Source organism: Akkermansiaceae bacterium (genome assembly GCA_019634595.1).
GTDB lineage: Bacteria > Verrucomicrobiota > Verrucomicrobiia > Verrucomicrobiales > Akkermansiaceae > Luteolibacter.
The window spans coordinates 344916-402586 of the sequence record JAHCBC010000001.1 but is presented as its reverse complement, the minus strand read 5'-3'; the positions used below and the strand labels follow the sequence as shown (position 1 = coordinate 402586).

Below are 57671 nucleotides of genomic sequence, written 5' to 3'. Positions count from 1 at the left end.
CGATGCGGCGCTGCAGGCGTTCGGTGAAGGTCATGGCGCGGAATATAAAAGGCCTGCGCCGCCAGTCGAACATTTCATGAAACGGAAAGCGGTGCCACGAGGTATCCGACAATCCGCCATGATCTCCGCCCGCACCCTCTTCCTCCTCGCATTTCTGGGCCTCCCAACCGCCGGAGCCACCGGACTTCAGGAAACCTGGCAGACCGGTTATGAGGGCAAGGACGCGACCGGCGCGCACGTGCTGGGCTACTGGAAATTCACCTCCGGCGCGGAGCTGCGGGACAGCTCCGGAAAAGGGCATGACCTCACCCTGTCGGGAGCCGCCACCGGGGTGGAGGGCCACTCCGGTGGGGGCCTGAAGTGCGGATACTCCCCCACCAGTTCCCACTCCGCCAGAGCCAGCGGCGGCGGCCTCAGCCCCTCCGGCCCGTTCACCCTCGAAATGTGGGTGAAGCCCGACCCCGGCGGCAGCCCCGCGGCCTGCCACCTGGTGGACAAACGCTACACGCCGGACAACCACACGGACTATGCGTGGAAGCTCATGGATGCGGAAAAATCCGGCCTGCGCCGCATGTCGCTCGCGCTCGGCTTCGGCTCCACGTCGGAGACCTTCCACTCGGAACCGATGGAGCTGAAGACGGATGGCTGGCAGCACCTCGCCGTCACTTATGATGCGAAAGGGACCGTCACCTTCTACCGTGACGGCTCGCTGGTCAGCCAATCCACCCGGCCCGGCCTAGGCGCGGTGAAGCCGGGACCTAAGAACCTCCACATCGGCGACCGGGTGGGCAGCACCTTTTCGGGATTCCCCGGCACCGTCGATGAGGTGAGGCTGAGCGAAGGCGCGCTGCGTTTTGAAAGCATCGGCCTCCAGATCCGGAGCACCCGCCATGTGTGGGAGCGCATGGAAAAGGCGGAACCCATCGTGGTGACCTGCACGAACCTCCAGCGGAAGACCATCACCGGGGCGCGCCTGACCATCATTTTGGGGGAGAAGATCCAGACTTTGGAAATTCCGCCGCTGGAACCCGGGAAGAGCCATGATTTCCCGATCCCCGTCGATACCACCCTGAAGCCCGCCGCCTACACCCTGGCCGCCCGCCTGGAAAGCGGCGGGACCACCGTGGAGAAGAAGACTCCGCTGGAGATCGTCCCCCGCCCGGCTCCGGCGATGCCCGTCATCCTGTGGGGCGGAGGTGACATCCCGCGCATGAAGGACGCCGGTTTCACCCATTACATGGCGCTTGGCGTGGACAACATGGGGGATATCTGGAAATCCCGCCGGGACCCTGCGGCGGTATTACCCGCAGGAATGCCGGACACCATCGGCAGGAACATGACCTTGCTGGATGACGCGCTGGCCGCAGGCATCCGGGTGATCGCCCGCGTTTCCCCGCGCGGGTATGCGGAGACGCTTCCCGGCATGCTCCGTGTCGGCAGGGATGGCAAGCCGCTCGCTCGGAAGGACATCATCGCACTGAATCCCGAACTGCCGCCTTTCTTCGAAAAGGTGGGCCGCAGCCTGGGGACCACCTATGGAGGCCATCCCGCCTTCAGTGCCACTCTGGTGAACACGGAGGTGAGGGACGCATCCCAACCTTCCTTTTCACCGCTGGAGGTGGACGCCTACCGTGCCTTTTCCGGCAGGGATATCCCGGCGGAGGTGCAGTCCCGCGGCGGTGTGGACTGGCAGACACTCGCGGATTTCCCAACGGATCGCGTCATCCCGGACGACCATCCCATCCTCAGCTACTACCGCTGGTTCTGGACCATGGGGGACGGTTGGAATGCCCTGCACAGTGCCCTGAGCGATGGGGTGAAAGCCACCGCCCGCCCCGGCCACTGGACCTTCCATGATCCGGCCGTGCGCCAGCCTGCCATCAGCGGCGCGGGTGGGAGTGTGGACGTACTGTCCCACTGGACGTACACCTATCCGGACCCGCAGCGCATCGGACTGGCGACCGACCAGATCCTGGCGATGAGCGAGGCCTCCGGCAAAGGCCAGCAGGTCATGAAGATGACCCAGCTCATCTGGTATCGCAGCCAGACCGCCCCGGTCACGAAGACCGCGCCGGATGATCCGGTGCCATGGGTGGACCAAGACCCGGATGCAGCCTACATCACCATCGCCCCCATGCACCTGCGGGAGGCATTCTGGACAAAGCTGTCACGCCCCGTCAGCGGCATCATGTACCACGGCTGGCAGTCGCTCGTCCCCACGGAAAGCGCCAGCGCCTACAAGTTCACCAATCCCAACACCGTCCATGTGCTGCGGGAGCTGCTCCATGACGTCGTCCGCCCGCTGGGTCCCACGCTGATGGCCGTCCCGGATGAACGTGCGGAAGTGGCGTTCCTCGAAAGCTTCACCGCCCAGATGTTTTCCAAACGCGGGGGCTACGGCTACAACAACGGCTGGCCTGCGGACGTCTGGCTGGCACTCCAGCACGCTCACGTCCGCACGGACATCCTCCATGAGAGCACGCTCCTCAAGGACGGTCTGGACGGACGGCGTTTCCTGGTCATGCCTCACTGCGATGTCCTCACCGCATCCGTGGCGGAACGCATCCGGCAGTGGCAGGCACAGGGCGGGAAAATCATCGCGGATGAACACCTCTGCCCGGCCCTGAAGGCGGACGTTCTTCTGCCCGCCTACAAGCGCACACGGAATGCCGCGGCGGACCGCACCGGCCTGCTGGCCATGGCCGGGGAGCTTTCCTCACGGATGACCGCCAGCGGCCATGTCCCGGCCGTCACGGCGGACACACCGGATGCCATCCTCCGCATGCGCCGCTCCGGAGATGCCCGCTATCTTTTCGTCATCAACGACAGCCGCGAGGCCGGCAACTACGTGGGCCAAAACGGGCTGGTACTGGAGAACGGCCTGCCCACCCAAACAGTGGTGACCCTCCCGCAGGACGCCGGCGCGGTGTATGACCTCACCCGCGGACGCCAGCTCCAGCCGCAACGTAGCGAAGGCGGCGCACCACAGCTCCCGGTGGATCTCGGGCCGTGCGATGGGCGCATTTTCATGATCCTCCCCGCCCCTCTCCAGTCGGTCACTGCTGATCTTCCGGACAGCATCAAGCGGGGTGAGACGGCCGAACTGCGCGTCCGCATCACCACCGGCAACGATCAACCGGTGAAGGCGGTGATCCCGCTGGAAGTGAGGATCCGTGACACCAATGGCAAGGAAGCGGAAGGAAGCGGCTACCATGCCGCGAAGGACGGCACGCTCGTCCTGCCGCTTTCCATCGCCACCAACGAGGACCCCGGCTCATGGGAAATCAGGATCAAGGAACTGGCCTCCGGCATGGAAACCACGCGTCACACGAAGGTGCGGCCATGATGCTCACACCTTCGCATCCAGCCATTTTCCCTTGAAATGGAGCCGTGAGAAGATCACCGCCTGCACCGTCAGGTCCGTCGCCAGCACGATCCACACTTGTGTCAGCGTCGGTGAGCCGAACTTCGCCAGCGCGCCCAGCACGCCGATCCGGAAGAAGATCATGCTGCTGAAAGCCCACCGCATGACGATGCCCGTCGCACCCGCCCCGCGCATGGTGTTTTTCAGGATGATGCACGTCGCATAGGATGGCTGCACCAGGCCACAGACGATGAGCAGCGGCGCGGCCAGCTCCACGTGCAAACCACTCCCGGGTGCCATCCAGCCGATGAGCGTGTGGCGGAACAGGATAAAAAGCAGGCCCATCACCCCCATCATCAGCACGCCGGAACCCCAGCACAGGCGCGCGGCCTTCACCGCCATGTCCTTTCTCCCGGCCCCCAGATACTGTCCCACCAGGGTAGCCCCTGCCGTGGCGACCGCGAATCCCGGCAGAAAGCTCATCGCCTCCACCCGGATGGCCAGAATATGCGCTCCCAACGCCCCCGTGACCGGCAGGGAAGCGATGACATGGATGCCGAACGCGTGGATGGACCACATGCCCGCGATCTCCAACGACTGCGGCGCACCCACCCGCAGGATGCGCCGGATGGTGTCCCAGTGCGGTTTCAGGATGCCCAGCGACCAGTGGAGCACCTCCGACCGCCATCTGCCCAGCAGGGATGCCGCGGTCAACAGACCCGCCGCCCAGCCGATGGTGGTGCCCCAGGCGATGCCCTCGATGCCGTGGCCACCCACCGGGGCCGGACCGAAGACGAACAGCCAGCTCAGCCCCATGTTCACCAGATTCACCACCACCATCGCCAGAAAAGGTGTTCGGGTGTCCCCCGCCCCGCGCAGGGCCGCATTCAGCGCGAACATGGTGCCGCTGAACGGACCGGACCACGCCAGCACCCGCAGGAACCTTTCCGCATACATGGCGGCTTCCGGACTGAGGCCGATCCAGCGGATCAACGTCGGGATCCACAGTTGGAGGATCACCAGTGAGACGCATCCGGCGATAAAGCCCAGCCAGATCCCCTGCCCCAGCGCCCGGTTCGCCAGTGCCTTGTCCCTCGCCCCGGTGGCCCGCGCCACCAGCGCCATCACGCCCGTGGCGATGGCCCCTTGGAGGATATTGAAAAACCAGCTCACATAGCCCGCCAGCGCCATGGCATCCAGCACCGCCACCCGGTCCGGGCCTGCCACCATCCGCCCCGCGATCAGCAGGTCGGTCAGTCCGACAAAAAACGCCAGCACCTGCTCCAACAGCGGCCACATCGCCAGGACCATGATCTGGCGCGGCAGCGACAATCCTGCCAGGCGGCCACCCAGACCCGCCGCGGCATCCGGATTTCCGCTGGGGTTGGGGATCGGCTTCGACATGCTTCGCGGGCGAGCGTCCATCACCCGCCGGAATCCGGCAATCTTCAATCCGGCCTCACCTCTGGCGGTGCTCTTTCATCGGGGGAAGAAAATTGAACCACAGATGAACGCGGATGGACGCAGATAAAGAGGATTGCGGGTCAGATTTCCGGGTTTCGATGGAAAGTGATCGCATTACTTTTCCCCAATCATTCTTCATCTGCGGTTAAAAATCCAGTCCCCGCCCTTTCCACAGGGGTTCTAGTCCCCCTTGCATCCCAACCGTCCCCCCCTTAGGCTTGCGGCGTGGCGAGCCATCCACCCGATTCTCCGATCTACCTCAACGGCCAGTTGCTGCTGGCCGATCCTTCGCTGCGTGACGGGATTTTCAACCGCTCCGTCATCCTGCTGGCGGAGCATTCCCCGGATGGCGGGGCGCTCGGACTGATCCTCAACCAACCCACCGGCCATGTGGTGGGTGAACTGCTCAAGGATTCCGATTTCAACGCGCTGCGCAACCTGCAGGTCTATGACGGCGGCCCCGTCGAGCGGGACCAACTCACGTTTTCCGCCCTCTGGTGGAACCACCAGCAGGGCCTCCGCTGGGCGCTCCGCATCTCCGCGGAGGAAGCCATCAAGCACTCCCAGCAGCCCGGCACCCTGGTGCGCGCGTTCATCGGCTACTCAGGATGGTCGTCCGGCCAGCTTGAGAGCGAACTGCGGCGCAACGCCTGGATCGCCACCCGCCCGCTGCCCGACCTGCTGGGGCACGACCATGACAAGTCGCTGTGGAAAGACCTGCTGCGGCCCCTTTCCCCATTCCACCGCCTTCTCGCGGAGGCACCGGAGGATCCCTTCCTCAACTGACTTTCCCTGAATCCACGATCCGTTTCATGTCCGACTCGCCACTTCTCTTCAGCACCATCGACGAAATCATCGCCGAGATCGCCGCAGGCCGCCTCGTCATCGTCGCGGATGATCCATCCCGTGAAAACGAGGCGGATCTGGTGGGAGCCGCCTCCCTCTGTACGCCTGAAATGGTCAACTTCATGGCCATACATGCCCGCGGCCTGATCTGCGCCCCTGTCAGCCCGGAACGCGCCGAGGCGCTGGATCTCCCGCAGATGGCCCGCCGCAACAACGAGGGCCAGAAGACCGCCTTCACTGTCAGCATCGACGCTGCCAAGGACATCACCACCGGCATCTCCGCCGCCGACCGCGCCATCACCGTGCGCCTGTTGGCGGACCCGGACTCCACCTCGGACTCCTTCGTCCGTCCCGGCCACATCTTCCCCATCCAGTCCGTGCCGGGCGGCGTGCTGCGCCGCGCAGGCCACACAGAGGCTGCCGTCGATCTGGCCACCCTCGCCGGCCTCCCTCCGGCGGGCGTGATCTGTGAGATCATCCACGACGACGGCACCATGGCCCGCGTCGGCAACCTTGGCGACTATCAGGCGAAACACGGCCTGAAGGCCTGCACCATTTCCCAGCTCATCGAATACCGCAGGCGGTCGGAGAAACTCGTCTTCCGGGAGCAGACCATCTCCCTGCCGACGGACTTCGGCGACTTCGACTGCCACCTCTACCGCGTCTTCACTGATGGCAGCCACCACCTTGCGCTCAGCCGGGGTGAGATCGATCCGGAAAAGCCGATCCTCGTCCGCGTCCACTCCGAATGCCTGACCGGCGATGTCTTCCAATCGAAACGCTGCGACTGCGGCGGCCAGCTCGCGGCCGCTCTGGAAAGGCTCTCCAACGAAGGCGGCGTCCTCCTTTATCTCCGCCAGGAAGGCCGGGGCATCGGGCTGCCCGCGAAGATCCACGCCTACAAGCTCCAGGAAGAAGGCCTCGATACCATCGAGGCCAACGAGAAGCTCGGCTTCGGCTCCGATCTCCGGGACTACGGCATGGGCGCGCAGATCCTCCATGACCTGGGCGTGCGGAAGATCCGCCTCATGACCAACAACCCGAAGAAGGTCGTGGGTCTCGAAGGGTATGGGCTGGAAATCGTCGAGCAGATGCCCATCAGCCTGCCGTCGAATCCGCACAACCACAAATACCTGGAGACGAAGCGGACCAGGATGGGGCATACGCTGTGAGTGAGGAGGGAGGACATTGCGGCAGAGCCGCTATGTCCGCTGCGCTCCCATTCCTGTCCTCCGGCTGCAATGGGAATCCATAGCAAAGGCAATCCCTAGCAGCATCCTCGAAGAATCTCCTTTCTTCTCTGCGCTTCTTTGTGGCCTTTGCGACTTTGCGGTAGATCTTTTCTGACTCGCCAATGCCGCCGAGGGACAAGAGTGTCCCTCCTCCTTACTCCACAACTCCTTCCAGCACCTCCGCCGCGATTCCCGTTCCTTCGTGCATCAGCACGATGTCCCCTCTCTCCACGGGCAGGATCTTCTCCAGCACCTTTGACGCATCTTTCTCCACCGCGTCAAAACCCCTGCGGCTCCATGCCATGACTTCCATCCCCAGTTCCGCCGTGACGGGATGGGTGAAAAGATTCCGGTGGCCCACCGGAGCGCGGAACAATCCGGGCGTCACGCCGGTGGCTTCCGCGATGACCTCCTGGCACTCCACGATCTCCCTCCGGGTGCGCCACGGTCCGGCACACCAGAAAGTCGCCTGCGGGTGGGTCATGGTATGGTTCCCGAGTTCATGTCCGCGCCGGACGATCTCACGCGCCAGTTCCGGATGCGCCCGCACCTTTTCCCCGATGAGGAAGAACACGGCCTTCCGCCCATGGCGGTCCAGCAGATCGAGCAGGACGGGCGTTTCGTCCGGACACGGGCCGTCGTCGATGGTGATGAGCGGAGGCCGGCCTTCGCGGAAATCCGTCACCGGCCCCAGCCATTGGCAGCGCGGACGCAGGACCGCCAGGCAATAGACCACGGAGATGGACATGCCGACGATGATCGCCCAGGTCCAGCCCCAGAACCAATGGTCCACAAAGGCGATGAGATGCAGGCCGAAGAACAGGGAAAGCCGCCAGACCATGCCCGGCCAGCCGGAGATCCTCATGGTCATCCCCAGCAGCAGGATCAGATGAGCCGCCGCATTGAGGGCGAAAACACCGAGCCACAGCCAGGCGAACCACGCGGCAGGGTTCCCGGCATCCTTCCGCCACCAGCCCCACGCGGTCAGAAGCAGCAGCCAGCTCCACCACTGGGCGGTGACTCTCTTTCCCGGCACGAAGAACGCCAGCACGTTCAGCACGATGAAACCCACCGGCAGCACCAGCAGCCAGCCCACCCACGGCCCGGTCCACCGCACCAGCCACTCGGAGATCGCGGCAAAGACCGTCAGCGCGACGACCCAGCCGAGCAGCAGGCGCTCCCCGGCGTGCATGGCGCGGAACTCCGTCCGCTCGAAGCCGTCCGCCACCCAGCGCCGACCGGGGCCTCCAAAGACCCGGAACAGCGCGGAGACGGCACGGTTTCCTCCGGCATCACCGCTGCCGGTCATTCCCATTCGATGCTCGCCGGGGGCTTGGTCGAAACATCATAGAGCACGCGGTTGATGCCCTTCACCTCATTGAGGATGCGGTGGCTGGTCTCACGCAGGAGCTGGTAGGGCAGCTCCACCCAGTCCGCGGTCATGGCATCCTCCGACACCACGGCGCGGAGGGAAATGGCCCACTCGTAGCTGCGCTCGTCGCCTTTCACGCCCACGGTCTTCACCGGCACCAGACCGGCGTAGGCCTGCCACACGCGGTCATACCAACCGTGCTCCTTGAGCTTGCCGATGAAGATGGCGTCGCAGTCGCGGATGATGCGCAGGCGCTCCTCATTCACCACGCCCGGGCAGCGCACGGCGAGGCCGGGACCGGGGAATGGATGGCGGTTGAGGATGTCCGCGGGAATACCCAACGCGAGGCCGAGTTCCCGCACCTCGTCCTTGAAAAGTTCCGCCAGCGGCTCCAGCACCTTGCCCTGCGCCTGCAGTTCCAGGATGCGGTCCACGCGGTTGTGGTGGGTCTTGATTTTGGATGCCTTCGACTTCGCGTTCGACGCGCTCTCAATCACGTCCGGATAGAGCGTGCCCTGGGCGAGCATCTCCGCATCCCCCACCGAGTCCCAGAAGACGTCGATGAACAGGTTGCCGATGATCTTCCGCTTCTGTTCCGGGTCATCCACGCCATCCAGCGCGGTCAGGAATTGCTCCGCGCAGTCCACCGTCTCGATCGGCACGCCCATGCGGGCGAAATTCGCGCGGACCTCGTCGCCCTCGTCCTTCCGCATCAGGCCGTGGTCCACGAAGATGGCGCGGACATTCGCACCGGCCTCGTTCAGCAATACGGCGAGTACCGTACTGTCCACGCCGCCGGAGACACCGCAGACGATCTGCTTCGTGCCGACGGTCGCGCGGATGCTCTCGATCATCTCGCGCTTGAAGTCGTCGATCTTGAACGGCAGCAGGTCCTTCGCGTGGGAGAGGAAGTTTTTCAGGATTTTCAGGCCCTGGTGGCTGTGGGTCACCTCCGGGTGGAACTGGATGCCGAAGCAAATGTCGCTCCACTGGAGGGAAACCGGCGTGCCATGCTGGTTGCGGGCGATGACGCGCGCGCCGTCCGGGATGACCTTCACCGTATCCGAGTGGCTCATCCACACCTGGGAGGAGGCGGAAACGTCTTCATACAGTCCGGTGGACTCCTCCACCAGCAGTTCCGCAGGGCCGTATTCGCGCCGTGAACTCGCCTCGACCGAGCCGCCGAACTTGATGTTCAGGAGCTGCATGCCGTAGCACACGCCCAGCACCGGCACGCCAAACTCCATCAGCTTTTCAAAGTCCAGGTCCGGGGCATCCGCCTCGCTGGTGCTCTTCGGCCCGCCGGAAAGGATGATGGCACCGGGCTGGCCGATGTCCGGAAAATCCTCGATCGCATAGAGCTTCGCGAAGTAACCCAGTTCCCGCACGCGGCGGACGATGAGCTGGGTGTACTGGGAGCCGAAATCGAGGACGGCGACGTGGTGTTGGTCGTGCATTGCTGAGAAAATTCTAAATTTTAAATCCCAAGCACTAAACGGAGATCTTTACTACAGGCTTCGAGCTCTTCGTTTCGGATTTAGTGCTTAAGATTTAGTGCTTAACTGATCGGTTGATAGTTGGTCGGCTCCTCGGTCATGACGATGTCATGCACGTGGCTTTCGCGGAGGCCGCCTGCGGTGATGCGGACGAAGTTGGCCTTCTCCCGCAGTTCCGTGAGGGACGAGGCACCGACGTAGCCCATGCCGGACTTCAGGCCGCCCATGAGCTGGAAAATGACATCGGAGAGGGCACCCTTGTAGGGCACGCGGCCCTCGACGCCTTCCGCGACGAGCTTGCCGGAGCTGTTCTGGCTGTAACGGTCACCCGCGCCTTTTTGCATCGCGCCGAGCGAGCCCATGCCGCGGTAGGTCTTGAAGCGGCGGCCGCCGGAGTGAACCGTCTGGCCGGGGCTTTCCTCGGTGCCTGCCAGCAACGAGCCGAGCATGACCAGGTCAGCACCTGCGGCGATGGCTTTCACGACATCCCCGGAGTAGCGGATGCCTCCGTCAGCGATGACTTTCACGCCGTGTTCGCGGCAGTAGTCCGCCACGTTCCGGATGGCGGTGAACTGGGGCATGCCGACACCGGCGATGACCCGCGTGGTGCAGATGGATCCCGGACCGACGCCGACTTTCACGGCGCTGGCACCGGCGGCGACCAGATCCCTCGCCCCGTGCTCCGTCACCACGTTACCGGCGACCACCGGGCGGTCGGAAAGGCCGCGCAGTTTCTCGATCACCCCCATCACGTGGCGGGTGTGGCCGGTCGCGGCGTCGATGAAAAGGGCATCCGCACCGGCTTCGATGAGCGCCTTGGCGCGATCCACGCAGTCAGGCCCCACGCCAACCGCAGCGCCGCAACGGAGCTGGCCGTTGGAGTCCTTCGCGGCGTTGGTGAAGGTGATGCGCTTCTCGATGTCGGAGCCGGTGATGAGTCCGGCCAGACGGCCGTCCGCGTCCACCAGCGGCAGCTTCTCGATTCGGTTCTGGTAAAGGATGCGGCGGGCTTCCTCCAGACTGGTGCTCGGCGGCGCGGTGATCAGCTTCTCGCGCGGGGTCATCACATCCGCCACGGTGACGTCCTGGCGGTCCAGATAACGGACATCCCGCCCGGTGACCATGCCCTCCAGTCGGCCATCACCGTCCACGACGGGGAAACCGGAGAAACCATTCTGGATCATGATCGCCCGCACGTGGGCGACGCTGTCCTCCTTGCGGACGATGTGGGGTTTCAGGATCACCGCGTTCTCGGAACGCTTCACCCGGGAAACCATCGCCGCCTGATCGTCGATGGGGCACGCCCGGTGGATGACACCGATACCGCCTTCACGGGCGAGCGAGATCGCCAGATCATGCTCGGACACCGTGTCCATCGCCGCGGAAACCACGGGAATGTTCAACTGGATACCCGCTGTGACGTGGGTGGAAAGGTCCGCTTCTCCGGGAAGCACGGCGCTGTAAGCCGGCACGAGAAGCACATCATCAAAGGAAAGGCCTAGGGAAATCTCCGCCATGGGGGAGTCAATAGAAGCTGCCTACCACGCGCAAGGCCGAATCCCGAAAATTTTTGGGATTGCAGCGAATCTCGTGAGGCCTTCGCTACGGACATCACACGTCCACCGAGGACAGCGGGGACGGGATGGCCACCACCTGCATGCCGGCGCGCTGGGCGGCCAGGATGCCGGCGGGCGCGTCTTCCAAGGCAAGGCAGCGTGCCGGATCGACCCCCATGAGCTTCGCCGCACGCAGGAACACATCCGGAGCGGGCTTGCCTTCCGTGACGTCCTCTGCGGTCACGACCTCGTCGAACCAATCGGAAATGCCCACGGCCTTGAGGGTTTTCTCGATCACGTGGCGGGAACCACCGGTTGCAATGGCCATCGGCACCTTGCCACGCAGGGAACGGGCGAAGTCCGCCACTTCCCGGATCAGGCAGACGGAACCCATGCGCTTCAGGAATGCCTCGCGCTTAGCGAGCGCCACGGCCTCCGGGTTCAGCTTCAGGTCATACTCGCTGTTCAGGTCCACTACGATGTCCCTCGTAGGCCGGCCGCCCATGGCGATGAAAACATCTTCCTTGAAAACCCCGCCTGCCCCGTAAAGGGAGAGGGCCTCGCACCAAGCATCGAAATGCGCTGGCATCGAGTCCACCAATGTGCCGTCGCAATCGAAAATCACGGCGTCAAAGCCGTCGGTTGGAAATGAAATCGGACCTACGCTTGTCATGTGCGGCGCACGGCTTAGGGGGCGAAGCCACTAAAGACAAGCTCGACGCTTGAAAAAGCATGATTGATTGTCCAATTAAATGCCAACACTCGTTCGATTAAACGAGGTTTTGCGCCTTCAACAAAGTTCACTTCATCGGAGCGTATCCCTCCCATCAACCATATGAGCAAAAACCCGTTCCGGCTTTTTCTCGTGATCTCCTTGCTGCTGGCCAATTTCTGCCCGGGAGCGATCCATGAGGACAAGCCGCTGGAGTTGTCACGCGGCCCGGGCAAAACCCACCTCTACCGGCAAGCGGAAGTGCCAGCGGGGGTGATCGTCTTCGCCTCCGGGGATGGCGGGTGGACGGACTGGGAACATGAGATGTGCACATGGCTGGCGGAGGCCGGCTGGTGGGTGGCCGGGCTGAACTGCCGCGCCTATGCGGAAAAGCCCTATGACGCGGCTCTGCTGGCGGAGGATTTCAAACGGCTGGCGAAGTCGCCGGACGCTCCGCCCGGCACCCCCGTTTTCTATGGAGGTTGGTCGATGGGGGCGGTGCAGGCGGTGGCAGCCGCAGGCACGGAGCGGCCACCGGACCTGCGGGGACTGCTGTTGTTTTCCTGCGGCTCACGCGGGCGCTACGGTCTGGAACTGAAGGATGAGATCGGCATCGCGCCGACGGGGGAGGGTACGTTCGGTGTCGCCAGCTTCAGCGGGCGGATGGACGGCCTCCGCATCGCCCAGTTCCACGGCGGGGCTGACTTCATTTCCAGTACCGCCTGGATCCGCTCCCTGCGGCAGACCACCGCCCTCTACGAGATCCCCGGCTACAACCACGGCTTCGACGGCCCGGCCCCGGAGTTCCAACCCCAGGTGGCACGGGCACTGGGCTGGCTGCTCGGAAATGACTCGCTCTCCCCGGACACCCCGGGCCGCTCCCTCCCCTTCGGCCTCTCCGGGCTATGGCCTGCGGCCGCCCTCGCCGTCGGTCTGGCGCTGGTTTTCCTGTTTTCACGGAAACACGCCATCCGCCTGCTCGTCGCCGCGGTCCTCATCATCGGCCTCATCAACCTGCTGGAAGCATCGATGCCGAAGTCCGCCGACGTGATCGACTGGATGCAGCAATGGCTGCCGCTGGGCGTCAGCGAGGACAGCCGCCTGATGCTGCTGCTTTCCGGGCTGTCCCTGCTGTTCCTGGCGCGCGGGCTCAGCCGGAGGAAGCGGGTGGCATGGTGGCTGGCGGTGGGCCTGCTGTCCGCGTCCGCCGCGCTCCACCTGGTGAGGGCGTTCGACTGGCACCACTCCGCCGCCGCGCTGGTGCTGCTGTTGCCGCTCATCCGCTGGCGGAAGGAATTCGTCGCTAAGTCGGACGCCCCTTCCGTGCGGCTGGGCCTCATCGTGGCACCGGTGGTTTTCATGGCGCTCGTCGTCTTCGGCACCATCGGCATCCACAATATGGGGGAGTCCGGCAAGCTGCCGGAGCCGATCGACTGGAGCCGCTCCGCCATGGCGTCCTTCACCGCCACGCTGGGGCTGCCGGGCGGTCCCCAGGGCACTGGCGACACCCCGGACCTCGAACGCTTCATGGGCCGCCTGAGGTTCACCGGCATCGCCTGCGGCACGGTCGTCCTGTTGCTCCTGCTCCGTCCGGTGCTGGCCGGGCGGGTGCATGCCTCCAGCCAGGAGGAGCGGGAAAAGGCGGCGGGCATCATCTCACGGCATGGCCGCGACCCGAGCGATCCGTTCACCCTGCTGGACGACAAGCACTACTTCTTCCACTCGTCCGGGGACGGCTTCGTCGCGTTCTCAAACTGGCGTGAGATCGCGGTCGCTCTCGCGGATCCGGTCTGCGCGCCGGAGATCCGGCGGGATCTGGTGGAGGAATTCGTCGCCTACTGCCGCGGCCAGGACTGGACACCGTTGTTCTACGGCACGGGCCACGAGCACCGGCCCATCTATGAACAGGCCGGTCTCATCACCTTCAAGGTGGGCGAAGACGCGCGCATCCCGCTGGCGGAGTTCAGCCTCGCGGGTGGGAAGTTCCAGAACCTCCGCACCGCGCGCAACAAGGCGAAGAAGGAGGGCCTTTCCTTCCGCTGGTATGATCCCCCGCAAGGCGTGGACCACGGGCTGGAGGCGCAGCTCCACCTGCTGTCCGATGCATGGCTGCGGTCGAAGAGCGGCGGGGAGATGACCTTCGACCTCGGTGCGTTCTCGCTGGCGGACATCCGGGAGCGCGGGTGCGCCGTCGTGCTGATGCCGGATGGCAAGGTGGAGTGCTTCGCCACCTGGATCCCGTACGCGCAGAGCACCGGCCGCACGCTGGACCTCATGCGCGGGCGCGGCTCCCCGGGCGGCATCATGGACTTCCTCATCCTGGAAAGCATGGACCACTTCCGGGAAGAGGGCGTCACCGAGATCAGCCTCGGCAATGCCCCTCTGGCGAACACGGAGACGGATCCGGAACAGCTTTCGAGGGAGGAGCGGCGGGTGAAGCTGATCTTCGACCGCTTTGACAAATTCTACCGCTACAAATCCCTCTTCGACTTCAAACGGAAATACCACCCCGCCTGGCAGGGACGGTATCTCGCCTATCCTCCGGGCACCCTGCTCGCCCGCATCGGTCTCGCGGTCGCCGCCGTCCATCTGCCGCGTGGTTTCCGCGGGCTGATCAAATCCTGACCTGCCTGCCACTACCCATGCAATAGCGGCCTCGCCGTGAACTTCGATGAGGGCACGGACTACTCATGGAGGATCGCCACCGCCACCGGTGCGGTCACCGGCCTTTCCGGAGTGGTGATCGACGACAGCGGCACCCTCAGCCTCAGCCTCACGGGGAACAGTGTCTTCCTGAAATACACCTCGATCCCCGAGCCGCACGCCATCCTGCTGGCGTCGCTCGGGCTATCCGGTGCGGCCTTTGCTTGGCGGCGTCAGCCGTCGATGCGCAGGGAGTCGTCCCTGTAGGTTCCGGCGCTGACCGAAACCCGCTCCGGACCGGAGTGGGTGAATTTCACGTCCCCCTCGATGATCACACCGGGTTGGAAGTGGAGCAGGCCCTCCACTCCCAGCGAGCGGCAGTTGAGCAGGCCGGGGACGCCCAGCGGCTCCAGTTGGTCCACCAGCTTGTAGTCGTCGGAAAGCGTGATCACCGGCGGGATGCCGTTCCGCTCCGCGGCAAGGCGCACCTGGCCATTCGAGAGGATCTCGTAAGCGTCCGAACGCAGGGCCAGCAGATCGCTGGTGGTCTTCACCGGGGCAAAGCGGCTGCGAGGAACCTCCACCGCCAGGGAACCTTCGAAGCACTCGATCGCCGCACCCATCGCCACCTCCAGTTGGATGACCGGTGTGGATTTCTTGTCCCGTGGATCCACCGTCTTGCGGTTCTTGATCATCGGCAACGGCAGCACGCCGGCGTCCGCCTCCAGTTGCTCCTTCAGCAGATCCAGGCGCAGCCACAATGAGTTGGTGTTGAAGAAGCGGTGTTCGTCGATGTTCTGGAACGCGTCGATGTCCTCGTCCGGGCACTGCGCCACCTCGCGCAGCAGCAGCCGCCCGTCGCTTTTCCTCACGGCCAGATGGCCGCCCTTGCGGTCCGCCGCCGTCCGCCGCGTGACCTCCATCATGAAAGGTGCGCCGGAGGCCGCGAAGTACTCCAGCAAAGCCGGGTCGAGGATCGCGCCGAGGTTGTCCGAGTTCGAGACGAAGGTATACTTCACGCCCTCCGCCAGCAGGCGGTCCAGCCAGCCACTGCCGACCAGCGCCGGAAAAAGATCGCCATGTCCCGGCGGGCACCATTCCAGTTCCGGGTCCGCCGGCCACTCCACGGGTGCCAGCGTGGCCGCGTCGATCTTGGGGATCTGGTTCTGCATCAGCTCCACCTCGGACGCATCCGCCAGGCCATCGGCCGCGTATCTCTCCAGATGGGCCAGCGTGTCTCCGCTGGTGCTGAAGCTGTTCATCAGCAGCAGGCGCACGTTCGCGCCGCTGGATTTCCGCAGGTCGAGGATCTGCCGCACCATCAGGTCGATGAAGTTCACGCCGTCCCGGATCGGCAGCAGGCTCTTCGGCCCCTGGAGACCCATACCGGTTCCAAGGCCGCCGTTGAGCTTGATGACCACCGCCTGGGAAAGCAGCGCTTTCCCCGCCTCCGTCGCCCGCAGTTCCTCCGAGGACGGAATCCCCTGCGCGGGCTTGATGGAGCTTTCCGGGATCATCCCCGTTTCATCGCGCAGCAGCGCTTCATGGTTCCGCTGGAAGGCCCGGATCGCGGCGTCGCCCATACCCGCTGCCGCCATCTTTGATTGGAATGCGTCGAAATTTCCCATGAATGTGAGGTTCAGCAGCACTGGAGCATCAAGACAAACCCCGGTCACGCCGAAATTCGCGGAGTTTTTTTCAGGAACTCCAAAAATTTCCCACTCCAGCCGCCCTCCGCGGACACCCCTTGTCGTGCGGATGCTCTCCCGTCAAATGTGCCTCAAATTCAATCAATAATAAATCAAACGATTGATTTACAACGTAAAATAACACCACTCACTATCAGCACTTTATATTGTCAATTACGTAATCGCGTAACCCATTACTGTCCGTTTTTGTGCTACTCTCCGCACCATGAGCAGTCACTCAGACCAGCCGCAGCCTCCGGAAGAGGCGATATCCCCGTGCCCGTTCTGTGACACTCTCCCGGAACTGACCGAAGGCACAACCCGTCTCGGCTCCCGCCAAGGTCCATCCGTACGGTGCGCGAACACCGCCTGCGTCGCTTGGAAAACCAATCTCTGCGAGGGAATTTTCGCCACTGCGGGCGAAGCGATCAAGGCTTGGAACAAACTGGCGAAGAAGCTGCGGCCCAGATAGACCACTTGGCACAGCCCGCAACTCCGTTCAAGGAACCTGCTTTGTGGGCAGGAGGGGCATGGAAATCACCACCGCGGCTTTCCTTTCCTCCAGGCTGGTGCGATCCGGCACATGGCATTTCAGGCAGCGGTTTCCCAAGGGAATCACCCCCGCATACCGGTAATAGGCGCCTTCTTTCATCTCATGCGCCTCCGCTCCGGAGGAGATCACCTCCACCGCTTTCTTCTCGAAGGCATCATCCGCCCGGTGATCCACATTCATGGCCTTGGTGTCCACCGCCAGCCATTCGATCTTCACCCCCCAGGTCTTCTCCATCTCCTCGAAGACATCTTCCAGGGATTCCGACGGGATCTTCGATTTCTCCTCTTCCTTGAAAAAATCCCGGTGCATCACCTGCAGGGCGCCGTGCAACACCTCATGAAGCAGTTGGGAGCGTAATTTCGCCTCCTCGACCAATCGCTCCTCCCCAGCGGCGGAGATCCGCCCCGTCAGACCGGCCCAGGAAAGCACCGCCAGCAGGCCGAACCAGTTGCACCATCGCGGGATCAGGGAAATCATATCGCATTACGATACGCTTGGATTCCTCGATTCCTTCCACCGGGTACGTTGACAGCGATGTCCGGAAACGAAAAAACCGGTAGATGAAGCCTCTTGTGGGGGGGAATCACCTACCGATCTTCTTTTCGGGGGGAATTTGTGTTGCCGCACCTGATTGGGGGGGAGTCATGCGCGACAGACGGACCATACCCAAAAACGGCCATGCCGCCATCACGCGATCACGGCAGGGTTATTCACAACCGGCGGTTTTCGGGCGGAAATCAGAACCTCCGCTTCATCAGCGCGCGCAGGTCGCCGGGGTTCACCGGCTTTGTGAGATGCTCGTCAAAGCCAGCCTCGGCGGTCCGTCTGCGGTCCTCCTCGCTCCCCCACCCGCTCAGGGCGACGATCCATGCCCCCGGCCGGATGCTGCGGATCTTCCGCGCCGCTTCATAGCCATCCACCACCGGCATCCCCAGGTCCAGGCACACCAGATCCGGGGCGAATGATTCCGCCGCCTTGATGGCTTGCGCACCGTCATAGGCCACGGCGGTTTCCATCCCCTCCATGATGAAAAACATGTTCAGGATGTCAGCAGTGGCTTTCCCGTCATCCGCGATGAGCACCTTGAGCTTCTGCGGGGATGCGGCGTCCCGCTCCCCTTCCGGATCCTGTCCGTCCACCGCGGCCGCCTTGACCAGCCCCGGGAGGACCACGGTGAATTCGGAACCTTTCCCCTCCCCCTCGCTCCTCAGGGAAATCCCGCCACCGTGCATGTCCACCAGGGACTTCACCAGGGTCAGGCCGATGCCCAGCCCGTCCTTCGCCCCGGCAGCCCCTTGGTCGAAGAGGTCGAAGATGCCCGCCTGGTGCTCCGGCCTGATGCCCTTGCCATTGTCCTTTACGGAAATCTCCAGCTTCCCCTCCGCATCCCGCACCCGCATGCTGATCTCACCGCCGCGCGGGGTGTATTTCGCCGCGTTCGACAGGAGGTTCGCCACCACCTGCGCCAGGCGGTGGGTATCCGCTTCGATCCGCCAACCGGCCGGGGCGTTCACCATGAAAAACCGGTGTTCCATGCGGGTGATGAGCGGCTGCACCGACTCCACCGCGGCATCCACCACCTCCGCCACGGAGATCTCTCCGATACGCAGCTCGATCTTCCCCATGGTGATGCGGGAGACATCCAGCAGGTCATCGATCAGCCGGGCCATCTGGCTGGTCTGCCGTTTCATCATCCCGGCCACCTTCCCGACCAATGCCGTATCGCCGGGGGTTCTCAGGAGAATGTCCACCCCCGTGAGGATGGGGGCGATGGGGTTGCGGAGTTCATGCGCCAGCATCGCCAGGAACTCATCCTTGGTGCGGTCCTCCTTCTCCAGCCGCTCGTTCGTCGCCGCCAGCCGCTCGTTGAGATCCTGGAGCCGGGTCTGGCTTTCCTTCAGATCCTGCCGCTGCCGGGCGAGGTCGTAGAAAATGCCCGCCTTGTTCAGCAGGATCGCGGGGTCGATGGGCTTCAGCAGGAAGTCCACCGCACCCGTCTCATAGCCCTGGATGCGCCGCTGCTGGTCCACGATGCCCGCCGTGAGGAAGATGATGGGCACCGCCTTCGTCCGCTCCGTGCCGCGCATCATTTCCGCCAGCTCGAAACCCGTCATCTCCGGCATCTGCACGTCCACGAAGGCTAGCGCGATCTCATGCACCAACAGCAGTTCCAGCGCTTCCCGTCCGGAACGGGCCTTCAGCAGGGTGAGCCCCTCCTTTTTCAGGATGGCCTCCAGGGCGATGAGATTCGCCTCAAGGTCATCCACCAGCAGAAAGTTGATGTCAGGTTTGGAACTCATATTTCAGGAAAAGGTGCCGCCAGATGGTTTCATGGCGTTGAGGAATGCCGCGATGCCCTCCAGATCCAGCACATGGGCCGCCGGGCACGCGGAGATGGCGGAGGCCGGCATGTTCCGTCCTTCCGCCGTGGATGGGTTCTGGACCAGGGCATATCCACCGGCGGCGGACACCGCCGCCAGGCCCGCGGCCCCGTCCTCGTTCGAGCCGGTGAGGATCACGCCGGTGAGGCCATCCCCGAAGACGGCCGCCGCGGACTCGAACAGCACATCCACCGATGGCCGCGAGTAGTGGACCGGCTCGTCGGATGACAACGCCAGCGTGAAGTCCGGGTTCACCAGCAGGTGGTAGTCCGGCGCGGCGAAGTAGATGGTCCCGGGAACCAGCGGTTCCTTGTCCTCCGCCTCCTTCACCTTCATCATGCAGCGCTCGGAGAAGATCGCGGAAAGCAGGCTGTCCGAGTGGCGGGGCAGATGCACCACCACCATCACCGCGCAGGGAAACCCGGCGGGCAATGTCGGCAGGATGCGGGTGAGCGCCTCGATGGCACCCACGGATGCCCCGATGACCACCGCAGGAAACGGCTCGTTGACCTTTACCTCCGCATTCATTCCCCGCCCTCCTTCTGATAGATCCGCTCATCCCGGTCGAACTCGGAGAACCCCGCCGCATGTGCGGAGAAACGGAGGCTTTCCTTCGAACCGATCCCCAGGAACCCCTTCCTCGACAGCGAATCCTTGAACAAACCGATGGCCCGGTCCTGGAGTTCCCGGTTGAAATAGATCATGACATTCCGGCAGGACACCAATTGCGTCTCCGCGAACACCGCATCGGACACCAGGCTGTGGTCGGAGAACACGGTGCGTTTCCGCAGGCTCTTGTCAAAGATCGCCCGGCCGTAACCGGTGGAGTAGTAGTCGGAAAGGGAGCTGCGCCCGCCGGAGGCCCGGTGGTTCGCGGTGAAAAGGGCCAGCCGGTCCAGTTCATAGACGCCCGCCTGGGCCTTCTCCAGCGCATCCGTGTTGATGTCAGTGGCGTAGAAGATCGTCCGGTCTTCCAGTCCTTCCTCCCGGAAGGTGATGACCAGCGAGTAGAGTTCCTCACCCGAGCTGCAGCCAGCAACCCAGACCTTCAGCGATGGATAGGTCCTCAGATGGGGCAGCACCTTTTCCCGCAAGGCGCGGAAATACGACGGATCCCGGAACATCTCGCTCACCTGGACGGTGAGGAACTGGAGCATCTTCGCCATCATTCCCTCCTCATGGAGGATGAGGTGCTGGAGCTGGGAAAAACTCGACAGGCCGAAGTGCAGGCACGCCTGCCCGAGCCGCCGCCGCAGCGACGCCTCCGAGTAGTCCCGGAAATCATAGTGATACCGCCTGTAGATCGCCTCCAGCAGCAACCCCAGCTCGATCTCCTCGATTTCCGATTCCCTTGATTTCATCGCGGCATCCACACACGCACCAGGGAGAGCAGCTTCTCCACATCCAGCGGCTTGGCCAGGTAGTCATTCGCTCCGGCGGCCAGGCACTGTTCCTGGTCGCTGCGCATCGCCTTCGCTGTCAGGGCGATGATGGGAAGCTTCTTCCACTCCTGACGCCGGCGGATTTCTTTCATCGCGGTGATGCCATCCATTTCCGGCATCATGACATCCATCAGCACCAGATCGACTTTCTTCGAGGGATCCTGGAGGGAGTCAGCCAGCACTTCCAGCGCCTCACGGCCATTCCTGGCGATCTGGACCTTCACCCCGCGGCCTTCCAGCAGGCTGGTCAGCGCGAAGACGTTCCTCACGTCATCCTCCGCGATGAGGACCCTCCTGCCTTCCAGAGCTTCGTCCCGGCTCGTCGCCTTCTCGATGAGCCTGCGCTTCTCCGCAGGCAGTTCCGACACCACCTGGTGCAGGAAGAGGGTCACCTCATCCAGCAGCCGCTCGGGCGACTTCGCCCCTTTGATGATGATGGATTTCGAATACTTCCGCAGCCGCTGTTCCTCTTCGGAACTCAACACCCGGCCGGTATAAACGATGACCGGCGGGAAGGAATACGCATGCTCCATGCTCAGCTTCTCCAGCAGCGCGAAGCCTGAAGCATCCGGCAGGCTGAGGTCCAGCACCATGCAGTCGAAGGTGGAACCGCCAAGCTGCTCCAGGCACTCCGCCGCCGTGCGGGCGCACACCGCCTCGACGTCCCGTGAACCCAGCAGGTCCCTCATGGCGTCCATCTGCACCGGATCATCCTCCACCAGCAGCACGCGGCGGACCTTCTGGCTGATCTTCATCTCCAGCTTCCTGAAAGTCTCCACCAGTTGCTCCCGCTTCACCGGCTTCATCATGTAGCCGACCGCCCCCAAGGAGAGCGCCGTGCGGGTGTAGTCGCTCGCGGAGACCACGTGAACGGGGATGTGGCGCGTGTTCGGATCGCTTTTCAACTGTTCCAGCACGATGAGGCCGCTGTTGTCCGGCAGGCCGACGTCCAGGACGATGGCGTTTGGAATGAACCGCTTCGCCAGCCGCAGCGCTTCCTCCGCGCTGGTGGCGACCAGGCACTCGAAACTCATCTCACGCGCCAGATCATAGACGATCTCGGCGAAGGACTTGTCATCCTCCACCACCAGGATCACCCGTCCCCGGCCACTCAGTGCCTCACGGTCATCCGGCACGGTTCCTTCCGTGATAGGCGGGGCTGCCGGGGCTGCCGGGGCATGCCGCGATGTTTCTTCCAGGAGCCGGTCAAGATCCGGGGCCTTCTCCGCGGGAACAGGTGCGGGAACGGCGCCGGGAGCGGGTGCCTGCCATACCTCCGGCACCAGCAGGGTGAAGGTGCTGCCTTTGCCAACCTCGCTCACGAGGCGCATCTCGCCGCCCAGCAGGCGTGCCAGGTTCCGGGAGATGGAGAGGCCCAGTCCCGTGCCGCCGTATTTCCTGCTCGTTCCCGCATCCCCCTGGAAAAACGGATCGAAAATCGCCCGCCGCTTTTCCGCGGCGATGCCGATGCCGGTGTCGCTCACCTTGAAACTCAGCTGGTTCCTCGGCCCGCGGCCCACACGCAGCACGACTTCCCCCTTCTCGGTGAACTTCAGTGCGTTCGAAAGCAGGTTCTTGAGGATCTGCTCCAGCCTCTGCGGGTCCGTCTCCATCGCCTCCGGCAGGTTGGGGTCCACCTCCACGGTGAGTTTCACCCCCTTTTCGCGGGCGATCGGTTCGAAGATGTCCCTCATGTTTCCGGACACCTCCGCCAGCGTAACCCGCACGGGGGAGATATCCATGTGTCCCGCCTCGATCTTCGAGAGGTCCAGCACGTCGTTGATCAGGTTCAGAAGGTCGTTGCCTGCGGACTCGATGGTGTGCGCGTATTTGACCTGTTCCTCCGTCAGGTTTCCACCCCGGTTCTCCGAAAGCAGCTTCGCCAGGATCAGGGAAGAGTTCAGCGGGGTGCGCAGTTCATGCGACATGTTCGCCAAGAAGTCCGACTTGTAGCGGCTGGCCTGCTCCACTTCCGCAGCCTGGATTTCCAAAGCCACCTTGGAGTCCAGCAGGTCCGCTTTCTGCCTCTCCAGGATCTGGGTCTGTTCCTCCAGTTGGGTGTTGATCTGCTCCATCTCCGTCTGCTGCAGTTCCAGACGGGCCTGGGTCTCCTTCAGCGCGCGCGTCTGCTCATCCAGTTCCTCGTTGGAAACCCGCAGCTCCTCGCTCTGCGTCTGCACTTCCTCACTCTGCCGCTGGGTTTCCTCCAGCAGTTCCTGGAGGTTCTCCCGGTAGAGGGAGGACCTGACGGCCATCCCCACCAGCTCCGATGTCTGGGCGAGGAACTGTTGTTTTTCCTCATTGAGGGGATGAATGAAACCCAGCTCGATCACCGCATTCACGGTGTCATCCACCTTCGCGGGGATCACCAACAGGTGACGCGGCACCCCCTCGCCCAACCCGGAGGTCACGGTGAGGTAGCCTTCCGGGACATCGTCGATGCGTTGCACGGACTTCTCCGCCACCGCACGGCCAAGCAGGCCTTCGCCCGCCTCGAATTTCGAGGGAACGCCGCCTTCCGAGGTACCCACCATCGCCAGGCGCTCGAAGCGGCCCTTGCGGCTGACGAACATGACCCCGGCGTGCGCGTCCACATAGCGGGAGAGGAAATGGAGGACGCCTTCCGCCAGCGGTTCCAGCCGTTGTTCCCCCGCCATGGATGCCCCCAGCTCGATCCTTCCGGCCTGGGACCATTCCTGGCGTCTTCTCTGCTCCTGATGGCGGCGGAGCAACCACATGACCGCATAGGAAAGGACCAGCCCCAGCACCGCGGTGATCACCCCGCTGGCGATCGTCGCCTGGTGCGCCTGCTCCATCTCCGAGATCCGCAGGCCCCGGATCCCCCGCTCCTCCTGCTTCATCAGGGCCAGGTTGTCGCGCAGCCCGTCCATGACGCGCCTGCCCCGGTCCGTGGCCACCACCGCCAGCGCGGACTCGAAGCCGCGCTCCCGCCTGAGCTTGATGGTTTCCTCCAACTCCGTGAACTTGGCGGAAATAAGAACCTCCACCTTTGGCAGGAGATCCCGGTGAACCGGACTACCCGCCGTGACTTTCCGCAACCTCACCAGTTCCGCCTCCACCCCCGTCTGTGCGTTGAAATAGGGCCGGAGGTAATCTTCGTTTCCAGTGATGAGGTATCCCCGCTGGCCGGTTTCCGCGTCCTTCATGAAGGACAGCACACTCTCCAGCGACACGATCACCGTGTGGGTGTTCTCCACGTGGCGCATCCCTTCCCGGAGCGCGACCGTGTTGCGGAACGCGTTGATGCCGCTGAGGAGGAAAAAAACCACCGCTCCCACGAACCCCAGGTAGAGTGGCAGGTTCCCGGTTCGTTTCTTCGTTATAGGGAGGGGGGCGGGCTGGGATAGCGGCATGGTGGCTGGATGGAAAGGCGTGCTGTATGATCGGGGTTCCGGATCCCGAAGATAGGAAACAACAGCCACGAAGTTAGGATTTCACCACAGGGTGTCACAATTCCGCAGTTCCCGTAATTCCGCGTCCCACTGGCGGCATATTGCACTTTTCAGCTCTTTTTCACGACAAAATGTCGCAAATACCCGCTCCGCAAGCCGTGTCCCTCGACACCACCCTCCATCCGCTAATGGAACTTCCCCATCGGTACCGCATGCGGTAGCTGGTAGAAAACGCACCATGTCACCTTATTACCAGCGGCTGCGCGAAACCATCGGCACAGAGTTGCTGCTCATCCCGGCGGTGGCGGCCGTGATCCATGACGATGGCGGCCGGCTACTGCTCCAGGAGAAGCACGATGGCTCGTGGAGCCTGCCAGCGGGTGCGATCGAACCCGGGGAGACACCGGAAGAAGCGGTCATCCGGGAGGTGAGGGAGGAAACCGGACTTTCCTGCACGCAATCCACCGTATTCCGCGTGCTCGGCGGGCCGGAATTCCGCCATACCTATCCGAACGGGGACGAGGTGGAATATGTCATCGTCCTTTTCCGCTGCCGGGTTTCGGAAAACGGCTCCGCACCCACCGATCCCGGTGAAACCCGCAGTCTGGCCTGGTTTACACGGGAGGATTTCCCGGGACTGGCACTGCCCTATGACATGGATCTTCTCTTTCCGGAGGCTCCTTAGCCCACGACACGGAGTTTCCAATCCGCCCCGCGTCTCAAGGTGAAGGTCCGCCGGGTCGCTTTCCCCTTCTCCGCGGAGCCATGCTGCACTTCGACCACCACGTCGCCGTCTTTCGTGATGATCGATTCCACGCGGAACACCGGAGCTTTCCGCATGCGCAGGAAACAGTGCAGCGGCACATCCGGGTGGGAGGCGTTCCACAGCAGCCGTGACGGAGGAAAGTCCCGCTCCAGCGAAAGCGCGTGGAGGACTTCACGCAGCAGCCGCCCGCCATGCTTCCGCACCAGGCGGGACGCCGCCCGCCGACACAGCAGATATTCCATCAATGCGGCCGCCGGGTTCAGCCGGTCCTCCTCCATTTCCGCGATCAGTTCCCGTGCGTTCAGCGCCATCAACGCATGCAGTTCCTCGCGCTCGATCTCGCCACGCTCATACTGGGCAAATATTTCGCTCGGGGTGGGTATCATCCGGGCCCCAATCTCGCCGATTTCCGCCTTATCCACAACCTGTCTCTTTCCGCCAAGGTGCGAAGGGAATCGACCGCGGGGATAAGAATATCCGCATTTCTTAAAATAATGGATCACTCTGATTCAAACATCCGGACGGTTCCGCTTAACAGAAATCCAGTTTTCAAGGGGTGTGGAGGGTATCTTATCAACCTATCTGAAATTTCAGGACCTGCGTATGATTGCGCATAATCACGAATTTCATCTTGCCAGCTTGGTCTGCATCCCTTAAAACACCAATGCTTTCACCCCCCATCCCCCCATGGAACCTACCACGCTTCATCGCGCGGTGGCACTGCTGTTACTCGGATCGATAGTACCACTGTCGGCTCAAAATTTCAGCGAAGCCCCACGCTCAACTGATGTCCGTCCGCTTGGCATCTCCGACCTCGAAGGCCGGGACGCACAACGCTTCAACGGAGTCTCCCTCCCAGGCACCTATGAAGTTCCTGCAACGAAGGCCGCAGCCCATCTGAAGGAAAGCGGCGAAGTCTTCATGACCCAGGACGCCGCGACGCTGGGCTCCAACCATTCCGGCACCGGCAATGTCGAGAACGTGGTGGACCTCTCCACGCTCCGCGAAGCTTCACCATTCCGCAAGGTCGCGGTGGCAGCCGGCACGTCCTCCAGTGAAGCGGCGGCGCAGAGCCTCCCGATGGGACTGGCCCTCCTCTCCGCCACCTACCGCGAGCCCGGCCAGAAGTCCGACCAGGACTGCCCTGCCCTGGGCCTCTCCGTGCAGCAGCGCGTGAAGCTGGAGCCAGCGAGGATCCTTGAGATCGTCGAAACTGAACTCGCCGTGAACCCTTCCTGCGCCTGCGAAGTGGTGAAAGCCGCCCTCACCGCCGCTGGTGCGGACGCCGAACTGACCGCCCAGGTGGTGGAAGTCGCCGCGACCGTCACCCCGGAATCCCTCCGCCTCATCTCCCAGTGCGCCATCGCCGCGGTTCCGGATTCGCTCGCCGCGGTCCAGTCCGTGCTCGCACGCCTGGATCCAGGCAGCGGTGAAAGCGGTTACTCCTCCAAGAGTGCCAAGAGCGCGAAAAGCGGCAAGGAAGTCATCCCGCCGCCTCCCCCACGCGTGATCATCGGCGACCCGCTGGACCGCCCGCGCTACCCCTTCCCCCCTCCCCCCCCGTTCAATCCTCCACCCGTCACCGATGTGGATTGCCGCAACCGGTGAAGCAAGCGGAGTTTGAACGGTTCCCGTCCCTGCGGCGACCAAGCCAATAGGACGGTTCCCCCCGACATCCATGAAAGCCCTGCCAGTCCCCCCGCTGGCAGGGTTTCCATGTTTATGGGGGTGAGGATGACGCGTCGGCTGGCAAGCGTGGAATTTTCTCACATCCCGCAGCCTTGCCCCTTCTATGGCATCCTCCCCGGACGCGGCACGTCATGGAGTGCGGCAGTCTTCCGCCGCCATCAGTCGCGGGAATGGCCTTCCCGAAATGAAGGATGACATCCGCAAGTTGGAGCGTGGTGGCTTCGACCACATCACCCGGCAGGTGACCTTCACCCCCAAAGCGGAGGAGGGCCGCCGCACTCCATGACGCTGGCGCGTCCGTGGCGCTTCCCCCGTGGGTGCTCCCGGCGTTTTCCTCACTTCTTCGCCCGCAGGAGATCCCTGCTGCTCCAGACGTAGTTCCATCCGGAGATCAGGGTGAGCGCGGTGGCGATCCACAGGGACAGGGGCATCACCCATCCTCCTTGTGCCCACGGCTTGGTCAACCATTCGAAGAACCCGAGGAACGGGTTCAGGTCGTCCATGTGGTCCAGCGTCAGCCACACCAGACCGGTGATGCAGAAGGTGAGCTGGAACCCGGTTTTCCACTTCCCGAGATTGTCCGCGGCGATGACCTGCCCGGCCTCCACGGCGATCTGGCGCAGGCCGGTGACCAGGAACTCCCGGCCGATGATGAGCGCGGTGACCCATACCGGGCACAGCTTGTGTTCCGTCAGGAAAACGAAGGCGGCGCTCACCAGGATCTTGTCCGCCAGCGGGTCCATCAGCTTTCCGAGCGGGGTGACGAGTCCCATTTTCCGGGCCAGCCAGCCATCGACGAAATCACTGATCGCCGCGATGACGAACAGCACCAGCCCGATCCCATAGCCCTCCGCGTTGCGGAAGGACACCGCCGCCACAAAGGCCGCTGTCATCACCAGACGGGAGAAAGTGATCGCATTCGGTAAATTCACAGGAGGACTGTGGCGGAACGATTCCACGATGGCAACCCACGGTTGGCACGGCCATGCGCACAAATCCGTGACAGGCTCCGGCGGAGGCAGACAGGAGACAAGGACGGCCTCCCTCTTTCCCACCCCATTTCCGCCATTCATCCCCCGGATGGAAGAAATGCATGCAAGAAAGCCAACAAGAGGTTGCGCCCCGCCGCCGGGTTGCCTACACCGTCCCCCGCCAACCGCATATCTGGCACATTATATGAGCAACAGCGACTTCGGACTCATTGGTCTGGCCGTTATGGGTCAGAATCTCGTTCTCAACGTGGAATCCCGCGGATTCCAGGTTTCCGTCTATAACCGGACCACTTCCGTCACCGACGAGTTCGTTGCGAAGCACCCGGACAAAAAACTGGTCGGCGAGCACACGCTGGAAGGTTTCGTCAACTCCCTGGCCTCCCCGCGCAAGATCATGATCATGGTCAAAGCCGGTGGTCCGGTCGATGCCGTCATCGAATCCCTCATCCCTCTCCTTGCTCCTGGTGACATCGTCATCGACGGAGGCAACTCCCTCTACACCGACACCGAGCGCCGCGACAAATGGCTGGGTGACCTCGGCTTCCGCTTCATCGGCGCCGGCGTTTCCGGTGGTGAGGAAGGCGCTCGCAAAGGCCCGTCCATCATGCCGGGCGGCCCGCTTTCCACCTGGGAAGTGATGAAGCCGATCTTCGAATCCATCGCCGCTGTCGCCGAAGGCGAGCCATGCGTCACCCACATCGGCCCAGGCGGTGCCGGTCACTACGTGAAGATGATCCACAACGGCATCGAGTACGGTGACATGCAGCTCATCTGTGAGGCCTACAACATCTTCAAGGCCGCAGGCTTCACCTCCGCGGAGCTGGAGCAGGTCTTCACCGACTGGAACGCTGGCGACCTGGAGTCCTACCTGATCCAGATCACCTCGAAGATCTTCGGCCAGAAGGACCCGGAAACCGGCAAGCCTCTCGTCGAGCTGATCCTGGACACCGCCGGCCAGAAGGGCACCGGCAAGTGGACGATCATGAACGCGGTGGAAAACGCCGTCGTCATCTCCACCATCAACGCCGCCGTGGAGGCCCGCATCCTTTCCTCCATGAAAGACGCGCGCGTGGAGGCTTCCGCCATCCTCGAAGGACCGAAGGCCGAGATCTCCGCCGAGAAGGCCGAGCTGGTGAAAAAGGTGCACGACGCGTTGTTCGCCTCCAAGATCATCTCCTACGCACAGGGCCTCGACCTGATCGCCACCATGGGCAAGGAGAAGGGCTGGAACCTGGACCTTGGCAAGATCGCCGCCATCTGGCGCGGGGGTTGCATCATCCGCGCCCGCTTCCTCAACGACATCACGGACGCCTACCGCTCCAACCCGGAGCTGAGCAACCTGATGCTCGCACCGTTCTTCACGAAGCTGCTCAACGAATTCCAGCAGAACTGGCGTGAAGTCATCGCCCAGGCCACGCTGGCCGGCATCCCGGTGCCAGCGTTCAGCGCCTCCCTCGGCTACTATGACAGCTACCGCAGCGCGGTCCTGCCAGCAAACCTGCTGCAGGCCCAGCGCGACTTCTTCGGCGCGCACACCTATGAGCGCACGGACAAGCCACGCGGTGTCTTCGCCCACACCGAGTGGCCGGAAGTCATCGGCTGATGCCCCGCTGGGAGCGCTGGTCTTCAGACCGGCATCTTCCCTCTTCCAAAAACGGCTGCCTCTCACGGAGGCGGCCGTTTTTTTGTCACTCCATCTCCAGCCGGTAGCGCTGCACGGAGGTATCCACCTCCCTGCTCCAGGCGTCGATGCCGCCCTGCAGACCGTAGGTTTCCTTCATGGCGTGGCCGCGGAACCATGCCACCTGGTCGAGCACGCTCCGGCCCATATGGTCATAGATGACGATGACCGTCTCCGGCGGCAGCGAAAAGAACTGCTGCTGGCTCTCCTGGGTGAAAAACGCGGACCCGGCAATGGCGACGGCTTCGTGTTCCTCGCGCGTCCTTACGTCCACCACGACGATCTTTTCCCCGGCATCCAGACGGCTTTTCAGATCCGGCGGGGAAATGAGCATCTCCGCATCATGCTCATGGCTGGACAGCAGATGGGCCAGCACCTCGTCCGGATCGATCTCCGAGCGGACCGCCAATTCAGCCAAGGTTTCCGTGTCGGAAAACGCGCAGCTCGAACAGCCGCCCAGGTGATAGCGGGCGAACAGCGCCCGCCGGGCACCCGGCAGCGCTTCCATGATTTCACCCATTTTCGTCCCCGGGGACAGCTCCGCCACGCTCATGGGAGGAAGGTAGAACATCGAACATCGAACGTCCAACATCGAACATTGAGATCAAGGTGGATGGGGACGTGACGGCGGATGCACGGCTTTTTGGGTGCTGTGGTCCGGACGAACCTCCCAAAATCTGAAATTCCCTCCGCATTCATCTTTCCTTCGGCGTTCGATGTTGGACGTTCGATGTTCGATGTTCTAGCCTCCCTTCATGCCGAAGTACCGGGACCCGGACGAACCGAAGATCTATTTCCTGCCGAACCTGATGACGGCGGGCAACCTGGCGTGCGGGTTTTTCGCCGTGCTGATGATCTTTTTCGGCATGATCGAGGTGAACCGCGTGGTGGAAATCAAGAAAGCCGCCGGTGACCTGAAGGACTACTACATGCCGGGATCCGAGTATTTCCAGATTTCCAAGAAATACTACGAATACGCCATCCTGCTCATTTTCGGCTCCTGTCTCTTCGACCTGCTGGACGGCCGCCTCGCCCGCCTGGGGGGCCAGGACTCCCCGTTCGGCCGGGAGTTCGACTCGCTGGCGGACATCGTTTCATTCGGCATGGCCCCGGCCATGTTGGTCAGCAAGGCGGTGCTGTTCTCCCTGCCGTCGAACATCGGCTGGATCCTCGCCTTCGTCTACCTGCTGTGCGGAGCCATGCGGCTGGCGCGCTTCAACTGCCTGGCGGCGCTGCCTAAAAAGCCGAACGCCTCCACGGACTTCCGCGGCATCCCCATCCCGATGGCGGCGGGTTTCATCGCCTCCCTCACCTTCCTCATCATCGACATCTACCGCACGGACCGCGACCTCGGCTTCTGGAAATACGCGCTGGCTGCCGCCATGCTGGGGCTGTCCGCCCTGATGATCAGCGACGTGCGCTACCCCAGCTTCAAGAAAGTGGACCTCCGCACCCGCAGCACCCTGTGGGCCATCGTCATCGCGGCGGTCGTCGTGGTCATCACGGTGAAGTTCCGCTACGTCATGCCGGTGGTGCTGTTCAGCGTCTATCTGCTCTACGGGCTGATCCGCCCGCTCATCTCCCAGCGTCTCAGGAAAGAAATCGAAGTGGAACTGGAGCCTGATCCGGAGACCGATGAAAATCCGGCGACGATCAACACCAGCGAAACCATCCCTGCGGAATCCCCTGAAAGGACGCGATGACCGCCGAAAAGCCCCGCCGCCGCTGGACGCCCATCCTGCTGGTCATCATCCCCGTGTGGTTGATCGTCTCCGCCACCGCGGGCATCTGGTTGCTTTTCCGACATGAGAAGAAGGAAGCGGAGAAAGAGCAGGCGCGTTTCGCCCAATCCGTTTCCACCCCTCTGCTGGCGGATGATCTCAAGAAGATCGTGACCGTCATCGGGGAACGGAACCCATCATCGGATGCGGCGGCGGCGAATCTTTCCCGGATGGCCTCGATGATCGAAGGCCTGCTGGGTCCGTCGAACACCGGTTTCGCCGTGAAAAAGCACCGCGGCCCCGCCGCATGGCCCATTCTCCAGGTGACCATCCGCGGAAAGTCGGACGAAGGTCCGGTGTGGGTGGTCACCTCGTACGACAGCCGTCCGGGCAGCAAAGGCGCGGAAGCGAACGCCACCGGTCTGGCCGCCACCTTCGCCGCCGCACAGGCCATGGCATCTGACAAGCCCGACCGTTCCGTTCATTTCGCGTTCGTGCCCCACCTGAATGACCGCGATTCACCGGTGCTGGAGAGCACCACGGTCCTGCGGGACTTGATGCGGGAGACTCCTCCTTCCGCCGTTCTCGCCGTGGAGGCCATGGGAGATGCCGAATCCCTCTGGCTGACCTCCCGGAATGTGAACGCCCTCCCCCTCTCCAAAATGGATGACCTCGGAAAGATCGTCGGCGCGGAGGTCGCCTGCCTCGGCGAGGACAGCGACCTGGCCAGCATCCTCTTCGAAATGGATGTGCCTGCGGTCCGCGTGGCCACCCGTGCGATCCTCACTCCGGATGAAGCGGATGACCGTGAACCCTTCGCCCCGACCGTCTCCGGTTCCACCGGGAGGCTGGTGGAACTGATCCGCAGGCTGGCCATCGAAAATAAATGAAGCATCCGCCCCGGTCTGTTATAAAATGACCCGTGCCGGCTCTGAAAAAGTCCGTTGCTTTATTTCGATCATCATCGAACATTAGCCAATTCCGCAGCAATCCATGATGCGACCCACCGACTTCGATCCAGCCTTCATTTCCCATGCGCCCGGCTACTGGACCGGTGAGGACACGGAAAAATGGGACGACTACAAGTGGCAGCTCCGCAACCGGATCAACACGCTGTCCGACCTGGAGTCCCGCATCAACCTGACGGACATCGAGCGGGCGGGCGTGCTGCTGGCCGGGAACAAGCTGGCGATGTCCATCACGCCGCACTTTTTCAACCTGATCGACAAGGACGATCCGGACTGCCCCATCCGCCGCCAGATCATCCCGCGCATCGAGGAAGGCTGGACCGCACCGGAGGAACTGTCCGATCCGTGCGGGGAGGACTCCCACATGCCGGTGCCCGGGCTGGTCCACCGCTATCCGGACCGTGTGCTGTTCCTGGTGACGGACCGCTGCGCGTCCTACTGCCGCTACTGCACCCGCTCCCGCGTGGTGTCCGGCGTGGGTGAGCAGCACCTGGAGATGAATTGGGAAGCCGCGTTCAAGTATCTGGAGGCCCACACGGAGGTGCGGGACGTGCTGCTTTCCGGCGGGGATCCCCTGCTGCTCACCGACAGCATCCTCGACCGGCTGCTGACCCGGCTGCGCTCCATCCCGCACATCCAGTTCGTCCGCATCGGCTCACGCATCCCCATTTTTCTGCCCCAGCGCATCACTCCGGAGCTGTGCGCCATGCTGCGGAAGCATCACCCCCTCTTCATCTCCATCCACACGAACCATCCGCGCGAGCTGACCACGGAGGTGCGCGAGGGCCTCGGCCGTCTGGCGGACGCGGGCATCCCGATGGGGAACCAGAGCGTGCTGCTGCGCGGGGTGAACGACTCCGTGGAAGTGCAGAAAGCGCTCGTCCACAAGCTGCTGATGTGCCGGGTGCGACCGTACTACCTTTACCAGTGCGACCTCATCACCGGCTCCTCCCACCTCCGCACCTCGGTGGCGGAAGGCGTGGCGATCATCGACGGTCTGCGCGGCCACACCACCGGCTACGCCATCCCGCAGTATGTCATCGACGGCCCCGGCGGCGGCGGAAAGATCCCGATCAACCCGAACTACGTCGTGGAGACGGCTCCCGGCAAGGTCACCCTGCGGAACTATGAGGGCGGGATCTTCGAGTATCCGGACCCGACACCCATCGGGGAGTTGATGCTGGAGAAACTCCATGAGAAGGCACTGGGCGGTTACGCATCCTGAAATTCATTGAAAGCTTGCGCAGTCCCCGCACTTTGGCAAAGTGGACCATCCATCTGTCATGCGGATAGATTCCCCATGACAGGAACCCCCTGCCATGAAAACCCCCATCCTCGTCTCCCTTGTCATCGCTGCGGCGCTGCCAGCGGCATCCGCCGCCATCATCTACCAGGATGACTTCAGCGGGACCGCCGCGTCGGCGCTGCAAGGATCGATCCCTGACACGCGCCTCGCCGGCGAAGGAGGTTCGGCCTCCGCGACATGGACGGCCCAGGCATCCATCCTCTTCAACGGCAGCAACGGCGTGAGCCTGGCATCTGAGGCGAACGCGAGCCGGGCGGCTTACCTGCCCTTCACCCCGCAGGTGAATTTCCTTTACGATTACCAGATTTCGATGGCGTTCGCGGAGGTCAACAGCGCGTCCCGCTCCATGCAGATGGGATTCTTTGGCAGTGCCACTCCAGGGGTGACCACCGCCCTCACCTCCTCGAACACGCAAGGTCCGGTGATATTCTTCCGGAACGCCGGCACCTACGTCGCAAGGGGCGCAGGAGGAACCGACATCACGGGCTTCAACGGCAGCGTCCCAGGCGCCGCCGTCACCGCAATCCACACTTTCCGCATCACGCTCGACACCTCCCAGGCCCAATGGGTGATGAGAACCTACTTCGACGGCGTGGAATTCGGTGGAGGCCACACTTTTTCGACCAACCCAACCATCGGCGCGGTGGGCTTTTCGGTGAACGCTTCGAACAACCTCAACGCCGCCGGCACATTTTCGAATTTCAGCCTGTCCGCCACCCCCATTCCGGAGCCTTCGCAACTGGCGTTCCTTTCGCTCTGCTCCGTGCTGCCGGTGATGCGGCGGAGGAGAAGAAGCCACCGCTGAGCGGCGGCGCGGCATCCGGGGTCAGAGGCCTGTCTTGATTTTGTCGGTTTCGCAATCGACGGTCACTCCATCCGCCTGCGCGTTGACGGAGTACACGCTCCCGCTGCCAAATTCGAACTCCAGCGTCTTTCCTTTTTCCACGGTCCGGGTGAAAGGAGGCACCGGCAATCCAGCGATCTGATGCACGGGGGGAGGAACAGCACCGGTCACATGAACCACCAGCGGTTTGTTTCCGGCAACGATCTTGGTCTTGACCTTCTTCCAGCCCGGGTTTCCGAATGCCACGATCCGCGCGGTGACCTGATTCTGTGAAGCGATCCACAACCGGATGTATTCGCGGTCGGCCTCGATCAGATCCTTCGCCTCCAGCCAGACCGACTTGCCATTGTCCTGCCTGACGATCAGAGCCTTGGAGCCGTCCAACAACTTGCTGGAAAGCCTGCCGATGATTTCCTTTCCCGTTCCAAGCTGGGTCCATGTCCGGACTTCACTCTCATCGGCCAGGACGGCGGGGGAAAACAACAGGAAGGAAACAAGCAGCATCTTTATGAACGCGTTCATTGATTTGATGGAGGTATCAGGATTGGAAATGGGCGAAGGAGTGCGTCCCATTCACTGATCACTCGCGGAGCGGTTGCGGATGGTTGGAAAAAAATTCCATATGAGGGGCGGAAAGTGCCCTGGTGGCCGTTTTCCGTGATACAAGCCGGGTGCACAGGAACAAATCCTGCCGGAATGGCAATGGAGGAACAGGAAGCCAAGCTCTCCGCTCCCTATGGATCCTCACCGTCCCCCGACGGCTGGTTCCGTGGAGACGATGGCAACCCGCAGGCCATTCCAATAGCCCGGCATATCATCCGAACTCACCCTGGCAGACCTTGCCGCCCGGCATCGCCACGGGGCATCCCCCCAGGATCCGCCGCGGAATGAATGGACGGTTCCGGACGGAGGACCTGTCGGGTCAGCCCCCTCACGTCCGCCATTTCCCGACCAGTCGGACGTCCATTCGCGGACGTTGCCGTGCATGTCATGTATTCCCCATGCATTGGCCGGATAGCCGGCCACGGGAACGGATCGTATCATGCGGGGCCCCTGGCGGTTGGTTCCGTAGGGTTCATCACCACGGCAGTTCCCTTGCTCTCCGTTGAAAACGTCCCCAAAATGGAAAGCCGTGGTGCTGCCGGCCCTACAGGCATACTCCCACTGGGCACCCGTCGGCAGGGTGGCTTTCCACGAACCTTCCAATCCTCCGGTGATCTCCAATCTGGAGACGAAATCATTCGCGGCATTCCAACTGATGCGGTCCACGGGCAGGTCGTCGCCTTTGAAATGACTGGGATCCTCCCCCGTCACCGCCTTCCACTGAGCCTGCGTGCACTCCGTGCGGGCCATCCAGAATCCCCGGCTGATGCGGACCCTTACCTGTTGTTCATCGGACGTGCGCGTCGCTTCGGTGGGGGGGCTTCCCATCATGAACTCCCCCGCCGGGCAGTAGCAGAATGTCATCGAGCCGCCTCCTGGAAGCGCCAGTTCGAAGATGTCACCGACTTTGTTCCCGGGTCTGGCTTCCGGCACTCCGGAGGCTCCGACCTCCGCAGACGGGACCGGGGCGATGGCGGACGGAACGGCGACTTCCCCACCCGCACCCCTTCCCGTTTTTCCGGCGGGACCCCGGCCGATGGCGATGAAAGCGAGCGCCGCCACCCCCAGGATGCACCCGGCTATTACCAGCGCCTTCCGCTGTTCCCTTTTCCGGGGGAAACATCCCTCCACCGCCTTGCGGATTTCGGCGGTGTTTCCATAACGGCCTGCCGGATCGGTCCTGAGGGCACGGAACACAATCCTGTCGATCCGCTTGTCCGCACGGGATCTGGCGGAAGGGGGAGGCGCATTCACTTGCGGACACTCACCGGTGAGCATCTCATAAAAGGTGACACCCAGAGAATAAACATCGCTCGCCACCGTGGGTGCATCCCCGCGGTGCAACTCAGGAGCCATATAGAAAGGAGTTCCCGGATTGTGGCCGGCGATGGTGAGTGTGTCCCCTTTCCGATCAAGCCGCCCGGCGATACCGAAATCCAACAGCCTGGCGTTGCCCTGCTGATCCACCAGTATGTTTGATGGCTTGATATCCCGATGGATGATTCCCCGGGAGTGCAGGTAGGACAGTGCGTCACAGATCTGGATCATGAGCTCCAGGGTCCTTTTCACGGAGATGCGTTTCAACTGCACCAATTCGTGGATGGTGTGGCCGTCCACGAAGTCCATGACAAAGTAGGCGTTCCCTTCCCCTGTCTGGACAAAGGAATGGATTTTCACGATTCCCGGATGCTCGAGCGGCTTCATGAGTTGGGCTTCCCGCTTGAACCTCGCCATCAACTGTGCGTCCGACGCCGACTTTGGCGGCAGCAGCTTTATCGCGACGATCCCGCCAAAAACAGTGTCGAGAGCCTTATAGACGACCCCCATTCCTCCTTGCCCGAGGATTTCCTCGATGACGTAGGAAGGAAACATCCGCTTCAACTCATCCTCTCCGGGCAGCTCCCAGGGAAAGCCATCGGTCAGTGTCCGGCCCGTCAGGGCATTGCCCAGCAGAGCGGTGATGTTGTTTCCCATCAGCACTCCATCGTCATCGTCCGGGATATCGTCGGGTCCTGCTGGTGGAGAGGGCTGCATATGGCGGAGTATTTGCCTGATAACTCGGAATTACCTCCCCTTTGGTTTGGAGAATCAACGGTTCACTCCAGAAGCATCAGTTCCTTCAGCTCCTCGCGGATCTGTTCACCGGATGGATCCGAAAGGGTCTGCGCAACCTGCTCCCTGATGATCTTCCCCAGCCTTTCCCTCAGCCGCGCCAGATCCCTCGTGATGAGGTTCCGGTCAATCCCCAGACGTGCCGCCATGTCCCTCTGGGATTCATCGGAAGAATAACCCAGCATCGGCCCGATCTCACTGAACGGGAGCAGATTCCCATCCATCCGGCGGTTTTCCTCCCATTCGACGGCGAGCAACCGCATGCATTCGCTGACCAGCGCCTTTCGCCAACGACGGTCGTAATCCCGATCCGGCGAACCGGAATCAAGCTGCGGCATGGCATCCCCGGGGCACGCTCCCTGCGGATCATCCAGAAACTCGTTTTTACGCGAGTCCCTTTTCGCGGCAACGGTATGGCGGTAGTGGTCGATCAGGAAGCCCTTCAATTGCTGGAGCAGGAATGCCCTCAATTTGATCCCCTTTTCTGTCGCAACGCCAAGATTCCGCCGATTCACCAAACCGGCGAAAAAGCGCTGCCTCAGATCCTCCGCCTCATGCAGGGCGTATCCCTGTGACCGGATCACCGCCAGGATCGGCCGGTAGTAGATCTCACACAGCGAAGAGAGCGCGGCGAAGGCATTCGTATCCTGCCGTGCCATCGCCTTTCTCACCAGCGTCCAGCGGGTCGGCGGGAATTGGTTGTGATCAGAGGGGGGAGCACTCATAAACGGTCCAAGGGCACTCCGGTTAAGTTTGCGTATGAAACGGGAAAGCGGCCAGTTTTTTCGGCAGATATCGGAGAGGAAAATTCACCCGGGAATGATTTTCAGGATACACGGCAGGTGATCACCGCTTCCCATTCCGCTTGCCCTGACGGCAGGGTTGCCTAGCATCCAGCGCCTTCAAAGGCGTCTGCCGCCCCACCGCTGCCCATGAACCGCATTTTCGTCGAAAAGAAGCCCGGATTTGATGTCGAAGCCCGCCATCTGCTCCATGACCTCCGCGAATCCCTCGATCTGCCGGATCTGGCCGAAGTGCGCATCATCCAGCGCTATGACATCGACGGTCTGACGGATGCGGAGTTCCAGGCCGCCTCGAAGGCGATCCTGACGGAGCCGCAGATGGATTTCTCCTCGGAGTTCTTCTCACTCTCAGAAAACGAGACCGCCTTTGGCGTGGAGTATCTCCCCGGCCAGTTCGACCAGCGCGCGGACTCCGCCGCCCAGTGCGTGCAGATCCTCACCGGCAAGGAACGCCCGGACGTTTTCTCCTCCCGCATCTACGTGCTGGCAGGCGACCTTTCCGAAGGCGATGTCGCCCGGATCAAGGCCTTCGTCATCAATGAGGTGGATTCCCACGAGATCGACGTGGACGCGCCCTACCAGCGCCGCGCCATCTCCGCCCCGGCGGACGTGCAGGTCATCGACGGCTTCATCCGTCTCACAGGCACGGATCTTTTCGCGCTGCGCCGCCAGCTCGGCCTCGCCATGTCGGACGCGGACCTCGCTTTCTGCCAGACCTATTTCCGGGATGAGGAGAAGCGCGACCCCAGCATCACGGAGATCCGCATGCTGGACACCTACTGGTCCGACCACTGCCGCCACACCACCTTCCTGACAAAGATCGACAAGGTGACTTTCGACGAGGAAGGCACCACCCCCGTTCAGGAGGCCTGGAAAAACTACCTGGCCACCCGCGAGAAGCTGGGCCGCACGGAAAAGCCGGTCACGCTCATGGACATTGCCCTCATCGGCATGCGCGAGCTGAAGGCATCCGGTGAACTGGACAACCTGGAAGTCTCCGAAGAAGTGAACGCCGCCTCCATCGTGGTGCCCGTCAGCATCGACGGAAAACCGGAGGAAGAGTGGCTCGTCATGTTCAAGAACGAGACGCACAACCATCCGACGGAGATCGAGCCGTTCGGTGGAGCCGCCACCTGCCTCGGCGGTTGCATCCGTGACCCGCTTTCCGGACGTTCCTACGTCTATCAGGCGATGCGCGTGACCGGTGCCGCGGATCCCCTCACCCCGTTCGCGGACACCCTGCCGGGCAAGCTACCACAAAAGAAGATCTGCCAGACCGCCGCAGCCGGTTATTCCTCCTACGGCAACCAGATCGGCCTCGCCACCGGGCAAGTCGCGGAAGTGTATCACCCCGGCTACGTCGCGAAACGGCTGGAGATCGGCGCCGTCGTCGCCGCAGCGCCGCGTGCGAACGTGTTCCGCGGGACGCCCGCTCCGGGCGATGTCATCCTGCTCATCGGCGGACGCACCGGCCGCGATGGTGTCGGTGGTGCCACCGGCTCCTCGAAGGAACACACGGACACCGCCTTGGAAAACTCCGCCGAGGTACAGAAGGGCGACGCCCCCACCGAGCGGAAGATCCAGCGCCTTTTCCGCAATCCGGAGCTGACCCGGAAGATCAAAATCTGCAACGACTTCGGCGCGGGCGGTGTTTCCGTCGCCATCGGTGAGATCGCCCCATCGCTGGTGATCAACCTGGATGCGGTGCCGAAAAAATATGACGGACTGGACGGCACCGAGCTGGCTATCTCCGAGTCCCAGGAACGGATGGCCGTCTGCGTCGATCCGTCCGAGATCGCCTACTTCATCGCGGAAGCAGACAAGGAAAACCTCGAGTGCGTCCACGTGGCGGATGTCACCGGTGATGGCCGTCTGGTCATGATCTGGCGCGGCAAGACCCTCGTCGATCTGTCCCGCGCGTTCCTCGACACCAACGGCGTCCAGCAGACCGCTGAAATTCACGTGGCTGGGGCGAAGGAAGTGGAGAAGCAACTGCCATCTTCCCTCACGGAAGCACTCTCATCCCTCAACGTCGCTTCCCAAAAAGGTCTCGGCGAACGCTTCGACGGTTCCGTGGGTGCGGGCACCGTGCTCTGGCCATTCGGCGGCGAGCACCAGCTCACCCCTCCCGATGCCATGGTGGCGAAGCTCCCGCTGCTGGAAGGCCAGACGGATGTGGCCACCTTCATGAGCTGGGCCTACGACCCCTACATTTCCTCCGCCTCGCCCTTCCACGGCGCGGTGTATGCGGTGACGGAATCCGTCTGCAAGGCGGTCGCCGCCGGTGCGCGCCTGTCCGACGTCCGCCTCACCCTCCAGGAGTATTTCCCGAAGCTGGGCACCAACCCAAGCCGCTGGGGCCTCCCCTTCGCCGCGCTGCTGGGTGCGTTCCACGCGCAGCACAAGCTGCGGCTCGCCGCCATCGGCGGAAAGGACTCCATGTCCGGTTCCTTCAATGAACTGGATGTCCCGCCGACTCTGGTTTCCTTCGCGCTGGCCCCGGGTGATGCGAAGCTCGCCCTTTCCCCGGAGTTCAAGAAAGCCGGATCCACGGTGTCCCTCGTGGAGGTGCCGTGCGACGAAGACGGCCTGCCGGACTTCGACGCGCTCAAGGCAACCGCCGAGGCGCTTCACAAGCTCAACAAGGAAGGGAAGATCCTTTCGATGAAGGCGCTGGGCAGCGCGGGCCTTTCCCCGGCCATCGCCATCTGCTGCTTCGGCAATGGCATCGGCTTCGACGGCAGCTTCGAGAACGAATTCGGCGGCCGTCATTTCTCGTTCCTCATCGAGCACCAGTACGATCTGCCGGAATCGCTGGGCGCGCAGAAGCTCGGCCAGACCACTGCGGAACCCGCCTTCATCCTCAATGGCGAATCCCAGCCGCTGGCGAATCTGCAGGCGGCGTGGACCGGCAAGCTGGAGCCGATCTATCCGACCAAGCCTGCGGAGGCATCCGGAGCTGAACTGCCGGAGATCCCGCTGGACCCCATTTTCCAGATCCGCAACCGCACCTCCCCCATCGCCCGGCCGAAGGTGCTCATCCCCGCCTTCCCCGGCACGAACTCGGAATACGACTCCGCCAAGGCATTCAACGAAGCCGGCGCGGCCTCCGAAATCCTCGTCTTCCGCAACCTCACCGCGAAGCATGTGGAGGAATCCCTGGACGCACTGGCGGCACAGATCCGCGCGTCGCAGATCCTCTTCATCCCCGGTGGCTTCAGCGCCGGTGACGAGCCGGATGGTTCCGGGAAATTCATCGCCACCGTGCTGCGCAGCCCGCGCGTCGCGGACGCGGTGATGGACCTGCTGAAAAACCGTGACGGCCTCATCCTGGGTGTCTGCAACGGCTTCCAGGCCCTCATCAAGACCGGCCTCGTCCCCTACGGCGAGATCCGCGATTCCGAGCCGAACGCGCCGACGCTGGCCCACAACGACATCGCCCGCCACATCTCCTGCTACGCCTATACGAAGGTCATCAGCAGCCGCAGCCCGTGGCTGGCACAGACCCAACCCGGAGACATCCACCGCATCCCCCTTTCCCACGGCGAGGGCAAGTTCCACGCCAGCCCGGAAACCATCGCGGAGCTGGTCGCCAACGGACAGGTCGCAACCCAGTATTGCGACGCAAACGGCGTCCCATCGCTGGATCCGTTCATCACTCCGAACGGCTCCGTCGCCGCCATCGAGGGTATCACCAGCCCGTGTGGCCGGGTCTTCGGCAAGATGGGCCACACGGAGCGCGCCGGCCAGCATGTCGCCCGGAATATCCCCGGCAACAAGCACCAGCCGATCTTCTCCGGCGGCGTCGCTTACTACGCGTGAGCGCGGCCCGTGGCTGCTGCGTCCCGCAGCAGTCCCTGCGATCCTCACCCCGGCCTCACCATCTCGAAGAGGTCGGTGGTGTGGCAATACCAGTTGGGCACGGACATGCGGCCGATGGGATGGAACCGATCCCCCCTCACCCGCAGCGTCTCCGTGTCGAAAAACTCCTCCTTCACCCAGACGCGCTGGACGATGCCCAGCACCAGCCGGTTGGTGCCGATGATCTGGATCTCATGAACCTTGCACTCCAGCGCGGCGGAGGCATCCGCCAGCCGGGGCGGGGCGATGGCCGATGAAGGGGCCGTCGCCAGTTTTTCCACCTCCACCTCGCTGACACCGTAGGGATGGGTGGCGGAGGTGCGGTTCATCACCTCCTTCAGATCCTCCGTGACCAGGTTCACCACGAACTCTCCGGTCCGGGCGCAGTTGAGCGCGGTGTCCTTCGGCGTGCCGTCCTCCCGGTCACCGGGCGCGAAGATGACCAACGGCGGATCATCCCCGAAGACGTTGAAGAACGAGAACGGCGCGACATTCACCGAGCCATCTTCATTCAGCGTGGTCACCCAGGCGATGGGCCGTGGCGTGACCAGCCCCGCGAGGATGGGATAGGCGCGGTCCAGGTGTTCTCCGAGGATATCGAGTTCGATCATGGGATCAGGCCTTTCTGAAACGGGCATCCAGCGACCACTTGTCATACTTCAGGGTCGCCAGCAGCCCGACGAAGTAGAGCACATACACCATCTGCGAACCGGCAGCACCCCAGTTCCAGATCAGGCAGACGCCGAACAGCAGGGCAAGCATCAGCACGCCACCCGCGATGAGAGCCTGCCGCTGGAACAGGCCGAGCAACAGCAGCACGCCAATGACGGACTCCGCCGCGACGATGCCGACTGCCGAGGGAACGATGAGACCCTCCGGCAACGGGGAACCCGTGAATTCCTTCGTCAGGTAGCCCTTGAACTCGCCGAAGCGCGGGATGCGGGTCAGCCCGTGCATCGCGATGTTCAGCCCCAGCGCGAGCCGGGCCAGCAGATGGGCCATGGATAGATCCGGATTCATGCCCGGGAGTCTAACCGATCCGCCGTCCCGCGCCACCGGATCTTTCAGTGAGGAGGGAGGACACTCCTGTCCTCCGGCGGCATTGGCGAGACATCAAGGATTCACCGCAAAGTGGCGAAGCACATCTCTTGAGGATTCGCTGGATTCGTAAGAATCGCGGTCAGCCTTCTTCTCTTTCCTGAAAACACCGTTGCGAAGCAACTGAGACGAACTGGAAGTTAAGATCGTCTGAGTCAAAACACTGAAAACTTCTCCTTCTTATCTCGCCATTGCAGCCGGAGGACAGGAGTGTCCTCCCTCCTTACCTCTTCAAATTCCACAGGATCACGCAGAACCCCGCGACGACCACGAAGCCCAGCAGATAGATGGACTCCCAGAACCTGCCCATCAGCAGCGGCACGAAGGCGAGCAGGACGAGGACCAGCCCGACGAATGTATAGATCCGTGTGAGGTTCATGGGAACGCGGACAACCTACGCCTCACCGCGTCAGGCGCCAGCGTTCATCTTTCTTCACGCCGCCGTGCTTTTCCAACAGCGAGCGGTAGCCGGGGTTTTCTTCGTAGCGCAGCGCCTGCTGTAGGAACGGAAGGATGGAGGATCGCCCGACGGGTTTGATCTGCTTGCCCAGATTCCATGGTTTCTTCCGGTCCGCATACGGGGCCAGCAGGTCCATGGCGGGCTTCAGCCCCTGCCCCTTCGGCCCGCGGTGCCCCCAGAAGTCCACACCCACGGACTCCCCGAGGGTGGCGAGCTGGAAAAAGGCATCCGTGTTGAAAATGGTGTAACTGAAGGAAATGGTCCGTTTCAGTTCGTGGGGCTGCTTTCCGTCCGCCTGGATCTGAGCGTCCACCCGTCTTGCCAGCGCATTCCTCAGGCGTTGCTCCGCTTCGTTTTTTTCCCCGAGATACAGCGCGAGGTGGGAAGCCAGCACGTCATAATAGACCCCGTGGTTGTTCGACGCCTTCTCCTGGTCCAGCCCGTTCTTGCTGGTGCGCAGCCATTGGTGGAACGCGCCGAGCCATTCCGTCATCCGTGTATCATCCTGATCCGTCCATGCTTCCGAAGATCGGATGAGGGCGATGCCGTCCATCAGGTCCGGCAGGGTGGACGCCTCGATGAGTCCGATCCCACGACCGGCATTCATTCCCGGAACCGCCTGCGCGTGATTGAAGTTCGGGTTCATCCCCGTCTCCGCATCCAGATACCAGACGCGCGCCAGTTCCGCCGTCTTCGCGGCATAGGCTTCCTTTCCGCTGAAATGATAGACCAGGCCCAACGTGAACACGGCGTGGTTCGTGCGTCCGAACGGGACGGAATCGTTCCCCTCCCGTGATTCCGGATTCACCACCCCGTCCTTGCGGATGTATGGCAGGCCGTCCGGCTTCTCCGGGTCCGGCCACCAGTAGATGCCGAAGCTGTAGTAGTCATGCCTGTCCCCGCTGGCAGGCAGCAGTTTCTTGTCCATGACGGAGAGGGGCTTCGCGCCCAGCAATGCGTCCGCTTCCTTCATCAGCCTCTCCACCGGCGGCCTGCTGGCGGGATCCCCATTCTTCCACGCTTCCAGACGTTCCTCCAGCAAGCGCGGCGGGATGCCGTAGATGCCGGGCGTCGCCGCATGGATGGATACCACCAGCGCGGAGGAAACCAGAAGGGTCCGGAAAAAATTCATACTGGAATAAACGGTCCGCCGGAGCGGAAACTCGCAGCCGCCCATCCATATTCATCATCGGGCGCGACCAGGTAGCGAAAATCGTGAGACCTCCGGTTGGGACATCTCCACCCCGCCTGCGGCCCGTTTGCTCTGGCCATCCACCCAGCCGGATTTCTTGCGGTATCCGCCACACCTCCGCTAAAGACGTGCCACCACCATCTTCACCTGCCGTTTCACGTCCTCCCAAGTGACACCTTTCAGGGAAACCGGATCGGGTTCGGATTCGGCATCCCCGAACCAAGCCAGGCTGCGGATGACGGTAAAAGGATCGCTCGCCGGATATTTCCTGCAGAAAAAATCCAGCATCTCCGGCGGCCCGTAGTGCTCCAAGAGCTCCACGAAATCGTAAAAATCCTTCTTTGAGCCGCGGTTTGCGATCGCATTGAGCTTCATCGCAGTGACATCCGGCAATGAAATCAGACATACGCCGTCGATGATCTCCGGAGATTCCAGCATAGGGTAGGCATGCCGCAAAAAGTCGAGCTTCACGCCACCGGCATCCATCGTGAGGGAGTTCGGGGCAATGCCCATGACCTTCGCATCCGCCAGCCCGAGTCCCTCTGAAAAAAGCTGGGGTGAAAACGGTTCCGTCGTGAAAAAATCGAGATCGACCGAAAGACGGTGACCGAATCTGAGAGCGAGCGACGTTCCACCCCCAAGCGCGAATTCCGCCAGCGAAGGCTGCTGCTCCAACCGGAGCAGCAGTGCTTTCACAGCTTCCGGGACGGCATCGAAGCGAAGCATCGGAAGGAAGTTGGAGGTAATTCGAACCAAGCGCAGCAGAAAGCGAACGCGCGAGGTTGGAGACTGCGGATGTTTTTGACCAGATCGGCCAAGGCCGGTTTCCCGAAGTGGGCGACCAAGGTCTGCCAATCGCTCCACCTGCCGTATTCCAGGACACGCTGCGCCAACCAAACGCCGTGTTGGGACGGATCGACCGTGGCACGATCCACGTCCCAAAAAAGGTGGTCGGACAGTGACTCCATCGCCTTCACCCTAGCGGAATCCTTCGCAAACGGAAGCTCAAAGCTCCCCCGCGATGACATCCTCCAGCGTCTGGCGCTTGCGGATGACGGTGGCGGTGTCCCCCTCGACGAGGATTTCCGCGGGCAGCGGGCGGGAGTTGTAGTTGGACGCCATGGCAAAGCCGTAGGCACCGGCGGACATGAGGGCGATGTGGTCGCCGGGCTGGAAGTCCGGCAGCTCGCGGTCCTGGCAGAAGAAGTCGCCGCTCTCGCAAATGGGGCCGACGACATCAACCTTCACGCGTTCCGCGGAGGCAGGCTCCTTGAGCGGGACGATCTCATGGTGGCCTTCATACAGCGCGGGGCGGATGAGGTCGTTCATGCCGGCATCGACGATCTTGAAAGTCTTGGCGGAGCCTTTCTTCTCGTAGAGGCACTTGGTGATGAGCACACCGGCGTTGCCGACGATGTAGCGGCCCGGCTCAAGCAGGATCTTCAGGCCGAGGTCCTTCAGGCGCGGGACGAGTTCCTTGCCGTAGCGCTCGATGGTGAGCGGACGCTCCTCTTCCGGCTGGGCCTGCCACCAGTCAACGGAGCCGGATTCCAGCGAATCCTTGTAGATGATGCCGATGCCGCCACCGATGGACCAGAACTCGATGCCATACTTCGCCTTCAGCTCCAGCACCAGCGGGATGACCTTTTCCACCGCCTCGATGAAAGGCGCGATGGAGGTGAGCTGGGAGCCGATGTGCATCTGCAGGCCACGCAGCCGGATGTTCGGCAGTTCCGCGGCGGCACGTGCGTAGAGGCCGGAGATCGCCTCGAAATCGACGCCGAACTTGTTCTCGGACTTGCCGGTGGAGATGTATTTGTGGGTCTTCGCGTCCACGTTCGGGTTCACGCGGACGGCGGCGGGGGCGATGAGGTTCAGTTCGCCCGCCACCTGGTTGAGGTAGCGCAGCTCTTCCTCGCTCTCGACGTTGAAGGAGTAGATGCCCTGCTCCAGCGCATAGACGATCTCCTCGCGGGTCTTGCCGACACCGGCGAAGGTGCAGTGGGCCGGATCCCCGCCCGCCTTGATGACTCGGAAAAGTTCGCCGCCGGAGACGATGTCGAAGCCCGCGCCATGGGTGGCGAGCAGGCGCAGCACGGAAAGGTTCGAGTTCGCCTTCACGGCATACGCCACCTCGTGGTCCACGCCTTCCATCGCCTTGTCCAGACGCTGGAAATGATCGACGATGGTGCCTGCGGAATAGACGTAGAGGGGGGTGCCGTATTCCTCCGCAAGGGCGGAAAGCTGGACGTCTTCGCAGGAAAGGGAACCGTTTTTGTAGGAAAAGCCGTGCATGGCGGGCATGGAGGTAGCCGCCCCCGCCTCCTGCGTAAAGCCAAGAATGCCTGCGCCACAGGGCCACCTCATTCCGGAATTGTCAGGACGGTTGTCGGCTTGTTTCACAAAATCCGAACCGCGAATGAACACCAATGGACGCGAATTCACCGTGAATCAGGGTTGGGTGGTGATGTTACTCCATCCGGAAAATCCCCGCTCCACCTCCGAATCCGGGATCAGCCTACCTTCCATTCGTGTTCATTCGCGTCCATTCGCGGTTGGATTCCCGAAATGAGGTGGCCCTGGATTCGTAATGAGAATGGATTCGCATCCGTATAGGGATTGTCCCAGTCTTCCATCACAAAACCACGGAACCCACCCCTGCATGCGCCACACGATCCCACTCCTGCTGTTCTCCACCTGCCTCAGCCACGCTGCGGATATCATCATCTACGGGGCCACCCCCGGCGGCATCGCCTCCGCCATCTCCGCGGCGAAGTCCGGCTCGACGGTGACGGTGGTGGAGCCTGGAAAACAGGTCGGCGGACTGGTCACCAGCGGACTGTCGCACACGGATTTCCATTCCTTCGAGAGCCTTTCCGGCAGCTTCGCGGACTTCGCGGCGCGGGTGGAGGCCCATTACGTGAAGACCTATGGCAAGGACTCCCAGCAGGTGAAGGACTGCTTCCGCGGCACCTTCGCGGAGCCGAAGGTGAACCGCCTGGTGCTGGAGCAGATGCTCGCGGAACAGAAGGGCATCACCATCGTCAAAGGCGCGCACCTCTCCGATGTCACGGTGAAGGACGGGCGGATCGTTTCCGCCAGCTTCACCTCCGGAGATGCGACCACCACGCATGACGGGAAGGTCTTCATCGACGCGACCTATGAAGGCGACCTGATGGCGAAGGCGGGCGTCGCCTTCCACGTGGGCCGGGAGGGCCGCGCGGAGTTCAACGAGTCCCTGGCACCGGAGCAGGGCGACAAGCAGCTCCAGGCGTACAATTTCCGCCTCATCATGACACCGGACCCGGCCAACCGGGTGCCCGCGGAAAAGCCGCCCGGCTACCGGCGGGAGGACTTCGTGGACCTGCTGCCCGCGCTGGATTCCGGGAAGATCAAGAAGCTGTTCGACTACCCGCGTGACTGTATCTTCAAGGCGCAGACCCCTCCCCTGCCGAACAACAAGTATGACATCAATGATGTCTCCGGCGGCTTCATCCGCCTGTCCCTCCCCGGCAAGAACGCCGGATGGCCGGAGGGCACCCGCGAGGAACGCAAGGCCATCTTCGCCGAGCACCTGCGCGACCAGGTGGGCATGATCTATTTCCTCCAGAACGACGATTCCGTCCCGGCGAAGTTCCGCGACGAGGCGCGGTCCTGGGGATTCTGCAAGGACGAGTTCACGGACAACGGCCACCTGCCGCCGGAACTCTACGTGCGCGAGGCGCGCCGCATGATGGGCGTCCATGTCTTTTCACAGAAGGACAGCGAGCGCCCCGCCGATGACGCGCGCGCGCCGCTTTTCACGGACACCATCGCCATGGGTGACTACGGAAACAACTGCCACGGCACCTTCCACGAAGGGCCGCGCTTCGGCGGGCAGCACACGGGAGAGTTCTACCACCCGGTGCCGCCCTACCAGATCCCCTACGGCGTGCTGTTGCCGAAGACCATCAGCAACCTGCTGGTCCCCGTGGCGGTGTCCTCCACCCATGTCGGCTTCTGCGCGCTGAGGCTGGAGCCGATCTGGATGTCGCTCGGACAGGCCGCCGGATACGCGGCATCGCTGGCGGCGAAAGATGGCACCGACGTCCAGAAGGTCCCGGTGCAGGCGATCCAGAAACTCCTCATCGCGGACAAGTCCGCCCTCACCTACTTCAGCGACCTGCCGCTGGACTCACCTGATTTCGCGGCCGTCCAGTGGTGGGCGGCGAAGGGCGGCTTCCACGGTGTCGAGCCGTGGGGCAAGACCCTCCGCGGGAAGAAGATCCACGGCCAGTACAACGAAGCCGCACCCGGCCATGAAGCGAAGCTGGACGAGCCGCTCACCCCGGAACTGAAGAAACAGTGGCTGGCCCTCGCCAAATCCATCAACGCGCCCGGCGCTGAAGCCGCCGCCGCTGCCACCACCCGCATCGCCTTCATCAAAGCCATCCACCCGCAGCCATGATCCGCCGCCTTCTCCTCGTCCTCGCATCGCTCGCCGCTTTCACGACGGCGGCGGAGAGGAAGCCGAACATCATCTTCATCCTCGCGGATGACCTCGGCTACGGGGAGCTGGGCAGTTACGGGCAGAAGATCATCCAGACGCCCAATCTGGACTTGATGGCGTCGGAGGGCATGCGGTTCACGCACTTCTACTCAGGAGCCACCGTCTGCGCGCCGTCCCGCAGCGTGCTGATGACGGGCCAGCACCAGGGCCACACCCGCGTGCGCGGGAATGCCGGGAATAAGAACCCGCTTGCCCAGGCGCTGCGCCCGGGGGATGTGACCGTCGCCTCCCTGCTGAAGCAGCGGGGCTACACCACCGCCCTCATCGGCAAATGGGGCCTGGGCGATGAAGGCCCGGCGGAGGTCGGCATGCCCCGCAGGCATGGCTTCGACCAATTTTTCGGCTACCTGAACCAAAGGCACGCGCACAACCACTACCCGAAGGAACTGTGGCGCAACGAGGAGAAGGTGCCGAACGAAGGCTACTCCGACGACCATTTCACGACGGAGTCCCTGAAGTTCGTCGCGGAGAACAAGGACCGCCCGTTCTTCCTCTACTGGAGCATGGTGGTGCCGCACGCCCACAACGCGATGCGTGGCAAAGGCCCGCTGGGCGGCGCGGAGGTGCCGGACCTGGGCATCTATGCGGACAAGGACTGGCCCGGTCCGGACAAGGGCCACGCCGCCATGATCACGCGCATGGATTCCTACGTCGGGCGGATGCTGGAGCAGTTGCGGAACCTGGGCATCGCGGAGAACACGCTGGTCATCTTCAGCAGCGACAACGGCCCCCACAACGAGAGCGGCCACGACCTTTCTCGCTTCAATCCGTCAGGCCCCTTCACCGGCATCAAGCGGTCACTGACGGACGGAGGCATCCGCGTGCCGTTCATCGCCTGGTGGCCGGGCAAGGTGAAGCCCGCCGTCTCCGACCACGTCGGCTACTTCGGTGACATCATGGCGACCGCCGCGGACCTTTCCGGCGCGGCGCTCCCGCCTAACCGGGACTCCATCAGCCTGCTGCCCGTCCTTTCCGGGCAGGGGGAGCAGAAGGAGCATGAGTTCCTCTACTGGGAATTCCACGAAGGTGGCTTCCGCCACGCCGCGCTCTACCAGGGCCGCTGGAAAGGCATCCGCCGGAACGGCAAGCTGTTCCTCTACGACCAGCAGAACGACGTGGCGGAAAAGAACGACGTCGCCGCGCAGCATCCGGAAGTGCTGGCGAAGATCGACGCGTATCTGAAGACGGCACGGAGTGAATCGCCCGACTGGCCTGTGGGAGAGTAAGGAGGGAGGACACTCTTGTCCTCCCTCCTTACTCACCTCCACGTCCACTGCATGACCACCTCGATGTCGGGGTGGAGGCTGTGGTGGACGGGGCAGCCTCGGGCGGCGGCTTCGAAGACTTTCCGCTCCGGATGGTCTGCGGGCAGAGGCATGTCGAGATCCACCTCCAGCTTCGAGATGCGGCGTGGCAGATCCTCCGACATGTGCTTGCGGACGGCGACTTTCAGTCCCTCCAGAGAGATCTCCTTGCGGCGGGCCATGATGCCCATGACGGTGGCCATGCAGGCACCGAGCGCAGTGGCCACGAGGTCCGTGGGCGAGAAGGATTCCCCACGGCCGTTGTTATCGACGGGCGCGTCCGTGGCGAGCGTGGTGCCGGATGGTCCATGGACCGCGCTGCAGTGCAGGTCCCCTTCGTAGTCGAGCTTGATTTCAACCATAATGATCAGTTGTCAGGGGCGGGAGGTGCCGGGACGGGTGCGGGCAGCGGCGGAACGGCGGCTCCGGGAACCACGGGCGGAACGGGAGCGGGAGAGACCGGATCCAGCGGATTGATCTCCTTGCCATTGCCAACCCTCACGAGGACGACACGGAAGCCGGTGGACGCATCCCCTTTCGATGGCGGGATCCAGTTCCGGAAGCCGGTGTAAAGCGCCTCCTCCCGGTAGGTGTCCCATCCGCCACCGCGCAGGACACCCATCTGGATGTCCACGGTCGCGGCACGGATCGGCCGGCCATCCGCGCTCATGACGGGGATGTCCTCCGCGTCCTTCCAGTCCGTATAGACCCACTCCTGCGCGTTGCCGCTCAGGTCGAAGATGCCATACCGGTTCGCCGGGTAGGATCCCACCGTGGAGGTGTAGGGATTGTCATCGCTGTAGCCGGGGATGGAAAGATCGGAGGATTTCCCCGGAGCCAGCGCGGCGCTGGTGTCCGCGAAGTTTCCGGCACCTTTGGGCGGCGGCCAGGCGGTTCCCCATGGGAACCTCGGCTGCTTGTCGCTGTCGCGCGCGAGCGGGGATTTCCCCGGCTGGTCCTCGATGGCGGCCATGCGGCTCCACTCCAGGTCCGTCGGCAGGCGATAGACATGGCTTTCACGGATCAGGCCTTCCTCGCGTTCTTTCCGGGTCAGCCAGATGCAGAATTTCTCCGCGTCATCCCTGGAAACATAGACGACCGGATGGTCATCCGCCTGGGAGAAATCCGTTGCCAGCGGCATGGTGAGCGGCATGAGGGCACCCGCGATGTCATCCGCGGCCTCCGGCCCGGCGGCTTCCTGCTGGCGGGTGAGGTCGGCGTTGTAGCCGGTGATGAAGGCGCGGTAGTCCGCGACGCGGCTCTCCCACTTCGACACCATCAGGTCCGGTCCCAGCGGCACGAATTCCATGCCGAGCGTGTTCTTCCAGTCCCTGCCGAAGATGATGCCCTTGTTCTCCTCCAGCTTCCGGGTGATCTCTCCGGTCTGGCTGGGGACGACCTCGGTATCGAACTCCAGGGGCTTGAAGCCTTCCTTCAACAGCGTGAACTTGATGTGCGAGCCGGGCTTCACCCGCTCCAGCAGGAGCGCGCCATCCTTGTCGGTCATCCCGCGCCTCATGCCGTCGATGAAGACCTCCACCTCCGGCGGATCGGTCTTCAGGCGGACCATGCCGAAGTCGATCCTGCGGACGACCACATAGAAAGGACGGAGATCCTCCTTCCGCTGCGCGTCCGTCATCTTCGGGTCCTTGAAGGAAAGGTCGCGGTCCGGGACCATCTCGAAATCCCGGGTGAGCAGGCCGTTGCGCAGGGCCTCCCCTTCCAGCCAACTGCAGAACGCGCGGGCGGCCTCATCATTCGCCAGCGTGATCTCCGTCTCGATGCCGTTCTGGGAGACCGTCAGGAAATCCTCCGTCTTTCGCGCGCTGGCCGCGTTGAACATGAGCCAGTCCCGCTTCTTCATGTAGCCCTCGCTGATGTGGGACTTCCGGCTGTCGAGCGGCTTGTAGCGGTTGCGCAGGTGGTCCATCCACACGACGCCGCCCTCCGGCGGCTGGTCCGGCTGGAGGTTCTCGATGACGGCCATGACGCCGTCACCATCCACCACCGTCACCTTGATGTCCTTCGGCTGGTACTTCGCCAGCTCGATCCGGAACTCCAGGGTCTGCCCCAGCTTGGCATTGATCTCCCGCGTGGGCGTGAGATCGACGTAGGTCCCTTTCCCGTCATAGACGGTCGCATTTCCCGGGATGGTGATGAGCTTCACCTGGCGGAACTTCTCCACCGGCCGCTTCACCGGCGGAGGCCTCACGATATCGACCAAGGTCTGGATCCTGCCGCGCTTGGTCACCTCATATCCCGCCCACCCGGCCAGGCCGAGCAGCAGCAGGGAAACGACCCACACCAGGGAGAAGCTGCGCTTCCGCCTGGCACGCTTGCCACGCTGGAGACGCCGCAGGGCTTCCGCGAGTTCCGCCGCGGAGGTGATCATCCGTTTGGAAAGCCGCGGCTCGCAGATGTCACAGATGATCTTGTTCAGCTCCAGCCAGCGCTTCCGCTGGGAGCCGTTCGGCAATGTGTCCGGCAGTTCCGGAAACTCCAGCCGGTCCTTGCCGGTGGCGATCTCGTACAGCACCTTTCCCAAGCTGTACACGTCCGCCTGCGCGGAGCCGGGACCCTCGGGCGGGACGAAGCCCTCCGTGCCGACAAAGGTCCGCTGGTCGCGCGCGGCCACCAGGCCGATGTCCGCCAGCTTCGCCTTGCCATTGAGGAAAATGACGTTCGACGGCTTCACGTCCCGGTGCGCCAGCCCGCGCTCATGGAGATGGTGCAGCGCCTCCGCCAGCCGCAGGCCGACATCGATGCAGGTGTCCGTGTCGAGCTGGGGGTGCAGCGCCTGCTTCGCGTCCGCACGCAGCGTCCGCGGCTCATACTCGATGGGGTTGATGTTCTGCCCGGAGCGCACGTCGTCCCCGAGTTCCATCACGTAGTAGTAGAACGAAACGCCGTCCGGACTGCGTCCTACGTGGAGGATGTGGACCAGTCCGGGGTGGTCCCGCGACATCGGCTCGAACTTCAGGATGCCCTCGAACTCCCGCTCGAACCCGCGGGCGTCCTCGAAGTCCTCCCGCCACACCACCTTGACCGCGCGCAGCGCGCCGGTCACCCCCCTGCCCAGCCACACCTCGCCGTAAGCGCCCCCCCCGATCTTGCGGAGGATCTCATGGTCGGGGATGACAGGATCAGGTCGGGATTTACTCGGCATCTTCCTCCAGTTTCGCGAGTTCGCGCTTCAGCACGGAGCCGACGCGATGCTTCGCCAGATATACCTGCGCCATGCTGACGTTCAAGTGGTCCTGTACTTTTTTCGCGTCCCACTGCTTGATGACGTAATAGTGGAAAATCTGGTATTGTTTCGGTGAAACCTGCGCCTTCACCCTGGATAAAGCGGCGTCGGCGACGTTCTTTTTCCACTCCACATCCCACAGGCGGGAAAGGAGGTCCCCGTTCGGGTCCTCCACCCGGTCGATCACCGCGGTCTTCCGGTCGTTGTCCCACTCGCCACCGGCCATGGCGGTGTCTTTTTTCCGCTTCCGGAACTGGTCGTTGATGCGCCAGCGGGTCATGTTCATGAGCCAGGTTTTGAAAGACCCCTGCTCCGGGTCATAGAGCTTCCGTTTGCTCTGCTTGGCGATGGAAAGGATGGTCTCCTGCACGCAGTCGAAAGCTTCGTCCGCCCGCAGGCCGGCCTTCACGGCGACGGAATAGATCAGCCGCCAATAGGTTTGGTAGAATTCGTCCCAAGTCCGTTGGTCTTCCCAATTGTCCAGACGGGCGATGAGGCTCTTACGCGTCTTCGCGTAGGCCTCCACCATGATCACATCGTCCTTGTTTTCCTTTTCTACATCGTCCTCGGACATTGGCCCTCCTTTACCCGAACAACCCGGCGCTGTCTTTCATTCATTGCGGAATTTCGCAAGTCACTGATAAAGAGACACAAAATTTTTACCACCGGAAGCAAAATAGTCAGGAAAAGCGAAGAGTTACCGAACTTATTTACAACCTCACGCCTTTTGCACTATCTAACTGTCCTATCACTCACCCCGTGTTCCGGTTTCACCCTCCGGATACTCCCCCCACGGAGAGATGACATGTCACCCGAAACAACACCATTGAACGCCTCCCAGGCGGTCGAGCGGATCCGTGAGATCATCGTCGGCCGTCATCTGGAAAGGCTTGAGCAGCGCGTGGCACGCCTGGAGGCGTCCGACGTACCGGAGGCATCATATCCAAAGCTGGATGAACGGGTTCTGCTGGCGGAAGCCCGCGTGGAAGCCCTCCAACACAGCGTGACGCGGCTCTCCGACAACACGCGGGACGAGCTGGAACGGCGGAACTACCTCCAACGGGAGGAAATCCAACGCTTGGCGCAGCAGATCCAGCAAGTGGCCGCCACCCGGCCAGCGACCGCGGATGCCCTGCCCGCGGTCCAGCAACTGGAACAGCGGCTCGGCTCATGGCTCGGTGCCTGGAAGAACTCGTTCCAGGAGCACCTCAATTCGCGGGATCAACGGATTTCCGATCACATCCGCACGGAGATCGACACCCTGAAAGGCGCGATCGATGGACGTCTGGCGGATTTTGAAAGCCGCCTGCCGGACAGCGGGCAGCTCGAGCAGCGGTTCCAGAAGATCGCCGACGCCGCCCGCTCCCTGGCGGATTCCATTTCCCAACTCCCACCCCTCCCTCCCGCAGACGCATCCCCCCCCTGATGTCCGCGCATCCGCTGCAACCACTCCCCATCGCCCATCCCAGCTCTGCCACCGGCCACTCCACACGGCCCGTCGCATCGCCTTGGGGTGGCTCGCCCGTCCCCGTCGAGCAGCCCTCCATCCCGGTGGGTCGGTTGGTCCTGCCGACATGGCCGGAGATGCCACAGGCGGCCCAGCAGTCCGTAGTGGCACCGCAGCCCCCTTCCCTCCGGCCACTGCCTGCCGCCGGACCACCGGTCGCCGCCCCTCCTTTCCAGCCACTCCCCCCCTTCCAGGCGGTGCCTCCGGTGGTGGAACCTCCCCCCGCCTTCACCGCACCGGCTTTCACCCCGGCACCTCCCCCCGAGCCTGTGATCCTTGCGGCGGCACCGGTGGCTCCCACGCCCGCCGCACCGGAGCCTCCGGAAAAGCCGGACTTCACCGACGACGATCTGCGGGAGGCCTTCGCGCCGATCTTCAAGGGGATCACCGTCCAGGCGTCCCCCATCGACCTCCATCTGGAACCGATGCTGCGGGCGACCATCCGCCGGGCGCTGGCGGAATACTCCCCCACCACCGGCAGGCCGTTCACGAACCCCGGCGTGTGGGACCGCTTCAAGTGGCGGATGCGCGCGCTGTTCACCAGCCGCACCTACGAGGACATCCTGTTCGAGAAGACCAACCGCTTCCAGGTGGACGAGGTTTTCCTGCTGGATACCCACACGCTGTCACTCGTCTCCTATGCCAGCACCAACCCGGGCCGCCACGCCTCCGCGAAGCGGGTGGAAGGCACCGTCCACCGGCTGGCGCTCCAGCTCCGGGAGACGGACGGCACGCTCCGCCGCTACTTCAAGCTGCCGGATGACCGCAACGTCATCGTCCGCGAAGGCTCGTTCATCTCCCTGGTGGCGGTCTTCCGCGGCATGCCGAATGAAATGGCGATCAATGACCTCGGTTACACGCTCGGCAGCATCGAGGAACGCTTCGAGGAACGCTACCGCATCCCCGGATCACCGTTGCTGAAGCTGCTCCAGCCGTTCCTGGAGGACTGCCTGCTCATCCAGGCACCTGCCACCGCAGCCTAATCCCCCTTGACCCCGGGGGTCCGGCCCCCTAAAGACCTCCGCACACATGGGATTTGACACATTAGGACTCTCCGAAACCGTACTCCAAGCCATCGGCGAATCCGGTTACACCACGCCAACGCCCATCCAGGCCCAGGCCATTCCCATCATCCTTTCCGGGAAAGACGTCATCGGCGCCTCCCAGACCGGCACCGGAAAGACCGCGGCCTTCGCGCTGCCATCCCTTGCCAAGCTCGAAAAGATCGGCAAGCCACAGATTCTCGTCCTCGAGCCTACCCGCGAGCTGGCCCACCAGGTGGCGGAACAGTTCGAAAAATACGGCAAGCACACCGGCATGAAGGTGGCGCTGCTCTACGGCGGCGTGGGCCTCGGTGCCCAGGCTGACGCGCTGAATGCCGGAGCCGACATCGTCGTCGCCACCCCGGGCCGTCTGGTCGATCATTTCTACCGCGCCACCATGCGCTTCGGGGAGCTGAAGATCCTCATCCTGGACGAGGTGGACCGCATGCTGGACATGGGCTTCCTGCCGCAGGTCCGGAAGATCGTGAACCTCTGCCCGTGGGAAGGCCGCCAGACGCTGTTCTTCTCCGCCACCATGCCACCGGCGATCCAGACCTTCGCCCAATGGTGCCTCACCGACCCGGTTTCCATCGAAATCGCCCGCACCTCCGTGCCGAAGAGCGTGACCCACGCCTTCTACCCGGTGGCCATGGACCAGCGTGACGAGCTGCTGCTCGGCCTGCTGAAGGAAACCGAATACCACTCCGTGATGATCTTCACCCGCACCCGCAAGGAAGCGGACGAAGTCACCGCCATGATCAAGGACAGCGGCCAGCCGAAGGTCGCCGCCATGCACTCCGACATCAGCCAGGTGGACCGCATGAAGGCCCTCGCCGGATTCAAGGCCGGTGACTACGAGATCCTCGTCGCCACCGACGTCGCCGCGCGCGGCATCGACATCTCCGGTGTCTCCCACGTCATCAACTACCGCGTCCCGGAAAACGCCGAGGACTACGTCCACCGCATCGGCCGGACCGGCCGCGCCGCGGCCGAAGGCGACGCCTTCACCATCCTCACCGCGGACGAACTGGACTACGCGAAGTCCGTCGAAGTCTTCATCGACCAGAAGATCCCGCGCCGCAAGCTGGACAACTTCGAGTACATCTACACCGCCCTGCTCGACACCGACCCGATCAAGCCGGTCCGCCGGAAGAAGGTCGGCGGGAAGAAGCGGCGTTGACCTCATGGGATTTCATGATAGATTAAATCTATCATGAAGACCGCGACGGTGGCAGATCTACGAAACCATTTCCGGCAAATCGCCAGTTGGATCGAACATGGCGAGACCGTTGAAATCGTGAAACGGGGCAAACCGTTCGCGCATCTCATCGCTCCGCCATCCGCTTCACCCGCTCCACCCAAGCCGGACATCATGGCCCAGCTCCGGGAAGTCTGGGGCGACCGCAGGTTCACCATGGAGGAAGTCCGGGAAATGAGGGAGCACGAACTGGACGGGGAGGATGCGTGAAAGCTTATCCTGATACGTCCTATCTCTGCGCGCTATACCGCTTCCAGGAAAATTCCGAACGGGCCGCCAGCCACTTCGCCGCGATGCCAGGCTCTCTGGTCATCGCATCCCCCCTTCTCTTCGAGTTCAGGCAATCCATCCGCCTGCAGGCGTGGCTTCACACGAAAGATCGCGGGAAAGGATATGACAAACAGACGGCACTCCACGCGCTCGCCAAATTTCAGAACAACATCTCCACTGGTGCGATCAAGGTGATACCCGTGGAATGGGCGGACGTGGCGGGCATCGCGGAAAC

Annotated in this window: 48 protein-coding genes (2 of these 48 cut by a window edge); 21 read left to right on the top strand and 27 right to left on the bottom strand. The window is 62.9% G+C overall.

All coding sequences use genetic code 11. The features are described from left to right. A protein-coding gene (gene pyrF / locus KF712_01710; protein ID MBX3739680.1) for an orotidine-5'-phosphate decarboxylase crosses the window boundary here: on the bottom strand, positions 1 to 34 show its 5' portion. It extends 743 nt beyond the left edge of the window; only the first 34 of its 777 coding nucleotides appear in the window; it begins with the start codon at positions 32 to 34; its stop codon lies off the left edge, out of view. Positions 35 to 118: 84 nt separating this feature from the next. Between pyrF and KF712_01705 the strand changes: the two genes are divergently transcribed. Next, on the top strand, positions 119 to 3346 hold the full coding sequence (locus KF712_01705) for a LamG domain-containing protein (GenBank protein MBX3739679.1): 3228 nt from the start codon (positions 119 to 121) through the stop codon (positions 3344 to 3346). A gap of 3 nt (positions 3347 to 3349) precedes the next feature. Here KF712_01705 and KF712_01700 read toward each other — a convergent pair whose 3' ends face one another. Continuing rightward, positions 3350 to 4768 (bottom strand): MATE family efflux transporter, encoded by a 1419-nt coding sequence (locus KF712_01700; GenBank protein ID MBX3739678.1) that lies wholly within the window; start codon positions 4766 to 4768, stop codon positions 3350 to 3352. A 285-nt stretch (positions 4769 to 5053) separates the two neighbouring features. Here KF712_01700 and KF712_01695 point away from each other — a divergent pair, with 285 nt between their 5' ends. Both KF712_01695 and KF712_01690 read left to right on the top strand, forming a co-directional pair. Continuing rightward, a complete protein-coding gene (locus KF712_01695; GenBank protein MBX3739677.1) occupies positions 5054 to 5614 on the top strand; it encodes a YqgE/AlgH family protein in 561 nt (186 codons plus the stop codon). A gap of 26 nt (positions 5615 to 5640) precedes the next feature. Next, positions 5641 to 6846 (top strand): bifunctional 3,4-dihydroxy-2-butanone-4-phosphate synthase/GTP cyclohydrolase II, encoded by a 1206-nt coding sequence (locus KF712_01690; protein MBX3739676.1) that lies wholly within the window; start codon positions 5641 to 5643, stop codon positions 6844 to 6846. A gap of 214 nt (positions 6847 to 7060) precedes the next feature. On the opposite strand, the gene KF712_01685 is transcribed toward KF712_01690, so the two are convergent. From KF712_01685 to KF712_01670, 4 genes are all read right to left on the bottom strand, one after another. Continuing rightward, positions 7061 to 8215, bottom strand: coding sequence for a polysaccharide deacetylase family protein (locus KF712_01685; protein ID MBX3739675.1), 1155 nt, complete (start codon positions 8213 to 8215; stop codon positions 7061 to 7063). Continuing rightward, positions 8212 to 9735 (bottom strand): glutamine-hydrolyzing GMP synthase, encoded by a 1524-nt coding sequence (gene guaA, locus KF712_01680; GenBank protein MBX3739674.1) that lies wholly within the window; start codon positions 9733 to 9735, stop codon positions 8212 to 8214. Before guaA ends, KF712_01685 begins: the two co-directional genes overlap by 4 nt. Before the next feature lie 101 nt (positions 9736 to 9836). After that, complete coding sequence (gene guaB, locus KF712_01675; GenBank protein MBX3739673.1) at positions 9837 to 11291, bottom strand: IMP dehydrogenase; 1455 nt, start codon at positions 11289 to 11291, stop codon at positions 9837 to 9839. Between the two features lie 94 nt (positions 11292 to 11385). Beyond that, a complete protein-coding gene (locus KF712_01670) occupies positions 11386 to 12003 on the bottom strand; it encodes an HAD family phosphatase (GenBank protein ID MBX3739672.1) in 618 nt (205 codons plus the stop codon). A gap of 162 nt (positions 12004 to 12165) precedes the next feature. Between KF712_01670 and KF712_01665 the strand changes: the two genes are divergently transcribed. Together KF712_01665 and KF712_01660 are read left to right on the top strand one after the other, a co-directional pair. Beyond that, a complete protein-coding gene (locus KF712_01665; GenBank protein MBX3739671.1) occupies positions 12166 to 14667 on the top strand; it encodes a DUF2156 domain-containing protein in 2502 nt (833 codons plus the stop codon). 36 nt (positions 14668 to 14703) lie between these two features. Next, positions 14704 to 14952: a PEP-CTERM sorting domain-containing protein gene (locus tag KF712_01660; GenBank protein ID MBX3739670.1), complete on the top strand. Its 249-nt coding sequence runs from the start codon at positions 14704 to 14706 to the stop codon at positions 14950 to 14952. Here KF712_01660 and KF712_01655 read toward each other — a convergent pair. Beyond that, positions 14919 to 16313 (bottom strand): UTP--glucose-1-phosphate uridylyltransferase, encoded by a 1395-nt coding sequence (locus KF712_01655; GenBank protein ID MBX3739669.1) that lies wholly within the window; start codon positions 16311 to 16313, stop codon positions 14919 to 14921. The genes KF712_01660 and KF712_01655 overlap by 34 nt on opposite strands. Before the next feature lie 286 nt (positions 16314 to 16599). On the opposite strand from KF712_01655, the gene KF712_01650 reads away from it, so the two are divergent. Next, positions 16600 to 16845, top strand: a complete 246-nt coding sequence (locus KF712_01650; GenBank protein MBX3739668.1) for a hypothetical protein — start codon at positions 16600 to 16602, stop codon at positions 16843 to 16845. Positions 16846 to 16872: 27 nt separating this feature from the next. On the opposite strand, the gene KF712_01645 is transcribed toward KF712_01650, so the two are convergent. The 5 genes from KF712_01645 to KF712_01625 form a co-directional block, all read right to left on the bottom strand. Further along, positions 16873 to 17403, bottom strand: coding sequence for a DUF3365 domain-containing protein (locus KF712_01645; protein MBX3739667.1), 531 nt, complete (start codon positions 17401 to 17403; stop codon positions 16873 to 16875). 260 nt (positions 17404 to 17663) lie between these two features. After that, on the bottom strand, positions 17664 to 19226 hold the full coding sequence (locus KF712_01640) for a response regulator (protein MBX3739666.1): 1563 nt from the start codon (positions 19224 to 19226) through the stop codon (positions 17664 to 17666). A gap of 3 nt (positions 19227 to 19229) precedes the next feature. After that, positions 19230 to 19835, bottom strand: coding sequence for a chemotaxis protein CheB (locus KF712_01635; protein MBX3739665.1), 606 nt, complete (start codon positions 19833 to 19835; stop codon positions 19230 to 19232). After that, entirely contained in the window at positions 19832 to 20668 is an 837-nt protein-coding gene (locus KF712_01630; GenBank protein MBX3739664.1) for a protein-glutamate O-methyltransferase CheR, read from the bottom strand. Before KF712_01630 ends, KF712_01635 begins: the two co-directional genes overlap by 4 nt. Continuing rightward, a complete protein-coding gene (locus tag KF712_01625; protein ID MBX3739663.1) occupies positions 20665 to 24123 on the bottom strand; it encodes a response regulator in 3459 nt (1152 codons plus the stop codon). The genes KF712_01630 and KF712_01625 overlap by 4 nt, the downstream gene beginning before the upstream one ends. Positions 24124 to 24400: 277 nt before the next feature. On the opposite strand from KF712_01625, the gene KF712_01620 reads away from it, so the two are divergent. Then, entirely contained in the window at positions 24401 to 24847 is a 447-nt protein-coding gene (locus KF712_01620; protein ID MBX3739662.1) for an NUDIX domain-containing protein, read from the top strand. On the opposite strand, the gene KF712_01615 is transcribed toward KF712_01620, so the two are convergent. Then, positions 24844 to 25314, bottom strand: coding sequence for a hypothetical protein (locus KF712_01615; protein ID MBX3739661.1), 471 nt, complete (start codon positions 25312 to 25314; stop codon positions 24844 to 24846). The genes KF712_01620 and KF712_01615 overlap by 4 nt on opposite strands. Positions 25315 to 25615: 301 nt before the next feature. Between KF712_01615 and KF712_01610 the strand changes: the two genes are divergently transcribed. Further along, a complete protein-coding gene (locus KF712_01610; protein MBX3739660.1) occupies positions 25616 to 26536 on the top strand; it encodes a hypothetical protein in 921 nt (306 codons plus the stop codon). Between the two features lie 416 nt (positions 26537 to 26952). Here the strand turns inward: KF712_01610 and pgsA are convergent, their stop codons facing one another. Further along, positions 26953 to 27549: a CDP-diacylglycerol--glycerol-3-phosphate 3-phosphatidyltransferase gene (gene pgsA / locus KF712_01605; GenBank protein ID MBX3739659.1), complete on the bottom strand. Its 597-nt coding sequence runs from the start codon at positions 27547 to 27549 to the stop codon at positions 26953 to 26955. A gap of 244 nt (positions 27550 to 27793) precedes the next feature. On the opposite strand from pgsA, the gene gnd reads away from it, so the two are divergent. Further along, positions 27794 to 29212 carry a decarboxylating NADP(+)-dependent phosphogluconate dehydrogenase gene (gnd, locus tag KF712_01600; protein ID MBX3739658.1) on the top strand — a complete coding sequence of 473 codons (1419 nt, stop codon included), beginning with the start codon at positions 27794 to 27796 and terminating at the stop codon, positions 29210 to 29212. Positions 29213 to 29297: 85 nt separating this feature from the next. On the opposite strand, the gene KF712_01595 is transcribed toward gnd, so the two are convergent. Continuing rightward, positions 29298 to 29861 carry a hypothetical protein gene (locus KF712_01595; GenBank protein MBX3739657.1) on the bottom strand — a complete coding sequence of 188 codons (564 nt, stop codon included), beginning with the start codon at positions 29859 to 29861 and terminating at the stop codon, positions 29298 to 29300. A gap of 184 nt (positions 29862 to 30045) precedes the next feature. On the opposite strand from KF712_01595, the gene pssA reads away from it, so the two are divergent. The 4 genes from pssA to KF712_01575 all read left to right on the top strand — a co-directional run bounded on the left by pssA (position 30046) and on the right by KF712_01575 (position 34090). Continuing rightward, positions 30046 to 30993, top strand: coding sequence for a CDP-diacylglycerol--serine O-phosphatidyltransferase (pssA, locus tag KF712_01590; GenBank protein ID MBX3739656.1), 948 nt, complete (start codon positions 30046 to 30048; stop codon positions 30991 to 30993). After that, the gene (locus tag KF712_01585; protein ID MBX3739655.1) at positions 30990 to 31901 is read left to right on the top strand and encodes a hypothetical protein; all 912 of its coding nucleotides are present in this window, start codon (positions 30990 to 30992) and stop codon (positions 31899 to 31901) included. Before pssA ends, KF712_01585 begins: the two co-directional genes overlap by 4 nt. 103 nt (positions 31902 to 32004) lie before the next feature. Beyond that, positions 32005 to 33204 carry a KamA family radical SAM protein gene (locus KF712_01580; GenBank protein ID MBX3739654.1) on the top strand — a complete coding sequence of 400 codons (1200 nt, stop codon included), beginning with the start codon at positions 32005 to 32007 and terminating at the stop codon, positions 33202 to 33204. A gap of 94 nt (positions 33205 to 33298) precedes the next feature. Next, on the top strand, positions 33299 to 34090 hold the full coding sequence (locus KF712_01575) for a hypothetical protein (GenBank protein MBX3739653.1): 792 nt from the start codon (positions 33299 to 33301) through the stop codon (positions 34088 to 34090). A gap of 21 nt (positions 34091 to 34111) precedes the next feature. On the opposite strand, the gene KF712_01570 is transcribed toward KF712_01575, so the two are convergent. The 3 genes from KF712_01570 to KF712_01560 form a co-directional block, all read right to left on the bottom strand. Beyond that, positions 34112 to 34651 (bottom strand): hypothetical protein, encoded by a 540-nt coding sequence (locus KF712_01570; protein ID MBX3739652.1) that lies wholly within the window; start codon positions 34649 to 34651, stop codon positions 34112 to 34114. Positions 34652 to 34873: 222 nt separating this feature from the next. After that, positions 34874 to 36766: a protein kinase gene (locus tag KF712_01565; GenBank protein MBX3739651.1), complete on the bottom strand. Its 1893-nt coding sequence runs from the start codon at positions 36764 to 36766 to the stop codon at positions 34874 to 34876. Positions 36767 to 36828: 62 nt separating this feature from the next. Then, the gene (locus KF712_01560; GenBank protein MBX3739650.1) at positions 36829 to 37569 is read right to left on the bottom strand and encodes a sigma-70 family RNA polymerase sigma factor; all 741 of its coding nucleotides are present in this window, start codon (positions 37567 to 37569) and stop codon (positions 36829 to 36831) included. A gap of 207 nt (positions 37570 to 37776) precedes the next feature. Between KF712_01560 and KF712_01555 the strand changes: the two genes are divergently transcribed. Next, entirely contained in the window at positions 37777 to 41469 is a 3693-nt protein-coding gene (locus KF712_01555; protein ID MBX3739649.1) for a phosphoribosylformylglycinamidine synthase, read from the top strand. A 44-nt stretch (positions 41470 to 41513) separates the two neighbouring features. On the opposite strand, the gene KF712_01550 is transcribed toward KF712_01555, so the two are convergent. The 6 genes from KF712_01550 to lysA all read right to left on the bottom strand — a co-directional run bounded on the left by KF712_01550 (position 41514) and on the right by lysA (position 46553). Next, entirely contained in the window at positions 41514 to 42119 is a 606-nt protein-coding gene (locus tag KF712_01550; GenBank protein ID MBX3739648.1) for a flavin reductase family protein, read from the bottom strand. Between the two features lie 4 nt (positions 42120 to 42123). Then, a complete protein-coding gene (locus KF712_01545) occupies positions 42124 to 42528 on the bottom strand; it encodes a DoxX family membrane protein (protein ID MBX3739647.1) in 405 nt (134 codons plus the stop codon). 301 nt (positions 42529 to 42829) lie between these two features. After that, positions 42830 to 42985 carry a hypothetical protein gene (locus KF712_01540; protein ID MBX3739646.1) on the bottom strand — a complete coding sequence of 52 codons (156 nt, stop codon included), beginning with the start codon at positions 42983 to 42985 and terminating at the stop codon, positions 42830 to 42832. 22 nt (positions 42986 to 43007) lie between these two features. After that, entirely contained in the window at positions 43008 to 44198 is a 1191-nt protein-coding gene (locus KF712_01535; protein MBX3739645.1) for an alginate lyase family protein, read from the bottom strand. A gap of 180 nt (positions 44199 to 44378) precedes the next feature. Further along, entirely contained in the window at positions 44379 to 45113 is a 735-nt protein-coding gene (locus tag KF712_01530; protein ID MBX3739644.1) for a nucleotidyl transferase AbiEii/AbiGii toxin family protein, read from the bottom strand. A 150-nt stretch (positions 45114 to 45263) separates the two neighbouring features. After that, positions 45264 to 46553 carry a diaminopimelate decarboxylase gene (lysA, locus tag KF712_01525; GenBank protein ID MBX3739643.1) on the bottom strand — a complete coding sequence of 430 codons (1290 nt, stop codon included), beginning with the start codon at positions 46551 to 46553 and terminating at the stop codon, positions 45264 to 45266. Between the two features lie 367 nt (positions 46554 to 46920). On the opposite strand from lysA, the gene KF712_01520 reads away from it, so the two are divergent. Both KF712_01520 and KF712_01515 read left to right on the top strand, forming a co-directional pair. Next, positions 46921 to 48705: an FAD-dependent oxidoreductase gene (locus tag KF712_01520; GenBank protein MBX3739642.1), complete on the top strand. Its 1785-nt coding sequence runs from the start codon at positions 46921 to 46923 to the stop codon at positions 48703 to 48705. Beyond that, positions 48702 to 50033, top strand: a complete 1332-nt coding sequence (locus KF712_01515; protein ID MBX3739641.1) for an arylsulfatase — start codon at positions 48702 to 48704, stop codon at positions 50031 to 50033. Before KF712_01520 ends, KF712_01515 begins: the two co-directional genes overlap by 4 nt. Positions 50034 to 50065: 32 nt before the next feature. Here KF712_01515 and KF712_01510 read toward each other — a convergent pair whose 3' ends face one another. From KF712_01510 to KF712_01500, 3 genes are read right to left on the bottom strand one after another with little or no spacing between them, the layout of a single operon-like run. Continuing rightward, positions 50066 to 50473, bottom strand: coding sequence for an OsmC family protein (locus KF712_01510; protein MBX3739640.1), 408 nt, complete (start codon positions 50471 to 50473; stop codon positions 50066 to 50068). Between the two features lie 5 nt (positions 50474 to 50478). Further along, the gene (locus tag KF712_01505) at positions 50479 to 53277 is read right to left on the bottom strand and encodes an SUMF1/EgtB/PvdO family nonheme iron enzyme (GenBank protein MBX3739639.1); all 2799 of its coding nucleotides are present in this window, start codon (positions 53275 to 53277) and stop codon (positions 50479 to 50481) included. Continuing rightward, positions 53267 to 53932, bottom strand: a complete 666-nt coding sequence (locus KF712_01500) for a sigma-70 family RNA polymerase sigma factor (GenBank protein MBX3739638.1) — start codon at positions 53930 to 53932, stop codon at positions 53267 to 53269. Before KF712_01500 ends, KF712_01505 begins: the two co-directional genes overlap by 11 nt. A gap of 231 nt (positions 53933 to 54163) precedes the next feature. On the opposite strand from KF712_01500, the gene KF712_01495 reads away from it, so the two are divergent. The 5 genes in view from KF712_01495 to KF712_01475 are tightly spaced (at most 46 nt apart) and all read left to right on the top strand, a layout consistent with a single transcriptional unit that may run on beyond the window. Continuing rightward, the gene (locus KF712_01495) at positions 54164 to 54784 is read left to right on the top strand and encodes a hypothetical protein (GenBank protein ID MBX3739637.1); all 621 of its coding nucleotides are present in this window, start codon (positions 54164 to 54166) and stop codon (positions 54782 to 54784) included. Then, positions 54784 to 55848 (top strand): hypothetical protein, encoded by a 1065-nt coding sequence (locus tag KF712_01490; GenBank protein MBX3739636.1) that lies wholly within the window; start codon positions 54784 to 54786, stop codon positions 55846 to 55848. The genes KF712_01495 and KF712_01490 overlap by 1 nt, the downstream gene beginning before the upstream one ends. A gap of 46 nt (positions 55849 to 55894) precedes the next feature. Beyond that, positions 55895 to 57088 carry a DEAD/DEAH box helicase gene (locus KF712_01485; protein MBX3739635.1) on the top strand — a complete coding sequence of 398 codons (1194 nt, stop codon included), beginning with the start codon at positions 55895 to 55897 and terminating at the stop codon, positions 57086 to 57088. A 33-nt stretch (positions 57089 to 57121) separates the two neighbouring features. Next, positions 57122 to 57376, top strand: coding sequence for a hypothetical protein (locus KF712_01480; GenBank protein ID MBX3739634.1), 255 nt, complete (start codon positions 57122 to 57124; stop codon positions 57374 to 57376). Next, a protein-coding gene (locus tag KF712_01475) for a type II toxin-antitoxin system VapC family toxin (protein MBX3739633.1) crosses the window boundary here: on the top strand, positions 57373 to 57671 show its 5' portion. 154 nt of this gene lie beyond the right edge of the window; 299 of the gene's 453 nt are visible here — the first part of the coding sequence; the start codon lies at positions 57373 to 57375; its stop codon lies beyond the right edge, outside the window. Before KF712_01480 ends, KF712_01475 begins: the two co-directional genes overlap by 4 nt.

Coding starts and splice junctions, on each gene's coding strand:
- KF712_01705 (MBX3739679.1), top strand. CDS start 119: ATGATCTCCGCCCGCACCCTCTTCCTCCTCGCATTTCTGGGCCTCCCA.
- KF712_01700 (MBX3739678.1), bottom strand. CDS start 4,768: ATGTCGAAGCCGATCCCCAACCCCAGCGGAAATCCGGATGCCGCGGCG.
- KF712_01690 (MBX3739676.1), top strand. CDS start 5,641: ATGTCCGACTCGCCACTTCTCTTCAGCACCATCGACGAAATCATCGCC.
- KF712_01685 (MBX3739675.1), bottom strand. CDS start 8,215: ATGACCGGCAGCGGTGATGCCGGAGGAAACCGTGCCGTCTCCGCGCTG.
- guaA (MBX3739674.1), bottom strand. CDS start 9,735: ATGCACGACCAACACCACGTCGCCGTCCTCGATTTCGGCTCCCAGTAC.
- guaB (MBX3739673.1), bottom strand. CDS start 11,291: ATGGCGGAGATTTCCCTAGGCCTTTCCTTTGATGATGTGCTTCTCGTG.
- KF712_01670 (MBX3739672.1), bottom strand. CDS start 12,003: ATGACAAGCGTAGGTCCGATTTCATTTCCAACCGACGGCTTTGACGCC.
- KF712_01665 (MBX3739671.1), top strand. CDS start 12,166: ATGAGCAAAAACCCGTTCCGGCTTTTTCTCGTGATCTCCTTGCTGCTG.
- KF712_01655 (MBX3739669.1), bottom strand. CDS start 16,313: ATGGGAAATTTCGACGCATTCCAATCAAAGATGGCGGCAGCGGGTATG.
- KF712_01650 (MBX3739668.1), top strand. CDS start 16,600: ATGAGCAGTCACTCAGACCAGCCGCAGCCTCCGGAAGAGGCGATATCC.
- KF712_01645 (MBX3739667.1), bottom strand. CDS start 17,403: ATGATTTCCCTGATCCCGCGATGGTGCAACTGGTTCGGCCTGCTGGCG.
- KF712_01640 (MBX3739666.1), bottom strand. CDS start 19,226: ATGAGTTCCAAACCTGACATCAACTTTCTGCTGGTGGATGACCTTGAG.
- KF712_01635 (MBX3739665.1), bottom strand. CDS start 19,835: ATGAATGCGGAGGTAAAGGTCAACGAGCCGTTTCCTGCGGTGGTCATC.
- KF712_01630 (MBX3739664.1), bottom strand. CDS start 20,668: ATGAAATCAAGGGAATCGGAAATCGAGGAGATCGAGCTGGGGTTGCTG.
- KF712_01625 (MBX3739663.1), bottom strand. CDS start 24,123: ATGCCGCTATCCCAGCCCGCCCCCCTCCCTATAACGAAGAAACGAACC.
- KF712_01620 (MBX3739662.1), top strand. CDS start 24,401: ATGTCACCTTATTACCAGCGGCTGCGCGAAACCATCGGCACAGAGTTG.
- KF712_01615 (MBX3739661.1), bottom strand. CDS start 25,314: ATGATACCCACCCCGAGCGAAATATTTGCCCAGTATGAGCGTGGCGAG.
- KF712_01610 (MBX3739660.1), top strand. CDS start 25,616: ATGGAACCTACCACGCTTCATCGCGCGGTGGCACTGCTGTTACTCGGA.
- gnd (MBX3739658.1), top strand. CDS start 27,794: ATGAGCAACAGCGACTTCGGACTCATTGGTCTGGCCGTTATGGGTCAG.
- KF712_01595 (MBX3739657.1), bottom strand. CDS start 29,861: ATGTTCTACCTTCCTCCCATGAGCGTGGCGGAGCTGTCCCCGGGGACG.
- pssA (MBX3739656.1), top strand. CDS start 30,046: ATGCCGAAGTACCGGGACCCGGACGAACCGAAGATCTATTTCCTGCCG.
- KF712_01585 (MBX3739655.1), top strand. CDS start 30,990: ATGACCGCCGAAAAGCCCCGCCGCCGCTGGACGCCCATCCTGCTGGTC.
- KF712_01580 (MBX3739654.1), top strand. CDS start 32,005: ATGATGCGACCCACCGACTTCGATCCAGCCTTCATTTCCCATGCGCCC.
- KF712_01575 (MBX3739653.1), top strand. CDS start 33,299: ATGAAAACCCCCATCCTCGTCTCCCTTGTCATCGCTGCGGCGCTGCCA.
- KF712_01570 (MBX3739652.1), bottom strand. CDS start 34,651: ATGAACGCGTTCATAAAGATGCTGCTTGTTTCCTTCCTGTTGTTTTCC.
- KF712_01565 (MBX3739651.1), bottom strand. CDS start 36,766: ATGCAGCCCTCTCCACCAGCAGGACCCGACGATATCCCGGACGATGAC.
- KF712_01560 (MBX3739650.1), bottom strand. CDS start 37,569: ATGAGTGCTCCCCCCTCTGATCACAACCAATTCCCGCCGACCCGCTGG.
- KF712_01555 (MBX3739649.1), top strand. CDS start 37,777: ATGAACCGCATTTTCGTCGAAAAGAAGCCCGGATTTGATGTCGAAGCC.
- KF712_01550 (MBX3739648.1), bottom strand. CDS start 42,119: ATGATCGAACTCGATATCCTCGGAGAACACCTGGACCGCGCCTATCCC.
- KF712_01545 (MBX3739647.1), bottom strand. CDS start 42,528: ATGAATCCGGATCTATCCATGGCCCATCTGCTGGCCCGGCTCGCGCTG.
- KF712_01540 (MBX3739646.1), bottom strand. CDS start 42,985: ATGAACCTCACACGGATCTATACATTCGTCGGGCTGGTCCTCGTCCTG.
- KF712_01535 (MBX3739645.1), bottom strand. CDS start 44,198: ATGAATTTTTTCCGGACCCTTCTGGTTTCCTCCGCGCTGGTGGTATCC.
- lysA (MBX3739643.1), bottom strand. CDS start 46,553: ATGCACGGCTTTTCCTACAAAAACGGTTCCCTTTCCTGCGAAGACGTC.
- KF712_01520 (MBX3739642.1), top strand. CDS start 46,921: ATGCGCCACACGATCCCACTCCTGCTGTTCTCCACCTGCCTCAGCCAC.
- KF712_01515 (MBX3739641.1), top strand. CDS start 48,702: ATGATCCGCCGCCTTCTCCTCGTCCTCGCATCGCTCGCCGCTTTCACG.
- KF712_01510 (MBX3739640.1), bottom strand. CDS start 50,473: ATGGTTGAAATCAAGCTCGACTACGAAGGGGACCTGCACTGCAGCGCG.
- KF712_01505 (MBX3739639.1), bottom strand. CDS start 53,277: ATGCCGAGTAAATCCCGACCTGATCCTGTCATCCCCGACCATGAGATC.
- KF712_01500 (MBX3739638.1), bottom strand. CDS start 53,932: ATGTCCGAGGACGATGTAGAAAAGGAAAACAAGGACGATGTGATCATG.
- KF712_01495 (MBX3739637.1), top strand. CDS start 54,164: ATGTCACCCGAAACAACACCATTGAACGCCTCCCAGGCGGTCGAGCGG.
- KF712_01490 (MBX3739636.1), top strand. CDS start 54,784: ATGTCCGCGCATCCGCTGCAACCACTCCCCATCGCCCATCCCAGCTCT.
- KF712_01485 (MBX3739635.1), top strand. CDS start 55,895: ATGGGATTTGACACATTAGGACTCTCCGAAACCGTACTCCAAGCCATC.
- KF712_01480 (MBX3739634.1), top strand. CDS start 57,122: ATGAAGACCGCGACGGTGGCAGATCTACGAAACCATTTCCGGCAAATC.